Here is a 57,671-nt window from a genome sequence, read left to right on the forward strand (position 1 = left end):
GCCGACCGGTCGTCGCAGATCAGCGCGTAGCCGCCGGTGCGGGGGTCGTAGTCGATGCTGGAGAGCCCACCGACCGTGGTGCCTTGGTAGAGCAGTGCGTTGGGCACGATCTGTTCGCCGAGCAGGCGAACGGAGTGTGCGGATTCGCTCGCCGTAGCGGCCGGTGCGGCCATCAGGGTGAGCGAGAGGGACCCGATCAGGACCGGGATGAGCAGACGTCGTGACATGGCGTGTAGCACAGTCCATCAGGGTATCCAGCAGGTTGCTTTGAGGTCACGCTTATCCTCGTGGAGTGTTCGTACTCGCGCTGGTCCCGATAGTGCTGGGTGTGCTCGTGGGTTGGGGAGGTTTCCTCGGCTGGCGAGAGAAGTTGCCGCGTGACCGCGGTGCGGGTGTCCGCACCGCCGCCACCATGCGCAGCGACGAAGCCTTCCGTGTCGGCAACAAGGTGGCCGGGCTCCCGACGCTGGTCGGCGGGCTCATCGGCGTGGTCGGCGGCGTCGCCGGGCTGCTCATGCCCGACACCGCCGGGCTGGTCGTCGCCACGATCGTCGGCCTGATCGGGCTGTTCGCGTTGCTGGTCGGTGGCGGGGTCCTCGGCGACAAGGCCGCATCGGCCGTGCCCGAGCCGTCCAACATCCCCGCCGGTTGCACGGGCTGTGCCTGTGGTGCCGGTGGTTGTGGCGTGCTGACAAAGGCCACCAACGCCGCTGAGGCTTAGTTCCGCTGCAGGTCGCCGGGGTGGGTGGCCAGCAACGCCGTCGGGATGCCCTGACGGCGTAGCACCTGACCCCACAGATCCTGGTTCGGCGAAGCGAGCACGTCGCTCGGCAGCGCCGGCACGATCAGCCAGTCCTCGCGGTCGATCTCGTTCGCGAGCTGCCCGGCGTCCCAACCGGAGTAACCGGCGAAGACACGCACGCCGCGAACCTTCGGCAGCAGCAGGTCGGGATCGGTGTCGAGGTCGACGAGCGCGACCGGGCCGCGGACGGCGATCACGCCGGGAACCGTCGCGGCTGTCTCGCCGGTGCGCAACGCGGCCAGGCACAACGCCGTCTTCTTCTCGACCGGACCGCCGACGAACACCGACTGCGGCTCGGCGACATGACGGCCCCAAGCAGGCAGAACGTCGTCTACGGGCACATCACTGGGCCGGTTGAGCACGACGCCGAGCGTCCCCTCGTCGCGGTGGTCGATGACGAAGACCACCGTCCGCCGGAAGTTGGCGTCGAACATCGTGGGGGCAGCGACCAGGAGTGTTCCCGGTTCAACCTCGGCGTCCGCAGGCACGCTGTACATGATCCCACTCTGCACGCCCAAGAAGTCCGCTGGCACGGGAACAACAAGCACTCTTGTCCCGTTGGAAACATTGGCTGGCGCACTCCGTGTCCCCCGGGCTCACTGAAGAACCGCCTTTGTGGAATACCAGTTCGGCTGGAGCCACACTGCGCATAGCCGCCGTGAGGCGACCGAGTGCGTCAGCCCTTATATGTGCCTGCCTCTTCCCCACCGCCACCCTCAACGGAAGCGCTGCGCGCCGCATTACTCTTCAAAGCGTGACAACGAGCGCCCACTCCACCACTCCACGAGTCGGTCCTCGCATCCTGATGCGAGATCCGGAGTTCCGGCGTCTCATCTTCACCAGGTTCGCCGCGCAGTGGGGCGACGGCGTGTTCCGCGCCGGGCTCGCGGGCGCGATCCTGTTCAACCCCGAGCGTGAGACCGATCCGCTGGCCATCGCCGCCGGGTTCGCCGCGCTGCTGCTCCCGTACTCGGTCATCGGCCCGTTCGCGGGTGCGCTGCTGGACCGCTGGGATCGCCGCCGGGTGCTGGTGTTCGCGAACCTGTTGCGGGGAGTCGCGGTGCTGGCCGCGGCCGCCGCGGTCGGGCTCGGCGCGTCCGGGCTATCACTGTTCACGCTCGCGCTGTGCGCCGAGGGGATCACCAGGTTCATCGGTTCCGGGCTTTCGGCGTCGCTGCCGCATGTCGTGCCGACTTCTTCGGTGGTCACGGCCAACGCCTTCGCCACCACGGCCGGTTCGCTGGTGGCCCTCGTGGGCGGCGGCTGCGCGATCGGATTGCGCGGGCTTTTCGGTGCCGACAACGTCGGCTCCGCCTACGCGACGGCCTTCGCCGTCTTCGGCACGCTGGCCTCCGCCGCGATCGCGCGGCGGTTCGCCCCCGGCCTGCTCGGACCATCCACTGTGGACGAACCGGCCAGTGTGGCACTGGCCGTTGGCCGGGGCTTTTCCGACGGCGCACGAGCCGCGCTGCACGCGCCGAGTGTCACCGCCGGGTTCGTCGCCCTGTTCGCCCACCGGGCGTCCTACGGTATTTCGCTGCTGGTCACGCTGCTGCTGATGCGGAATTCGTTCACCAGCCACGGCTTCCTGCGAGCGGGCCTGCCCGGTATCGGCCAGGTCGCCGCGCTCGCGGGCGCCGGAATCTTCGTCGGCGGGCTCGTGACCGCGCGCCTGATCGCCACCTTCGGGCGTCTTCGCGTCGTTCTGGGCTCTCTGCTGCTCGCCGCGGCGGCGCAGGCCGGGCTCGGTCTCCCGATGGAAATTTCGACCGTGCTGCTCGCGTCGTTCGTTATCACCTGCGCCGGTCAAGTGCTCAAACTCAGCGTGGACTCGTCGATTCAACTGGACGTCGGTGACGAATCTCGCGGCCGGGTTTTCGCGCTTTACGACACACTTTTCAACATCGTGCAGGTCGCCGCGGTCGCCGTGGCAGCCGCACTCGTTCGCGTTGACGGCCGGTCCACGGGCCTGCTGCTTTCCGCCACCGTGATGTACCTGATCGGGGCACTCGGTTACCTCTTCGCGGTACGCCGGAACAGTATTGGTTGATTAGCGGGCGCAAATTAGGCTGAATCACGAGTGCGGTCTCGATGTTGGCATTAGGGTGACGCCGAGAGAGACGCACCTACCTTCGGGGGTTCAGTGACAGCGCCTGGCGACGACCGTGCCCGGCTGGAAGCACGTAATGCCGCGATGAAGGACCAGGTCGACTCGCTGCTCGAGAAGTTCGAAAAGCAGACGGCCCAGCTTCGTGACGCCCAGGCCGCGGCCGCGCAGGCGTCGGCCACGTTGACGTCGAAGGACGGACTGGTCCGGGCCACGATCGACGCGACGGGTTCGCTCGCCGCGCTGGACTTCGCCCCTGTCGCGTTCGAACGCACCACGCCCGCCGCACTCGCGAACACCGTGCTCGGGCTGGTCCGGCACGGCACGCTGCAGGTCAAACAGCAGGTCGCGGACCTGATGGCGCCGGTCACCGAAGGCCTGCCCGATCTCTCCGACCTCATCGAGGGCGCGCCTTCGCTCCAAAGCCTGATGCCGAAGATCCCGAACTTCCTCGAGGAGGAAGAGGCACCCGCGCCACGCCCCGAGTCGTTCGAAGAACCGATCATGCGCAGCGATCAGCCCCCACCGCCGCCTGTGGCCAGGCGCGCGCGTCCCGAAGCGGCCGAGGACGACGAACCACCGTCAAGCTGGATGACCCGGGGCGGCAACTGATGCCCGACGGTGCCGGTGGTTTCACCGCGGATCCCGACGCGATCCTGTCCGGCGCGAGCGGCCTGAACACCGCCGCCGACCAGCTCGAGGACGCCGGCAACGAACTCAAGAACGCGCTGGCCGCCCAGGGCGCGTGCTGGGGCGAAGACGAGTCCGGCAAGGAGTTCTCCAAGGACTACCTCCCCGGCTCGGAAGGCGCGGCCGAAGCGTTCATCTCGCTGGTCGAAGGCATGCGAGGGATGTACAAAAACGTCGACACGGCGATGAAGACGATCACCGCCGCCGAAGACCAGGCCCAGTCGACCTTCAAAAAGGGGCAGTGACCCTTGGGGATGGAAATGCCGGGCGCGGTCGCCTGGCTGCTGCCGATCGTCGTCGGGGAAAGCTGGCCCGAGGGCGACGAGGACAAGCTCCGCGCGCTGCGTGACGCCTGGCATGTCGCGTCGAAGTCGATCACGCCCGTGTCCGAGATCGGCTCGAAGGCGGCCAGCGAGGTAGTCGCGAACTGGACCGGTGACAGCGCCACGGCCTTCGCCGAGCAGTGGAAGAAGTTCACCGACGGCGACGAGGCCTACTTCAAGTCACTGGCCGACGCCGCGCAGGCGCTCGGCGACTCGTGCGACCAGACCGCGCTCGACATCGAGTACACGAAGTACATGATCATCATCTCGCTGGTGATCCTGGCCGCGCAGATCGCCGCGATGATCGCCGCCGCGGCCCCGTCCTTCGGCGCGTCGACGGCCGGTATCGCGCCGGCGCAGATCGCCACCCGGATGACCGTGCAGATGCTGTTCCGCGAGCTGCTGCAGAAACTCGCTCAGCAGGGGTTCAAGCAGCTCGCGAAGGAACTCCTCGAGCAGTTCCTCAAACAGGGCCTCAAGAAGATCGCCAAAGAGGTCGCGACGAACGTGGCGATGAATGTCGCCATGGACGCCGGGATCCAGGGCCTGCAGATGGCCAAAGGCGACCGCAAGGACTGGGACTGGAGCAAGACCAAGGATGGCGCCATCGGCGGTGCTGTCGACGGGGTGGTCGGGGCCGCCAGTGGCGGGCTCAGCAAAAAGATGGCCGGTGACGAGGGTTTCGGCATCGCGGGCAAAGCGGTGCAGGGCGCGACGGAAGGTGTCGCCAGCACGGTCGGGCAGGCCGCGGTCACCGGAGATCTCGGGAACCTGACGGCGAAGGACATCCTCACGGGTGCGTCGAGTGGCGCGGTCAGCGGCGGAGTCGACGGCGCCAAGGACCACTTCAAGTCGGTCAACAGCCCGGATACGCCGAACACGCCCACTCCCGGCGGCACGAACGATCCCGGTGGCACCAACCAGCCGACGCCGTCGCGGCCGGACAGCCCGCCGACGAACACTCCGGCCAACCAGCCCGACAGCTCACCGGCGCCGAGCAGCTCTCGATCCGATGCGGGATCGAACGGCCCGGACAACTCACCTTCGCCCGCGGCTACCCCGAGTGGGAACGACCGCGTCACGCAGCAGTCCGCACCGACCCCGGAACGCACCGATGGCGTGCCCGACGCGCAGCGTGCCGCCGCTCCGGCGAGTCAGCCGCAGCATGCCGCGGCCTCCGACGGCAACGGTCAGCAGAACTCGCAGCAGCAAGGAAACTCGGCACCCGCGCAGGCGGCTCCCGCGCAGTCCGCGCCTCCCGCCGGTGGATCAGCCCCGGCAGGTTCCTCGCCTGCTGGATCTTCACCTTCGAGTTCCTCCGGCGGGTCTTCGGCGGGATCCTCCGCGACGCACTCTTCGCCTGGTGGCTCGTCTTCAGCAGGAGCGCCGCCATCGCACTCGCCGGGTTCTTCGCCTTCGAGTTCTTCGGCCGGAGGAGCCGTTCCGGCTCACACTTCTGCTGGTGGTTCTTCGCCCGCGCATTCGTCGCCAGGCGGCTCTCCCACGGGATCACCTGCGCCGATGGCTGCACAGTCGTCACCGTCTGGGCCGACGCCCGGCGGATCTTCGCCAGCGCCCGGTGGTTCGGCGCCCACGCACTCGCCCGGCGGTTCGCCGTCTACCGCACCGTTTTCGTCCCACGGGAACCCGGCCGGCGGCTACGGCATGGCCCAGCCACCGCCCGGCAACTACGGCCCTCCTGGCAGCCAGAACCCGGGGCAGCCCGGCGCCCGGCCGCAGGACAGCGTCAACGCCGCCGGTTTCACCCAGAACCCCGGTCCGAATCCCGGACAGCGCCCCGACTTCGGCCAGCAACCGCCTCCGCAGCAGCCGCCGTTCCCCGGACAGCAGCCACCGCCGCCCGGTGGATTCGCGCCGCCACCACCGCCAGGTGGCGGGCATCCCGGTGGCCCGAACCAGCCTCGGCAAGGGCCTCCTCCTGGCCAGCCGCCTCGGCAGGGCCCGCCGCCGAACTGGCAGCCACCGCAGGATCCGCGGCGCGGCAACTACTTCCAGTCCGATCCCCGGGGAGGTCCCGGGCCACAGCATCGTTCCGGGCCGCCGTCCGGGCCGGTCCAGCCACCGCGCCCACCCGGTCCGCCGCCTGGGCCGCCTGGACAACGCGGTCCCGCGGGTTATCCGCAGCAGCCGCCACGGCCGCCGCAGGCCTACGGTCCTGGTCAGCATCCGCAGCAACATCCCCAGCAGCGTCCGCCGATGCCGCCGCCGGGACCTGGTCAGCGACCCATGCCGCCGCCGGGTTTCGACCCGCGTCAGCAGCAACCACCTCGGGTTCCCGGCCCGCGTCAGGAGCCGCCTCCTCGCGCGTTCGAGGGCTACCGCGGTTCGCTCGACGAGCCCGCACAGGTCCAGCAGCCGCGCGAAACGGCGCCGGCCGCACACGAGCCCGAAGTGGCTCGCCAGCCCGAGCCGGAAACCCCGCGCCAAGCCGAACCCGAGCGTCAAGCCGAACCGGCGACGCAGCCTGAGCCCGACCGAACCCCGGTCGCCGAGCAGTCGGTCTCCGATCGGCTCGACGGCAACCGGGACCGTCCGGACCTCAGCGAGGACTACCTCTCCGACCCGGACCATCGCGGTTCCGCCGCCGACCACGACAGCATCCGCCGTGGCATCGGCAACGACGAGAACTTCGGCCGCCTGCGCGAAACAGCGTTGGCACGCCGCGACGCCGACCCGGACCTCGCGCATGTGTCGGACGAAGCCGCCGTCGCGATCCACGCCTATAGCCGCGAGCTGTACGACGTGGTCAACGCGCCGCACCGGCTCGGCGAGGCCGATCCGAACTTCGAGACCGCCCAAGCCCAGAACCGGGCGATCGACGGCGCGCTGAACGAATTGCCACCGCATGTCGGCCCGCTGGTGCGTGGCCTCGACTTCAACGGCGACCCGCGGCTGGCGGAAATGGCCGCGGCGCACTACGTCGAGGGCCAGGTCACCGTCGAGCCGTCGCTGACCAGTGCGTCGATGAAGCTCAGCGACGACCAGAAGTTCAAGTTCGGCGACGACGTCGTGCTGCAGATCGACTCGAAGACCAGCCGGGACATCTCGTCGCTCGCGGAGAACGCGGGTGAGCACGAGGCGCTGTCCAAGGCCGGCACGCAGCTCTACGTCCACGAGAAGACGCTCACGATCACGCCGGACGGCAAGCGGCAGTGGGTCATCCGCGCCGAAGAGGTCACGCCCGGCGACCCGCGCCACCTCGACCCCGACACGGCCAAGCAGAAAACGGCCGAGCGACGCGAGCGCTTCGCGGAGGAAGCCGCCGAGGTCAAGGAACGCAACTCCCGCCGGATCGCCGACATCTTCGGCGGCCCGGCCGAGCCCGTCCCGGAGCACACACCAGACGCTCCGACCACGCACGACTCGTCCGAAATCACTTCCCGGCTCGACGGCGAGCACACGCCCGACGAACCGATGCCGCAGCCGGACCGGACCGGCGAGCCGGACTGGTCGTCGCTGGCACAGGCGACCAACCCGCCGAGCGAGCCCGCCATCCACGCGGGCACGGCGACCCCGGAGCAGCAAGCGGCCTATATCGCGCAGCGGCACCCGGAACTGACCGCGGTGAACCCGAATTTCCACACCCCGGACGCCTTCGCGAACGGCTATGTCACCAACTGCACGCGCGGCGTCGTCGCCTACGCGCAGCGGATGGCTGGGTTCGACGTCCACGCCGTTCCGCTGCTCCCGGCCGATATGGCCAGGTACGGCACACTCGACAGCGTCCAGCAGCACCTCGGCGGCGAATGGCGGTCGCACGGTGACTACGACAGCGTCATCCGGGAGATGAACGACCGGCCCGTCGGCTCGCACGCCGTCGTCGGCGTGCTGTTCCCTGGCCCGGACGGCCAGACCTACGGCCACGTCGCCATGGTGGTGCACACCGGCGAAGGCGTGGCGTTCATCGATCCGCAGTCCGGCTCGCTGATGAACCTGCCGCAGCCGCCGTCGAAGATCGACCTGCTGCCGTTCGAGCCGCTGAAGAACGACGCCGACACCGCGACCCCGGTCGAAAAGGCCGCCGACAAGCCGTCCGAGCAGACCGCCCCGGAGAAGACCGAAACCCCGGTCGACCCCCGGGTCGCGTACAAACTGCCGGACCCGCCCGTCGACCCGAGGATCGCCTTCTCGCGGCCCGACGACGGTCATCACGGCTACGACGTCCAGCCGTCGCGGATCGGTCCCGACGGACGTCCGATCCCGAGTTTCTCGCAGCCGGTGCCCGACCACGCGCCCGAACACAGCGGCTACGGCACGCCTCAGCAGGACGGGCCGTCCCCACTGCCGACGCGTGAGGACGTCGCCCGCTACCTCGCCGACCCCCGCGTCGACGAAGCGCTGAACCGGGCGAACGAGCCCGGCGCGGACGGCAAGGTGCCACAGCACAACGGCATGCCGCTCGGTGACGCCGTGCGCCAGATGCTGCCGGAGCATCCGGAGCTCCTGCGGGCCATGCAGAACGCGGACTACCTCGAGCGTTCCCTGCTCGCGAGGCCGCAGACGATGGCCAGCCTGATGACGCATCCCGAGGCGCTCCCGATCCTGGAAGCGGCAATCCACGACGCGCATCACCCGGCTCCCGACGCGCCTCCGCTGGCTCCACATGCCGAACCGACTCCGCTCACGCCGGAGCAGCAGGACTTGACCCACGCGCTGGAGGAGTCGGCAGGCGACTACCGGGCGGAAGATCGGCTGCAGGCGCCGTTCGACCAAAGCCGCCGCGGGGACGAGGACTACCGCGCGGCCTACCTGGCCGAGCGGTACAAGGAAGCCGTGGTCGCCCAGGCGCAGCTCACCGAGATCGTCAACGAGATCGCGGCGGCGAACGACGGTGATCCGCATTCCCGCACCGAACCGAAGAAGATCGGCCGCGCCAACGACAAGATCGTCGCGAACTACCGCGGTGACGCCTCCCGGCTCATCGACATGGCCGGGTGCTACATCCAGTTCGACCGGGTTCAGGACGCCTATTCGGCACTCGCCGTGTTGTCCTCGGATCCACGTCTCGAGATCGTCAAGTTCGAGGACAGGTTCGCCGTTCCGGAACCGAGTGGGTACCGGGATCTGCAGATGAGCGTCCGCATGCCGAACGGGCATATCGCGGAACTGCGCCTGCACCTCAAGGCGCTCGACGATATCGCCGTCTACGAACACGCCCTCTACGAAGTCCGCCGCGACTTCAAGACGGCGCAGAAAGAAGCCAAACTCCCCGAGATGGGGCCGGAAGAAGCTGCCTTGCGGGACGCGCTTCTCGCCCGCGAGCGCGACTTATTCTGGGACGCGCTGCAGGGAGGCTTGTGATGGCGATCGAAACGCCTTCTTATTTCGTGTACTACAACAGGACCTACCGGATCGACTCGACGCCGGACGGTGGCCTCACCGGCTACCTCCTCGATCTCGAAACCGGTGAATTCGAGCAGACGGCCGAGCCGATCGACGACGTGCTGTTCAACCGGAAGCCCGAGATCCGGAGTGTCGACGAAGCCAGGTTCATCGACGAAACCGAGCAAGCGCGCTCTTACTATCTGCGCGGTGACGGCCCGGTTTTCGCGTTGTACGACACCATCAACGGGCTCTACGACCAGGCGAAAGCCGAAGGACGACGGCCGGGTCCCGAGGAGAAGGCGCTCATCAAGTCCTTGCGCCGCAAGACTTATCAACTCTGGGAAGACGAACTCGCCCGGCGCGCGGCCGGCGAGCCGCCGTCCTTCCCGGTCAAGACGATCCTCGGTTGATGTTTCCCGTGGAACAACGTCTTTCACCCGCTGACCAACGAACGCTCCTGACCAGGATCGGGCGGCTCGTGCGGGATCACGCACCCGAAGGCTGGTCCCGAATCGACGTCTCGTTCCGGCAGATCGGCACGCACGCCGAGCTCGAACCCACCGTCGACGGCGAGGTCATGACACCGCCGCCGGGACTGGGCGACCTGTTCTCGGAACTGCGCGCCGGAATGTACGAACCCGGCCGCGGCGCCTGGCTCGACGCGCATTTCGCGCTGTCCGCGGAAGGCTCCTTCGCCTTCGATTTCACGCTGGACGCCGAACCCGAGTGGCACGCGGTGCTCGACGACACTGTGTTCGATAAAAAAGCCTTGTTCGCCGACGAACTCGCCGCGTTCCCGCGCGATCTGGCGCATATCCCCGAATGGTGGCGGGTCCGGGCGGGCTTGCCGCTGCCGGTGAGCTTCCTGCACGCGCGGGTCGTCGACGCCTACACCGAGGGCGAGCCGCCGGTCGTGGACCGGACTCCGTTGTCCGCCGAGGAGATCCCGCTCGTCCTGCAGTACCTCGAGCGCGAACCCGCGGTGCTCACTGGCAGCGAGCTCGGGCCGGACATCTTCGCGCCCGATGCCGAGCCGAGCGTGCCGGAGAGCTATCACACCGACGGCACCTGGATCTGGCACGCCTCGGTGCCGCATTACCTGCGGAAGTACGGCACCCCACCGGAAACCGAGCTGGTCGAGCACATCCGGGCGCAGAAGTTCCACCCGCCTTACGTCGAGCACCTGATCCGCCGCACAGCCGAAGCCGAGCTGCTGGGCAGGCCGAAACCCGCGCCCGACCCCGCCGACCTCCGCAAGAGCGAAGGCGAGGTCGCGGCCGATCGGGAAACCCAGCTCAATCCCGAACTGCCGGAAGAAGACGTGCTCGTGGTGCTCGTCCGGCGCCTGGGCGAACTCGGTGTCTGGCCGGAGGCCTACCGCCTCGGCGAGCGAGTCGACGGCACCTGGTCGCTGAACTTCACCCAAGAAGGCTGGGAAGTCGCGCGGTACGCCGTGGGCGAGCCGGTCGAGCCGAAGTACTTTCAGAAACGGGAAGACGCCGCTCAGCACCTGCTCGGCGCGTTGCTGCTGCACCCGGCGAGGATGACCGCGGGGCACGAAACCCCGTTGGAGACCGCCAGAGAACTCGGTGACTGGCCCATCCAGGAAGCCGAGGGTGAGCCGCCGCTGACGTTGTTGCGCAACAAGCGGATCGTCCAGCTCGTCGCCGGCACCCCGGTACTGCGCTTCGGCGGCGAAGACGGGAACCTGGTGCATGTGCGCGGGGCGCGGTTCGCGACCACGTCCCTTCCGCTGGAGCGAGAACGCGACGAGCGGAGTTACGTCGTCCGGCGGCCGGTTTACGTGGTCACCGGCATCACCATTCCGTGGGCCAACCTGCCCGGCGGCGCGGTGGCGTATGTACTACCCAAGACGCTGGCCGAGCATCTGGCCGACGGCAGTGTTGAGAGGACTGAGTAGTGGAAGCGGCGGAAGCGGTAGCCAAGGTCGAGCCGTGGCTGCGGGCTCACGGTATGGACGAGGTCCGGGTCGATGCCGGCGGCGTCCGGCGCATCCCCGAGGGCTGGCTGGTTCCGTACAACACGGTCGCGTACCTCGACGAAGGCCTCTCCGACAAGCAGATCTTCCCGCCGCCGTCGCTGATTGTCCGGGTGCCGGAAGGCGATCTGCGCCAGGCACATCCGCATCCCGGCGGCCTGAGCATCCCGGTCACCTATCCCGGCCAGGAGTCGTGGCGCGAGATCGTCGACCCGGATTACGCCGCGGCCGGACTCGGCAGGCTCGGCGTGCCGAGCGCGGCCGTCGCCGGGTGGGCGAAGTACGACGCCGAGGGCACCAAAACCGGTGAAGAGAAGCCGAACCCCGAGTACAAGGTCGGCCCGATCCGACGGGGTTACCCGGCGCCCGAGAACACCGTCGAAACGCTGCTGCTGTTCCATATCGCCGGCTGGCTGAGTCGCGAGCGCTTCCTGATCGGCCTGACCGCGACCGAGGTCTTCGTACCGCGCGACGTCGAAACCGGCAAGACGCATCCGGCTTACTGGAACGCGAAAACCTCCGAGCTGCAGGTGTTCAGCTCACCTAAGCGGCTCCCGCCGAACGAGCACGGCTGGTGGAAGGTCGACTTGGCGACTTTGGCCACCTCGGCCGGGTTCACCCCCGCGCCGAACCTGGTCATCGACGCCGGTCCCGCGCTGTCCGGGCACAAGGTCAGCGGCGCCGAACTGGTGGCGACGCTGGAGCGGTTCCCGCGGTTCGCGCCCAGGGTCGACGTCGACGGCCGGTGCCCGGAGACCGAAGAGGAGCTGGTGACACTCGCCGCGGACACCGCCGAGCGGCTGGGTCTGCCCGAGCCGGTGAAGCCTCCGCTCAGCGCGGCGACCAAGGCCCGCAAGCGCGGCTACGAACTGACACTCGACGAGTGCCGCAAGACCGTGGTCGGCGAATCCTGGCAGGTCAGCGGGTCCGAACCGCCCGCCGACTTCGCCGCGAACGGCCTGGCCCCGGCGTATGACAACGACGGCCAGGTGGTGCCGCGCGTCGACACGTTCGGCAAGTACTTCGCCGAGGACCTCCCCGGCTACCGCTACGGCTGGCAGCGCGTCACCGGCGCTTTTGTCGGTTTCGCGGTCGGCGAGGCGTTCGGCTCGGTGTTCACGCGCCCCGGCCAGATCGGCCCGCTGACCCAGCAGCTGCTGTTCCAGACCGAAGCGGTGATCCGCAGTCCGCATCGCGAGGACCCGAACGCCGAAGACCAATTCGCCGAGGTCGCGCGCAACGGGCTGCTTCGCTGGCTGCACACCCAGGGTGTCCCGTACGACAAGGCCGACGGCTGGCTCGTGAAGGTGCCCGAGCTGCACGCTCAGCGTTATCCCGATCCCGCGCTTTACGCGTCGATTGTCGCCTTGTCGACCGGCGAACCGGTGACGAAGGTGACCGGGCCGACGGCGTTGCTCTCGGCGCTTCCGGCCGCGCTCACCGAAGGCGGCCCCGGCAGCGGTCTGTCCGGCGGTTCGCGTGAGGCCGTCCGCCAGCTGGCCGGGTTGATCCATTCCGGCGAGACCGACCTCGAAGCCGCCACCTATCTCACTTGGCTGCTGCAGAAGGCGCTCACGAAGGACGACTTCTCGTTCCCTGTCTGGAGTCTTGGGCGCGAAGTCTTCAACACCGAAGACCCGCAGCAGCAAGGCCCGGCGTGGCAGCAGCTCAAGGCGATGGCCGAGGAATCACTGCCACTGTTCACCCGGACCGGGCTTCCCGAGCTGAAGAAGGTCGACGACATCGGCGACGGCCAAAGCACGATTTCCGTGCTGGGACGCGCTTTCACGGCCATCTCGGGGTACGAGAACGACCCGGAACGGGCACTGCTGCGCGCGGTCGACCAGTCGGGGAACACCGCGATGACCGGCGCGCTCGTCGGGGCCATGCTCGGGGCGAGGTCAGGGATCCCGGGACTGCCGGAGAAACTGGTCGAACATCTGGAACTGCGCTACGCCATCGAAAACCTCGCGTCCGACGCGTTCTTCCACTTCGACCGGCACTCGGCGCTGTTCCGCTATCCCGACGACTGGAAGCAGCGGTATCCACGGTGGTGACGTTCAAAGACCGGCTGCGCGGAAGTCTGCTCGCCGGGGCGATCGGTGACGCGCTCGGCGCGAAGACGGAATTCGACACGATCGAGCGGATCCGGGAGATCGCCGGCCCGGACGGCATCACCGACTTCATCCCCGCGTACGGCGGCATCGGCCGGATCACCGACGACACCCAGATGACGTTGTTCACCCTCGAAGCGCTGATCAGGGCCCACGCGCAGCAGCGGCGGACGGGCTCGGCCGACGTCGAGCAGTCGCTCCAGATGGCCTACCAGCGATGGCTGCACACCCAGGGAATCCCGTGGGACCGCGCGCGTGGCCCGGAGAACACCCTCCCCGAAGCCGACGGCTGGCTGGTGACCCATCGCGAGCTGTACAGCCGCCGTGCACCGGGTCTGACCTGCTTCAGTGAGCTGGAGATGTACGGCAAGTCCGGCCGCCGGGCGAGTATCGCCAGGCCGGTGAACAACTCGAAGGGCTGCGGCGGAGTCATGCGTGCCGCGCCGATCGCGCTGTGGTCCGACGATCCCTCAGTGGTCTTTGATCTGGGCGCGGAGAGTGCGGCGCTGACGCACGGCCACCCGAGCGGCTACCTGTCGTCGGGCGCGTTCGCCGTCATCGTCCAGCAGCTTCTGCAGGGCAAGCCCTTGCTGGACGCGCTCATGATCGCCACCGCCGAGCTCGTGCGCCGGCCGAACCACGAAGAGCAGTCCGCCGCGCTCGACCAGGCTCTGGCGCTGGCCGAACAGGGAGCGCCGACGCCGGAAAAGCTGGAAACCCTGGGCCAGGGCAACGTCGGCGAGACGGCGTTGTCGATGTCGATCTATGTCGCTTTGACGACCTCGGACCCCGATACGGCGTTGCTCGCTTCGGTGAACCACAGCGGCGACAGCGATTCGACCGGCTCGGTCTGTGGCAATCTGGTGGGCGCGATCTACGGGGAGCAAGCACTGCGCCAGAGCTGGCTCGACCGGCTTGAGCTGCGCGAAGTCATCGAAAACCTCGCTGATGACGCGATCACGGAATTCGACACGGACACGCCAAGTGACGACCGGTGGTTCCTCCGCTATCCGGCCTACTAGATTTACACAGGCTTTATCTGCTGTGCGGGTATGGGGACCTGGGAGGGGACTTTGCGCTATCGAGTCGAGGCCGCGGATCGGCCGGACGCGTTGTACGCGGAATGGGGAGGCGGGGTGTTCCGTGCTCAACGTTCGACCGCGGACGGCACAGTGCTGCTGGTAGCGCTGCCGGGTGAGGAGGCGCCGCCCGGTTTCGACATCGAATGGAACGGCGCGCCGGCCAAGGTGGTCCCGGACGCCGAAGCGAGTTCCACCTTCAGCATCCAGACACATTGCCGCTACGACGACGAGATCTACCAGGTCGCGTCCCAGACCGGCGGCACCGAACTGACCCTGCGCTGGGTCGGCCAGGACGAGGTCCGGGCCCGCGAACTCGGCTTGGTCGACTTCTCGACCAACGCCTCACCGGAGCAGCTCACCGCGATCTGGCAGGCGCGCCACGACTTCGCCGAGACGCCCGTCCGCCCGGAACCTGTCGCCGAGGACCAGTCCGCGCTGCTGCGCGCGATCGGCCGGACGCTGCTGCGGGTCCTGCCCGAAGGCTGGCAGCGTGTCGGCGCCCAGTTCCGCCAAGTCGGGGACTACGCGGAGCTGGAAATCCGCTCGGTCGGCGACGAGATCGGCGGAGATGTGTCTGTATCACTATCAGCGCCGCCGCAGCTCAGCGGCTTGTTCACCCGGCTGCGGTCGGCGATGTACGAGCCCGGCACCGGCACCTGGTTCCAGGGCACGTTCACCCTCGACGCGGCTTCGCAGTTCGATTTCGACTTCGACGCGGACGCCGAGCCGAACTGGCGCCTCGCGCCGAACGAAGGCGGCCGGCCGAGCCCGCGCTCCTACGAGGCCGAGTTGACGCTGTTCCCGCGCGAGGCCAAACACGTTCCGGCATGGCTTTCCGCGAAGGCGGGCCTGCCGCTCGACGTCGTCTTCCGGATGGCGAGGCCGGTCGACTCGCACAATGAGGGCGAACGGCCCGTGGTCAACCGGCCGCCGGTGCCGCCGGACCAGGTCCGCGGCCTGCTCGACTACCTCTTCCGGTCGCCGGTCGCGGTGGCCAAGCCCGGCCCGCCGGGGCCCGACATCTTCACCCCGAACGGCCCGCCTGACGTGCCGAACGCGTTCCACACCGACGGCAGCTGGATCTGGCCCGCCGCGGTGCCGCACTACCTGCGCAAGTACGGCGTCCCGCCCGAGGCCGAACTCGTCGAGCACATCCGGGCGAACGGGTTCCGGCCGCCGTACGTCAGCGAGCTCGTGCGTGCGACAGCCGAGTCCGAGCTGGTCAAGAAGCCGCGCCCGGCCCAGATCGCGGCCGAACTGCCGGACGAATCCGCGCCCGCCAAGATCGACCGCGGCGACGAACCCGCCCAGGATCTGCGCGCGGCGGACGTCCTGACCGTGCTGCACCGGCGGCTCGCCGAACACGGCGTCAACGCGTCGGTGTACCGGATCGGCGGGGAGACGGCGCCCGCTGACGGGATCTGGTGGCTGCGGAAGTCGGAGTCCGGCTGGGAGGTCGCGCGGCCGCCGACGGACGAGCCGATCGGGTTCGCCCATCTCGAGCAGGCGGCCAGGTTCTTCCTCGGCACGCTGCTGCTGTATCCGGGCCGCGCGGGTGAAGAGCCAGAGCTGCGCGAGTCGGCGGCGGACTGGCCGATCGTGCCGCTGCGGGGCGAACCGCCGCTGAGCTTCTACCGCGGCAAGCGGATCATCGTGCTCCCCACCGGGACCACGGTCCAGCGCTTCGGTAACGAAGCCGGGAACCTCGTGCACGCGGAGTCGGCACGGTTCGTCGAGACCTCGCTGGCGTTCGAACGCGAGCGTGAGCGGCGGATGTACCGCGTGCAGCGTCCGCTCCGAGTGCTGACCGGCGTCACCGCGCCATGGAGCGGCATGCCCGGCGGGGCCGTGGCGTACCTGCTGCCGCGGCCGCTCGGCCAGCACCTCGAAACCGGGTCGCTCGGCCGGATTTAGGCGGCGGTGATCAGGACGGCGGGCGCCCACCAGTAGTCGGCGAGCGGCTCGACGTCGATCTCGGTGAAGCCCGCTTCGGTGAGCTGGTCGACCCAGCTCGCCGCGGGCTGCTCCCAGTTCGTGCGCGCGACATTCGGGTCGACCTGGCCGAGCAGGACCGGCAACAGGAAGCCCTGCGCGACGAGCTGGGCATCGTCGCCGTACTCGGCGATGCCGCGTTCGTACCGGCTGACTAGCGACTGCACCTGCTCCGGAGTGCCTTCGACCTGCACCGGGACGTCGAACTCGGCGATCGTCAGCACGTCCGTGTGCTCCCTGAGCGCCTTCAGCACGCTGACGCGGTCGTGGATCGGCACGGATTGGAGGGAGAACGTCGCCTGCGCCCGGTCCCAGTGCCGGTCACCGAGCCGCGCGAAGAACTCCTGCGCGGGCTGCTGCCAGGCGTGTACCTCGGTGTTGACGTCGGCAAGTTGCTTTGTCGCCGCGTCGAGCAGAGCGGCGGACGGCTCAACCAGGTCGATCCTGGACGGCACGTGACCAGCGCTTTCGAGGGCTGGGACCAGCGCGAGCCCGTCACCGCAGCCGATGTCCAGCAGCGATTCGGGCTGCGCCTCGTCGTACCCCGCGGCGAGTTGCTCGCTCAGGCGCTCGTACAGGTTGACGTTGCCGCCGCCGCGCACGAACGCGGTGAACGCCGCAGGCTGGTCGTAGACGGGCCGGTCGGCATCGGCGCCGTACTTGGCCAGCAGCGCGTCGAGAGAGTCGTTCATGCCGGTAGTAACCCCTGCCTACGTCCGCGAGTTCCTAAAACGGGACCCACAACGTCACGCGGGTGCCGCTGCCCGGCGTCGACTCGACCAGCGCGGTGCCGCCGACCTCGGTCAGCCGGGCGTTGATCGACTCGCTGATGCCGAATCCCGGCGGCCGTGAGTCGATGCTGAACCCGGTGCCGTGGTCGCGCGTGATCACCGCGACACCGCCGTCGCGCTCCTCGACCCGGACGACGACCTGATCGGTCCCCGCGTGTTTCAACGTGTTCCGCAACGCCTCACGCACGGCGTCTCGGATGGCGATCTGACGCACCTCGGAGAACGTTTCGTCGTCGAGTTCGGCGATCACCAGCTGCGCCCGCAGCCCGTCGCGCGCCATCTCGGCCGCGAGCGCGGCGAGCTTCTCACCGAGCGGCCGCGTACCGACTTCGGCCGCTTCGGCGGCCGCGCTTTCGATGCTGTGCCGCAGCTCCATGGCCTGGGTCCTGGCGAGTCTGCGGACCTTTACGAGCTGCTGTTCGGCGTCGCCGGAATTGGACAGGGAGATCGCTTCGAGCGTCTGCAACACGGTGTCGTGCAACATCCGGTGCTGCTGCGCACGCTCGGCGAGCCGCCCGTTGCGAATGCCGTACGCGAGCGCCAGCCGCGTGCCGAGCCCGATCAGCACCAACGCCCCGCATGCCGTGAACAGCACCCCGAGCATCGAGCTGTACCCGGCGAGCGCGCCGGAAAGGCTGGGGGTGCCGCCGTTGATCCACGTCCCCACCACCCGCACCGGCAGACTCGCCGCAGCCAGCCCGAGCGCGTAGGGCACTCCGACCGCGAGCGTCAGCAACGCGACCGCACCGAACAGCTGCTTGCCCGGCACCAGCATCGCGTCGGCGAAGACGTCCGACGGCACGAAAGCCGCGACCACCAACCCGGACAGCATGGTGAACACGACGTCGACAATCATCAGCCGCTTGGCCATGTCACTGCGGAACGGCGCCGAGCGCAGCAGCCAGAAGATGCCGTAGACGTTCAGTAACACCGAAAAAACCGTGATGAGTACGACCGGCGCCGCACCCCGGCCACCGTGCGCGGCCATGAACCCCGCCAGCGCGCCCGGCACCGACACCACGCGATAGGCCAGCGGCACCATCGCGACATACCGCGCCGCCCGCAGCAGCAGCCCGTCTCTTGGCACCAGGTCGACCGGCCCCGCCATCTTCGAGATCCGCCGCAACGCCCGCATCGGCGTCGGGTCGGCGATCTCGTCGGACAGCTCGGAAGTGGCCGTGGCCAGCGCCGGCGCACCCCGGCGCAGCAGCGTCAGCAGGAAGCTGGCGGGCCGGGGAGGGTCAGGCGCCTCGGTCAAATCAGATCTCCGTTCACCTGTGTGGGTGATCGAGTATCTGCCGATTGTTGCCGAAATGGCTGAACACGCGGCAAAGATTCCCCAAATGACCTAGCTTCAAGTGAGTAGCTGGTCCACCTGGACCCGCAGATCGAACGGTTCGTCGGCGGTGAACTGCCCGTTACGTCCGGAGCGTTCTGATAGCCGAGTTCACCCGCGAGATGACACGCGACCAGCGACCCCGGCTCGGTGATGTCGACGATCCAGTAGTGCCCGATCCCCGCATCGGCGTACTCACCGTGCTTGAGGATGTAGTCGGTCCGGCGAGAACCCGGCGACACGATCTCGAGGTCCGGTCGGCGGGAGAAGCCAGTCTCCCACGTCTTGAGCGCGGTCCGGTGCCACCGCGCCATGATCACTTCGGTTACTCCGACGTGGTCAGGCCCTGTTCGGCGGCCCATTTGCGCAGTTCCGCCACGGCTTCGTCGTGCTCGAGAGGCCCGCGGTCGAGCCTCAGCTCCTTCAGGAACTTCCACGCCTGGCCGACCATCGGCCCCGGCGGCAGGCCGAGCAGCTTCATGATCTCGTTGCCGTCGAGGTCCGGCCGGATGCGCGCGAGGTTCTCGTCGGCCGCGATCCGGGCGATCCGCTCCTCGAGCTGGTTGTACGTCCCCTGGAGCGCGGCGGCTTTGCGCTTGTTGCGGGTGGTGCAGTCGGCGCGCACGAGCTTGTGGAGCCGGGGGAGCAGGTCACCGGCATCGGTGACGTACCGGCGGACGGCGGAGTCGGTCCACTCGCCCTTCCCGTAACCGTGGAACCGCAGGTGGAGGAAGACGAGCTGCGAGACGTCGTCGATGATTTCCTTCGAGTACTTCAGCGCGCGCAAACGTTTGCGGGCCATCTTCGCGCCGACGACCTCGTGGTGGTGGAAGCTCACGCCGCCACCCTCCTGGAACTCGCGGGTCGCGGGTTTGCCGACGTCGTGGAGCAGCGCGGCGAGCCGCAGGATCAGGTCCGGGTTCGACGTCGGTTCGTGCGTCTTCTCCAGGTCGATCGCCTGCTGGAGCACGGTCAGCGAGTGCTGGTAGACGTCCTTGTGCTGGTGGTGCTCGTCGATCGCGAGCCGCATGCCCGGCACCTCCGGCAGCACGCGGTCCGCGAGCCCGGTGTCGACCATCAGCTCGAGACCCGGCGTCGGGTTGTCCGCGAGGAGGAGCTTCGACAGCTCAGCCTGCACTCGCTCGGCGGTGATGCGATCGATCTCACCCGCCATCGAAGTCATCGCCTCGACCACGCGCGGCGCCGGGGTGAACCCCAGCTGCGCGACGAACCTGGCGGCACGCAGCATGCGCAGCGGGTCGTCGGCGAAGGACTCCTGCGGGGTCGCGGGGGTGTCCATCACCTTGTCGCGCACCGCGGCCAGGCCACCGTGCGGATCGACGAAGGTCTTGGTCGACAAGTCGATCGCCATCGCGTTGACGGTGAAGTCCCGGCGCAGCAGGTCGCCCTCGATCGAGTCGCCGAAGGTGACCTCCGGGTTGCGCCCGACGCGGTCGTAGCTGTCCGCGCGGAAGGTGGTGATCTCCAGTGTGAGGCCCTTTTTGGTGACCCCGACCGTGCCGAAGGCGATCCCGATCTCCCAGACGCCGTCGGCCCACGGGCGGACGATCTCCAGCACCTTGTCCGGCCGTGCGTCGGTGGTGAAGTCGAGGTCGCTCGACAGCCGGCCGAGCAGCGCGTCCCGCACGCTGCCGCCGACGAGGTACAGCCGGTGTCCGGCTTTGGCGAACAACTGGGCCAGCTCGTCCGCGAGAGGGGAGATCCGCATCAATTCGGTCACCGCGTTACGCATGGCGACACGCCCGCCCGTCTCCCGACCACCACCCCCAGCGGAAACGCTGCGCGTTACTGGTTCATTCACCGAGATCCCACCAACAAGAGAGTCCACTTACTACGTAGACCGATCGACACGGACACGGAGAGCCAGCGTACTGGCGTAACCGTTTGCTCTAGCATCGCAGCATGTCAGGATCGGCCGGTCGCTCCGGTGCCGCTAAGCCGGGTCGCCGGCGCAGGCGCCAACGCGGCAGGAGGCTGACCACCGTCGACGAGACCTCCGCCGGCGGGCTGGTCATGGACGACGGCAGGCTGCACGCGGTGCTGATCGGACGGCTCGATCGCCACGGCAGACTGCTCTGGTCCCTGCCGAAGGGTCATATCGAAGACGGCGAGACAGTAGAGCAGACAGCGGTACGGGAAGTAAAGGAAGAAACGGGCATTTCGGCGCGCGTGTTGCGTCCGCTCGGCAGTATCGACTACTGGTTCGTCGCCGAACGCCGACGCGTCCACAAGACCGTGCATCATTTCCTCCTGACAGCCGAGGGCGGCGAGCTCTCGGACGAAGACGTCGAAGTCACCGAGGTCGCGTGGGTCCCGGTGGCCGAGCTCGAAGCCAAACTCGCGTACGCCGACGAGCGGAAGCTGGTGCGCAAGGCACGCGCCCTTTTCGCCGCCGAAGAAGAAGAGCCTGCAGCTGAGGGAGTAACTGAGTGAAGCGGCTTGCCGCCATCGGCCTTGCCGGTCTGTTCCTTGTGGGTCAAGGACTGCTCGGCGCGCCAGCGATGGCGCAGCAGTCCCCGGAACCACCGCGGCTCCGGCTCGAAGTGAGCCAGCTGAACCCGAGGTACGTGACCTCCACCTCCACCACGCTCAACATTCCCGGCAAGATCACCAACATCGGCGACCGCAAGATCACCAACCTTAGGGTCCGGCCCGAACTGGCTGACCGCCTGACGACCGAACGCCAGCTCACGGACACGATCGCGGGCGGGGTGCCGACGACGTCCGACCCGCCGCGGTTCCAGCCCGTCATCGACACGCTCGAGCCCGGCCAGTCGGCGCCGTTCAACATCACCGTGCCGCTGGGCGGCGGGCCGAACGCGCTGCAGATCACCAAGGCGGGCGTGTACCCGCTGCTCGTCAACGTGAACGGGACCCCCGAATTCGGTGGTGCGGCCAGGCTCGCGGCGCTGAGCATGCTGCTGCCGGTCGTCGGCGTGCCGGGCAAGGAAACGCCGCATCCCGCGAAGGCGGCCGGGCTGTCGATCCTGTGGCCGATCGCGAACACCGTGCCGAGGGTCGCGAGCATGCCGTTCCGCGGCCAGCTCCTGCTCACCGACGACGAGCTTGCCACCGAACTCACTCCCGGCGGGCGGCTGCACTCGCTGGTCATGGCCGCGAAACTCCAGCAGGACAACGAAGCGCTCTTCGGCTCGATGTGCTTCGCGCTCGACCCCGATCTGGTCGACACCGCCGAACTGATGACCCACGGCTACCAGTTCCGGACCGGCTCCGGCACCACCGACGGCAAGGGGGTCCAGGCGGCGAAGGACTGGCTGGACCTGCTCAAGCAGGTGACTGCCGGGCATTGCGTGGTCGCGATGCCGTACGCCGACGCCGACCTGACGGTGCTTTCGAAGGTCCACAACGGCGATCAGCCGGATCCCGACCTGGTCACCGCGGCGGTCTCCGGCGCGGCGGTCATCCAGCGGGTTCTCGGCGTCCAGCCCCAGCGTGGCGTGCTCTGGCCCGAAGGTTCGATGGACACCAAAACGCTCGCGATGCTCTCGGCGGCCGGGATCGAAACCGTGCTCTCGGAGTCGAGGAACCTGCAGTCGGACGGGCCGGTCACCAGCGGCGTGTCGCTGAGCGGGACCGAGCTCCGCGCGCAGCCGATCGATTCCCTGCTCGCGTCGGCGCTGGCCGGGAAGACCGACGTCAAGCCGTCGACCAACGGGAACGGGAATCTCACCGTCACCACCGGCGTGAGCACCCAGCCCGCGGTCGCCGCGCAGAACGGGCTCGCCGCGCTAGCCTTCCGCGCCGGGCTGGGCCAGCAGGCGGCGTCGCCGGGGCCGTTGCTGCTCGCGCCCCCGCGTCGCTGGAACGTGCCACTCGCCGAGCTGCAGAACCTCCTGCGGACGGTCGGTGACTACACGACCGCGGGTCTCGTGGCGCCCAAGCCGCTTCAGCAGTTGCTCACGACGTCCGCCGACAAACAGGCGACGATGACTTCGGATGCCAAGGACACCACCGGATCCGACGACCTCAGCGAGTCGATTTCGGCGGTCGACACGAGTACGTCCGGTCTCGCCTCCGCGATGACCGTGGACTCGACATCCCAGGTCAAGCCGGCGGACCTGGTCAGCCCGGTCCGTACCGGTCTGGTGCGGGCCGCCGCGGTGGCGTGGCAGGACAACGCGGGTGGCGCCCCGGCCGCGACGTTCAACGCGCGGGCCGAACTGGCCTCGCTGAGCGACCGGGTAGCCGTGCTGCCCCCACCGCAAACGCTTTCGCTGGCGTCCGGCACCTCACCACTGCCGGTCCTCGTGTCGAACTCGCTGCCCGTGGCGATCACCGTGCGGGTCACGTTGCTGAACAACGCCGCGCTGCGGCCGAGCGAGCAGGATCAGGCGCAGAACAGGCTGATCCCGGCGAACGGCTCGGTGCCCCAGTACATCCCGATCGAGGCACTGCGAGCGGGCCGGTTCAGCGTCGATGTGGCGTTGACCACGCCATCCGGTAACCAACTCGGCGCGCCCGCGCGGTTCGAACTGACCTCGAACGACTTCGGGATCATCACCGTCATCGTCACCGCGAGCGCAGGTGGGGCTCTCCTCCTGCTGTCCTCGCGGCGCATCTATCGTCGGATCAAGGAGAGCAAAGCGCAGCGCGGCGCCTGACGCCGCAAGGTCACCTGGTTGGCTTAATCGGGTTGGGTTCGAGAAGTTTCGGGCCCCGCCGATTACCCTGGGTCGACCGAACGCGCTCACCGAGGGCGCAGACACAGACCGTTGAGGATTGGGCACGCGTTGGACAGAGACCCGGGTTCACCGCCCGAGCGTGCCGGACGCCCCCCTCGTCCCGACGGAGCGCAGCCCCCGCCACCGCCGCCGCGCGTCACCAGGCCACAGCCGCTGCCCCCGCTGCCGCAGCCGTCCCGGCGGCAGCAGCAACCGCCGCCGCCGGACGGCCGTCGTCGCGGCGCGCCTTCGCCGGACGCCGAGAAGACCCGACGGTTCAGGCCGCTGTCCCAGCCGTCGGGCCGGGGGAAACAGCCTCCTCCCGCGCAGCAGCCGCCTACGCGCGGACGTCAGCGTCCGCCGAACGAGCCGCCTCGCAAGCCGCCGCCGCTCCCGCCGCAACCGCCGCGACGTCCACCGCCGCCGGTGCGCCCGTGGGAAGACGGCCCGCAGCCGTCGGTACCGGACGCGACCCAGTTCATCCCGCGTATCCAAGGCGCGCCGGTCGGCACCCGCTGGCCGACCGCCGACCCGGACTTCCTGCGGCCATACGACGCGCTCGCGACCCAGGTCATGCCGCGGGTCGACACCCCGCTGGTCAAGCGGCCGGGACATACCGGCGAACAGCCGGTCACCCCGGCGAAGGCGCCATCGCTGGCGAAGTCGAGCGGCCGGATGGCGATCGCGTCGCTGATCAGCCGGATCACCGGCTTCCTGTGGAAGGTGCTGCTGGTCGCGGCGATCAGTGCCGGCGTGGCCAACGACTCGTTCAACGTCGCCAACACGTTCCCGAACATCATCTTCGAGCTGCTGCTGGGCGGCGTGCTCTCCAGCGTGGTCGTGCCGCTGCTGGTGCGTTCCCAGGACGACAAGGACGGCGGCGAGGCGTACACCCAGCGACTCATGACGGTCGCGCTGACATTGCTGGTCATCGGCACGGTGGTCGCCGTGATCGCCGCGCCGGTCTTCACGTCGCTCTACATCGACAACAAGACCAATGGCGCGAATCCGGCGCTGGCGACGGCGTTCGCGTACCTGTTGCTCCCGCAGATCTTCTTCTACGGCATGTTCGCGCTGATCTCGGCCGTCCTGAACTCGAAGAGCATCTTCGGGCCCACGGCCTGGGCGCCGGTGGTCAACAACCTCGTCGTCATCTTCACGATCGTCGTGCTGATCGTGGTGCCGGGTGACATCTCGCTTGACCCGGTCAGCGTCACCGACCCCAAGGTCCTGATCCTCGGCATCGGCGTCACGGCCGGGATCATCACGCAGGCGGTGCTGCTGGTGCCGCCGCTGCTGCGCTCCGGCTTCCGGTTCAAGTGGCGCTGGGGCATCGACAAGCGGATGAAGGAGTTCGGCGGCCTTGCCGTCTGGATCCTCGGCTACGTCGCGGTGAGCCAGGTCGGTTACGTCATCACGACCCGGGTGCTCACCAGCGGCAGCGCCGGCGGGGTGACGGCGTACGCGAACGCTTGGCTGCTGTTCCAGCTGCCCTACGGCGTCATCGGCGTCTCGCTGCTGACCGCGATCATGCCGCGGATGAGCCGCGCGGCCGCCGACGGCGACAACAAGAAGCTGATCGGCGACCTGTCGTACGCGTCGCGCATCTCGACGGTGATGCTCGTGCCGATCTCCGCGGTGATGACCATCATCGGCTCGTCCATCGGACTGGCGCTGTTCAGTTTGGGCAAGGGCACCGTCGAAGACGCTTCGCGACTCGGTGACGCACTGGCCATCTCGGCGTTCGCACTGCTCCCGTACGCGCTGGTGATGCTCCAGCTGCGGGTGTTCTACGCGATGAAGGACGCCCGCACCCCGACGCTGATCATGCTCGTGATGACCATCGTCAAGATCCCGATGCTCTATCTGTGCCAGGCACTGCTCGACCCGGGCCAGATCGTGCTCGGCGTGATGATGGTCAACGGGCTGACCTACGTCGTAGGCGCCATGCTCGGCCAGGTTTGGCTGTGGGTCACGCTGGGTAATCTCCGGAGCAAGCGGGTCCTCGGGGTGATCCTCTTCACGGTCGTCGCCAGCGCGCTCGGCGTCGGCGCGGCGGTGCTCGTCGGCTTCCTCGTGCCGGCCTCGCTGGGCGTGGTCTTGCAGGCCTGGATCAAGTTGATCTTGCAGGGTGTGGTCGGCATCGCCGTGTCGTTCGGCGTGCTCATGGCACTGAAGGTGGAGGAAGTGGCCCCGGCCACGGCGAGAATCACCCGGTTGATCAAGCGGGGATAACGATTGACGCACAGATGGACGCGCGTTCACCGGTCGTGTTCCCGTACCCTCAGTCAGGGAGATAACCGGGAGAGTGCGTGGATACGAGACGGAGCGAACAAGCCGGGAGCGCCGACCAGGCGGGCAACCGTGCCCGTGGGGGTTCGTTGGCACCCGGCCGTGTGGTGGGCGATGGCCGTTATCGCCTGCTCGCGCAGTTCGGCATTGACGAGCGCGCAGGGGCGCATTTCTGGCGCGCCCGTGATGGGCAGCTCCGCCGCGACGTAGCGCTGACGCTGCTGGCCGGAGACCCGGCCGACGCCGAATCCGCCCGGCTCGCACGCCGCACTCTCGAACGCGCCACGCACGCGTCGAAGTTCGGTCACAGCGGTGTCGCCAGGGTGCTCGACGTACTCAGTCTCGGCAGCGGGGTGACGTCCAGCGAGGGTCTGCTGGGGGTCGTCGTCGCCGAATGGACCAAGGGCAGCGACCTCGTCGACCTCATCGCCGAGCGCCCGGTGGCACCCGCCGCCGCGGCCAGGATGGTGCAGGCGCTCGCGGAGGCCGTCGAGCAGGCCCACCAGTCCGGTCTCGTGCTCGGGCTCGACCACCCGCAACGGCTGCGCCTCACTCCCGACGGCGCGCTGAAACTCGCTTTTCCCGGCCCGCTGCCCGACGCGACGCTGCGCGACGACGTCAAGGCACTCGGCGCCGTCCTCTACCTCCTGCTGACCGGGCGCTGGGCACTGCCCGGCGGCCCGCCCGCGATCCCGGCGGCGCCGCTTTCCCCGGCCGGTCGCCTGATTCCGCCGCGCACCCTGGTGCCCTCGGTTCCGCCCGAGCTTTCGTCGCTGGCCGTCCGCACGGTCGAGGACGGCGGGCACGGTGGCATCCGCACCAGCTCCGCGATCCTTCGCGTGCTCGGCCAGGTCGCCGAGGCCGAAGAACGCACCCAGCTGATCAAGGCCGTCGGCGGTGAGCCGGTCAAGGAAGACGGCACCGTCTGGACCACGAAGAAGCCGGTCAAGGACGCCTCGCGCCGGCGCAAGCTCGCGCTCGGTGTGACCGTGCTCGTGGTCGCCGTGGTCTGCATCCTGGCTTGGATCGGCCTGATGCTGATCAGCTTCTTCCAGAACGACCCGGCGTCCACCGGTCCGAAGGTCAACGTCGCCGCCCCGCCCGCCGCGACGGCGCCGGCAGGCGCGCCCACCGGGGAAGCGTCCCCGGCGGCACCGCCTGCCGCCCCTCCCGCCGCGACCGGCCAGCCGGTGACCCCCTCGGCCGTCGGCGTCTACAACCCGGACGGCAACGGCGACAGCCCGGCACGCGCGAAGTTCGCCACCGACGCCAAACCCGAAACGTTCTGGCGCACCGACGAGTACAGGCAGCAGTTCCCCGGGCTCAAGGAGGGTGTCGGCCTGGTCGTCACCTTCAAGGACGCGGTGAACCTCTCGTCGGTCAAGATCGACGGCGCCACCGCGGGCACCAAGGTCGAGATCAGGACCGCGGACAGCAACAAGCCCAACCTGGGAGACACCAAGGTCGTCGGCGCGGGCGACCTGAACGGCCCCGAAACGACCATCAACTTGCAGCAGCCGCAGCAGACGAAGTACGTCATCGTCTGGATCACCCAGTTGGGCAACGGCAACGGTGGCAAATTCATCACCCAGATCAACGACATGAGCTTCACAGCTGCCGGGTGAGCTGCACCACGGGGTCAGTAAGCTCTGGCGGGTGACCGCAGCCGCACCCACGGACGCGGATCTCATAGCGGCGCACGCCGCTGGGGACCCGCACGCCTTCAGTGAACTGGTCCGTCGACATCGCGATCGAATGTGGGCGGTCGCGCTCCGGACGGTCAGAGACCCCGAAGAAGCCGCAGACGCTCTCCAGGACGCGTTCATCTCGGCGTTCAGAGCGGCCGGCAACTTCCGCGCCGAATCCCAGGTGACCACCTGGCTGCACCGGATCGTGGTGAACGCCTGCCTCGACCGGATCCGCCGCCGTCAGGCGCGGCCGACGGTCCCGTTGCCGGAAACCGGGTTCAACGAACCCGCGTCGCCGCGCGACTCGATGTCGGACCGCGAGACCAAGCTGGTCATCACCGCGGCGCTCGAGCAACTCCCCGAAGATCAACGCGCCCCGATCGTGCTTGTCGACGTCGAGGGCTATTCGGTGGCTGAGACGGCGAAAATGCTGGGCATCGCCGAAGGAACGGTCAAAAGCCGGTGTGCCCGAGGTCGCGCGAAGCTGGCCAAGGTTCTCGGTCATCTGCGGAACCCCGATGCGATTGCGAACGTCCCAACTTCCGAAAGCAAACGAGTCGGGGAGGGACGATGACGGACGAAAGTCGGGGGATTGGCGGGACCGTGGGTCCGCCGTGGTCTGTCGATGTGCTCGCCGACCTCCACGCGGGTGTGCTGGAGGACCACGAGGCAGCCGAGTTGTGGCCGCGCGTCAACGCCGATCCGCAAGCGCTGGCGATCATCGAAGCGCTGGAATCGACCACCGCAGATCTGGCCCTGCTGACAGCGGGGCCCGTCGAGCCGATGCCGGCGCATTTCGCGGCCAGGCTGGACGCGGCACTCGCCAACGAAGCCGGGCTACAGCGGGGAGAGCCCGCCGTCGCCCCGGTCGTCAGCCTCGACGCGGCTCGCAAGCGCCGGAACAAGCGCCTCGGCTGGGGCACGGGTGTCCTGGCCGTGGCCGCGGCGGCCGTCGCGGCCGTCGCGATCGCGTTGCCGGCCAGTCAGCAGGGTGGCGAGAGCTCGGTGGCCGCGCCACCCGCACCGTCGGCGTCGTCCGGCCAGGCCGGTTTGGGTGATCCGGTCGGCAGTGACGGCAGCGGAGCGGAAGCACTCATCGGCAAGTCGATGGGCGTGCGCGATTTCGGCCCGCTCGGCACCGAAGCCCGGCTCGACGCCTGTCTGAGCGCCGCCGGGCTGGATCCGCAGATCCGTCCGGCCGGCGTCCGGCCGGTCGCGGTCGACGGGAAGACCGACGTGCTGGTCATCCTCACCACCGGGAAGCTCGCCCAGTACCGCATCGTCGCCTTCGGACCGGACTGTGGCCCCGGCAATCCGTCCGTCCTCTTCGACAAGGTGATCGGCCAGAAGTAGCCCCAGCACCCCGAACGGACTTTTCCGGCGCTTTTCGCGGCCGGAAAGGTCCGTTCTGTGCATCCGGGTGGCCTAGGTGCGGCGCCAGTCACGCCCGGGAACACCGGCACCTACGATCGTGTTAGGCCTGATACAGGGTCACTACGAGCGGAGGTCACGGGTGACTGCCGAGAACATCAGGAACCTGATCATTGTCGGATCAGGACCTGCCGGATACACAGCTGCCGTTTACGCGGCACGGGCACAGCTCGAACCGCTGGTATTCGAGGGCACCCAGTTCGGTGGCGCGTTGATGACGACCACGGAGGTCGAGAACTTCCCCGGCTTCCGCGACGGCATCCAGGGTCCCGATCTGATGGAAGAGATGCGCAAGCAGGCCGAACGTTTCGGAGCCGAACTGCGCTCCGAGGACGTCGAGCAGCTGGACCTGACCGGCGACGTCAAGTACGTCACCGCGAACGGAACGCGCTACGCGGCCCGCGCGGTCATTCTCTCCATGGGTGCGGCGGCCAGGTACCTCAACGTGCCCGGCGAGCAGGAACTGCTCGGCCGCGGTGTGTCGTCCTGTGCCACCTGTGACGGGTTCTTCTTCCGCGACCACGACATCGTGGTCGCCGGTGGTGGCGACTCCGCGATGGAGGAGGCGACCTTCCTGACGAAGTTCGCCAAGTCCGTCACCGTGGTGCACCGCCGCGAGGAGTTCCGCGCCTCCAAGATCATGCTCGAGCGCGCCAAGGCGAACGAGAAGATCAAGTGGCAGCTGAACTCGGAGATCACCGAGGTCACCGGCGACGGCAAGGTCGACGGTTTGAAGCTGAAGGACACGATCACCGGCGAGGAGAAGACCCTCGACGTCACCGGGTTCTTCGTGGCGATCGGGCACGACCCCCGCAGCCAGCTCGTGCGTGGCCAGGTCGACGTCGACGACGCGGGCTACGTGGTCACCAAGGGCCGGAGCTCGTACACGAACCTGCCCGGTGTGTTCGCGGCAGGCGACCTGGTGGACCACACATACCGCCAGGCGATCACCGCGGCCGGCTCCGGCTGCACGGCGGCGATCGACGCGGAACGCTGGCTGGCGGAGAACGCGGGCGTCGAGTCCGCCCACGAGGCATCCGAGCTGGTCGGCGGCGGTTACGCCACTGCGATCTCGGGAAACTGATCTTCAACTTCGAGCAATCGGCGAACTGAGCTTTAACCACTGAAGGAGACAAGATGACCAACACCGTCAAGGTGACCGATTCGAGCTTCGTCGACGACGTACTGACCAGCGAAAAGCCGGTCCTCGTCGACTTCTGGGCGACCTGGTGCGGCCCGTGCAAGATGGTCGCGCCGGTGCTCGAAGAGATCGCGGGGGAAAACGGTGAGAAGCTGACCGTCGCGAAGCTCGACATCGACGAGAACCCGAACACTGCGCGTGACTACCAGGTGATGTCGATTCCGACACTGATCCTGTTCCAGGGCGGCAAGCCGATCAAGACGATCGTCGGCGCCAAGCCGAAGGCCGCACTGCTGTCCGACCTCTCAGACGTTCTCTGAAGCTGATCTCCACCGCTTAACCAGCCGAAACCCGGGTGTTACGTGTTCGAAGACACGGGCCACCCGGGTTTTGCTCGTTCGGAGGATTATTCTCAGCTCCGGACGGCCCGGCCGTTACTTCGAGTGTCGGAAATTCACCACGTTCGACGTGTTGACTCACCGACCGGGCCTGCGCGCTCACCCTGAGTTCGCAAGGCACAATAGAGAGCCTGGGTAGGCCCAGCCATGATTTTTTGTACCGCACCGGGAACGTCTCCGGTGCCCAAGGAAAGAGCGAGGAGTGCATGCGGGTACTCCGCCGCGGTGACGCCGGACCGGACGTCGCCGAGATCAGGTCCGTGCTGGCGGCATTGGACTTGCTTCCCCCGGTGACCGGAGCCGATGGCTTCGGAACCTTCGATGTCGCTGTGGAGCAGGCCGTTCGTGCCTTCCAGCAACGCCGTGGGCTGATCACCGACGGCATGGTGGGGGCGGTGACCTACCGGGCACTGCGTGGCGCGAGCTTCCACCTGGGAAGCCGCCCGCTCGCCCACCTGATGTCTTCGCCGTTGCACGGTGATGACGTCCTAACGTTGCAGGAGCGGCTCACCGAGCTCGGGTACAACGCCGGACGGCCGGACGGCATGTTCGGCCAGCAGACCGAGCTCGGCCTGCGCAACTTCCAGCGCGACATGGGTCTCGTCGTCGACGGCATCTGTGGCGCCGAGACGATCCGTGAGCTGCACCGGCTTTCCTCGCCGCGGGCCCGTGGCGGCAGCCCCGTGTTCCTGCGCGAGCAGGAGCAGGTCCGCAAGGCCGGCCCGAGGCTCCGTGGCAAGCGCATCGTGATCGACCCCGGCCACGGTGGCGCCGACCTCGGTGTCGTCGCCGGTGGCCTGCGTGAGGCGGATATCGCCTGGGACCTGGCCCGGCGGCTCGAAGGCCGGATGAAGGCCACCGGCATGGAGGCATTGATCTCCCGCGGGCCAAACCAGAGCCCCAGCGAGGTCGAGCGGGCGAAGTTCGCCAACGATGCCGGCGCCGACCTCTTCCTGTCGCTGCACAGCGACCAGAACTCGTCACCGGACGCGCAGGGTGTCGCCAGCTTCCACTTCGGCACCGGCACGGGCACGACGTCGACCATCGGTGAGCTGCTCGCGGGCTTCATCCAGCGTGAGGTCGCCGCGCGCACCGGCTTGCTCGACTGCCGCACCCACCCCAAGACGTGGGACATCTTCACCCGGACCCGCTGCCCGGCGGTACGGGTGGAGGTCGGCTACCTGACCAACCCCGGCGACCAGCGCCGGCTTTCCGATCCGGCCTTCCGCGATCTCGTCGCCGAAGGAATCCTGATCGCCGTCAAGCGCCTGTACCTGCTCGGCGAAGGTGACCAGCCCACCGGCACCTTCACTTTCGCCGACGTCCTGGCCTACGAACTGGCCAAAGCGGAGTAACTGAACCCCGCTAATCCGCTTCACTCCACTCCGGACAGCCCCCCGCCCTCCCAAGGGGGGCGGCCCCGGATCCAGTCTATCCATCCACAGGCTTCGTGACGCCCTCATCAGCAATCTGTGGATAACTCGCCCTTTCGTCCACAGCCATACACAACCTGGGGATGAGATCGGCACGGGGGTACTAGATGTGGTAGAGCCCACTCTGGTAGCCACTGTGGACAGCTGACCGGCACGCAAGCCGGGAAGGCCCCTTTCGTCCGTTTTCAAGCGCGATTCAAGCGCGGTTCAGACTCGGCTCGGCCGTGGTGATGGAAACCTGCCCGAGGAGGCGCTCCAACGCGGCCTCGACGTCTTCCTTCCACGAAATCCCGGATCGCAGCTCCAATCGGAGCCTCGGCCACTTCGGATGCGGGCTGACCGTCTTGAAGCCGACGGACTGCAGGAACTCCGCCGGGAGGACACAGCTGTGCTCCTCGAGTGAATCCTCGTCCGGCTTCGCGTCGCCGAAGGCCTCGATCGCCTTCACCCCGCGTCGCGTCAGGTCCTTGGCCACGGCCTGGACCAGCATCCGGCCCAGCCCACCACCGCGGAACTCCGGCAGGACCTGGAACGCGGTTAGCAGGACGGCGTCCGTGCCCGGCGGGGACGTCGGGAAAGCCTGGCCCCTCGGCACGGCGTTCGGCGGAGCGTAGAAGACGAATCCGACGGGCAGGGTGTCGCTGTAGACGATGCGACCACAGGAGCCCCATTCGAGCAGCACGCTCGAAACCCAGGCTTCCTTCTCGACCTCGGTGGCGCCGTACTCCTCGGCCTGCGCCCTCAGATGGGGCGCCACCTCCCAGTAGACGCACCGGCGGCAGCGCTTGGGCAACTGCTCCAGATTGTCCAGCGTGACGCCCACAACGCGTCGCGACACGCGACCTCCCCGCACACAGCTGACCGGCAAACCCTTGCTACGGCGCGTCGACGCGCACCTCGAAGACTCGTCCGAGGATAGGCCGATGTGATGAGCACCGAAAGGTCGGGAACCCCACAGGGTGGGGTGGTTACACTCGGGTGGGTCTACCCACAGGTAGCAGCTGAGCCGAAACAGTACCGAGTGAACCAGGGATGCCCTCTCATCCTGGTGGAGTGTCCGATGACCGAGAACCACCCCGCCAAGCCGCAAGCCGGCCACCACAACCTCGACCCCCACCTCGACAGGTACGCCGCGCGCACCGCCGGGATGACGGCGTCGGAGATCCGGGCCTTGTTCGCCGTGGCGAGCCGGCCCGAGGTCGTATCGCTCGCCGGGGGGATGCCGAACCTGGCCGCGCTGCCGCTGGCGACGCTGTCGACCCATGTCGCGGAGATCATCGCCGAGGACGGGCTGGTCGCGCTGCAGTACGGCTCCGCGCACGGGATTCCGGTGCTGCGGGAGCAGATCTGCGAGATCATGGCGCTGGAGGGCATCTCGGCCCACCCGGACGACATCGTGGTGACGGTCGGCTCGCAGATGGGCCTCGACATGGTCACCCGGCTGTTCTGCGACCCGGGCGACGTCGTCATCGCCGAGGGCCCTTCGTACGTCGGCGCGCTCGGCTCGTTCACCGCGTACCAGGCCAACGTGATCCACGTGACGATGGACAACGACGGCCTGGTGCCCGAGGCGCTGCGTGAGGCGCTCGCGCAGGCCAAGAAGCACGGGCAGCGCGTCAAGTTCCTCTACACGATCCCGAACTTCCACAATCCCGCCGGCGTGACGATGGCCGTCGAGCGGCGCGCGGAGATCCTCGAGATCTGCCGCCAGTACAACGTGCTCGTCGTCGAAGACAACCCATACGGGTTACTCGGCTTCGACGGCCAGACGTACCCGGCGCTGCGGTCGATGGACCCGGACAACGTCGTGTACCTCGGCTCGTTCTCGAAGACGTTCGCCTCCGGCCTGCGGGTCGGCTGGGTGCTCGCGCCGCACGCGGTCCGCGAGAAGCTCGTCCTGGCGGCCGAGTCGGCGACGCTGTGCCCGCCGACGCTCAACCAGATGATCGTCTCCCGCTACCTTTCCACGCACGACTGGCAGGGCCAGATCAAGACGTTCCAGGAGAACTACCGCGAGCGGCGTGACGCCATCCTGTCGGCGCTCGTCCAGCACATGCCCGCGGGCTGCACCTGGACGCACCCGGACGGCGGCTTCTACGTCTGGCTGACCGTGCCGGAAGGTGTTGACACCAAAGCGATGTTGCCGCGCGCGGTGACCGCACGGGTGGCGTACGCGTCCGGAACCGGTTTCTATGCCGACGGATTCGGCAGCCGCCAGCTGCGGCTGTCCTACTGCTACCCGACGCCGGAGCGGATCCGCGAGGGTGTCCGGCGGCTCGCCGCGGTGCTCGAGTCCGAAATGGACCTGGTGCGTACCTTCGGTAACGTGAAGTCGCGCGCGATCTCCGGGCCGGAGTCGCCTTCCCCGGACACGGCGTGAGCGCGTTGACATACGACAGCGCTCGTCCGTCCACAATAGACATTTGACGAAGGAGCCCTCAGTGGCTGAACGCACCGTTGCCGTGCTTGCCGGCGGACTTTCCCACGAGCGCGACGTTTCCCTGCGTTCCGGCCGGCGGCTTTCGGTCGCCCTGCGCGGCCAGGGGCTGACCGTCGAAGAGTGGGACACCGACGCCGGGCTGATCGAGCGGCTGCGCAAGCATCGCCCGGACGCGGTCATCGTCGCGCTGCACGGCGGCGAGGGCGAGAACGGGTCTGTGCAGACGGTCCTGGAGATGCTCGAAGTCCCGTATGTCGGCACGAGCTCGCAGGGCTGCCGCCGCGCGTGGGACAAGCCGACAGCCAAGGCATTGCTGGAGAAGTCCGGCTATGCCACGCCCGCGTGGGTCGTGTTGCCGCACAGCACATTCCGGGAACTGGGGGCGCAGGACGTGCTGGACGCCATCGTCGAGCGCCTGGGCCTGCCGCTGATCCTCAAGCCCGACCAGGGTGGCTCCGCGCTCGGCACGCAGGTCGTCCGTGAGGCGTCGGAACTGCCGGCCGCGATGGTCGGCTGCTTCGCCTACGGGGACACCGTGCTCGCCGAGCGTCTCGTCGAAGGCGTCGAGGTGGCCGTGACGGTTATCGAAACCGACGCCGGTCCCGTCGCCCTGCCTGCCGTCGAGATCGTGCCGGAGAACGGGGTCTACGACTACACCGCTCGCTATACCGCCGGGCTGACGGACTTCTTCGCGCCCGCCCGTCTTTCGGATGAATCCGCGAAGGCAGTCGGCGAACTGGCCGTCGCGGCGCACCGCTTGCTCGGACTGCGCGACATCTCCCGGACCGACGCCATCGTGTGTGAAGACGGGACGGTCCAGTTCCTCGAAGTCAACCTCTCGCCGGGGCTGACCGAAACCTCGACGGTGCCGATGGCCGTCGAAGCGTCCGGTTCTTCCCTCGGCTCGGTTTTCGGCGAGCTCGTGTCGCGCGCGGTCGAGCGTCGTAGCTGATTTTCGCGACCGGTTTTCCACTACTCCCCGTAGTGGAAATCAGTGCTCTGAGCAATCATCACCGTGACGAAACACCCCGGTGTAATCCCTAGTCGGTTTCAGATGTCTCTTTTGTCTTATTTCCGTCGATGATTTGAACGATGCGTTCAAGATCGTCAACGGAGCCGAATTCGAGGACGATCCGGCCTTTGCGACGTCCCAAGTCCACTTTGACGCGAGTGTCGAAGCGATCCGAGAGCCGATCCGCGAGGTCCTGCAACCCCGGCGCCTGGATCGGCTTGCGCGGTGCGGGCTTCGCCTTGGCCGGCTTCTCGTTCTTGTTCAACATCACGGCTTCTTCGGTGGCGCGGACGGACATGCCCTCCGCGACGATCCGCGCCGCCAGCTCTTCCTGGCTTCCCGCGTCCTCCAAAGACAGCAACGCCCGCGCGTGCCCGGCCGAAAGCACCCCGGCCGCGACCCTTCGCTGCACCGCGAGGGGGAGCTTCAGCAAGCGGATCGTGTTGGTGATCGCCGGCCGGCTGCGGCCGATACGGCTCGCGAGCTCCTCGTGCGTGACCGCGAATTCGTCCAGCAGTTGCTGATAAGCCGCGGCCTCTTCGAGCGGGTTGAGCTGAACTCGGTGGATGTTTTCGAGCAACGCGTCGCGCAGCATCGCCTCGTCGGCGGTCTGCCGGACGATCGCCGGAATGACTTCCAGCTCGGCCTGCTGTGACGCGCGGAGCCGCCGTTCACCCATGACGAGCTCGTACTCACCGCCCGGCAACTCACGGACGACGATCGGCTGCATGAGCCCGAACTCGCGGATCGAGTGCTCGAGTTCGGCGAGTGCCTCCTCGTCGAACACCTGCCGCGGCTGCTTCGGGTTCGGCTTGATCGAGGTGACCGGCACCTCGCGATAGACGGCGCCCGCCACCTCGCCACTGCTCGAAGCGGCCGATCCGTTGACCCCGGCCGTCATCCGATCGCCGTCACGGGGAGCCGAATCGGCTCGCCCGTCCGCGTTGTTCGAGCGGTCATGAGGAGCAGGAGACGGACTGGAACCCGGTGGGGGGCCGGTCGGAATCAATGCCGCCAAACCCCGGCCGAGGCCGCCCCTGCGTTCCGTCATAATTTTCCGCCCTTCGATCCGTTTGTTGTGCCGCGCTCGGCTACCTCGCGAGCGGCGTCCATATAGCTCATGGCGCCCCGAGATCCAGGGTCGTACGCGAGGACCGTCTGGCCGTATCCGGGGGCCTCAGAGACCTTCACGCTCCGCGGAATGACCGTGTTGAGGACGGTGTCGCCGAAGTGGTTTCGCACCTCCTGTGTCACCTGGTCCGCCAGCTTCGTGCGGCCGTCGTACATGGTGAGCAGGATCGTGGAGACCACGAGTTCACGGTTCAGGTGCGCCTGGACGAGCTCGATGTTGCTGAGCAGTTGGCCGAGCCCCTCAAGGGCGTAGTACTCGCACTGGATCGGGATCAGCACTTCCTGCGCGGCGACCATCGCGTTGACCGTCAAGAGGCCGAGCGAAGGCGGGCAGTCGATGAAGACGTAGTCGACGCCGATCTCGTCGAGGACCTCCTTGGAGAGCGCCTCCTTGAGGCGGTGCTCCCGGGCGGCCATCGAGACGAGCTCGATCTCGGCACCGGCGAGGTCGATCGTCGCCGGCACGCAGAAGAGGTTGGGGGACTGCTCGCTGATCGCGGACGCCTCGGCCAGAGACACCTCACCGATCAGCACTTCGTAGATGGACGGGGTGCCGGATCGGTGCTCGATGTTCAGCGCGGTACTCGCGTTGCCCTGAGGGTCGAGGTCGATCACGAGCGTCTTCAGTCCGTGGACGGCGAGCGCGGCAGCCAGGTTGACGGTGCTCGTGGTCTTACCCACGCCGCCCTTCTGGTTCGCGACGGTCAGCACGCGGCGGTGATCTGGGCGGGGGAGTGTGTTCGCCTTCGGGTGCAGGATGCGAGCGGCTCGCATCGCTTCTTCGCCGATCGGCGTCCAGCCCAACTCGTGGCCGGTGCTCGCGGAGTCTTGTGACGGCAGATTCACCGGTCGAGACACCTCCTCTATATAGACGGCTCATTGGCGTTCGGGACCGCGCCGTTTCACGTGGAACATCGCGGCTTCGTGCTCTGGTGCGTTAGCTCTGCTTGCCTCGTTGCCGAGCAGACTTGGGGGGTAGACGTTTGATCAGGACGACGGTGCTGGGTACTTCGAGAACCCCGGCACCGCACTCGGCGATCTCCGGCTGAGCGCCACCGGCCCTGCGGACGGCGTCACGGTCACGTTCGATCTCCTCGGCCGCACTCGCTCCCTTGAGAGCGAGCAGCAACCCTTCCGGGCGAACCAGCGGCAGGCACCAGCCCGCCAAGCGAGCGAGCGGAGCGACCGCCCGGGCTGTGACGACATCCGCGCCGCCGACCTGCTTACGCACTTCTCGCTCCTCGGCGCGCCCGCGCACGATGGTAATGGGAAGCTCTAACGTCTCGACAACTTCGGCGAGCCAGTCCACCCGGCGGGCCATCGGTTCGAGAAGAACGATATCCAGGTCCGGTCGACTGATCGCGAGCGGTATCCCCGGGAGCCCCGCACCGGAGCCGACGTCGACCACACGGACACCGTTCGGGATGTGCTCACCGATCACCGCGGAGTTGAGCACGTGCCGCTCCCAGAGCCGCTCCACCTCACGCGGCCCGATGAGCCCCCGCTCGACTCCGTGCTTCTCCAACATCTCGACGTACCGCGCGGCCAGCTCCACGTGCTCACCGAACACCTGCGCCGCTGCCGACCGGACCGAGATTGCGACGCCGTCCAAACTCACTGACCACTCCTCAACAGTCCCTGTTTCACGTGAAACGGGGTTCGCTTGATTGTCCCCGAAGCCGACGACAAAGCGGAGCGACAGACCGCAAGTGTGGACAACTCCACTGCATGGTTGGGCCGTTCGCGTCATTTGTGGATGGACGGAGCGCCCAGAGAAGTCGCACCTCGCGATGACCGGCCCGTTCACCCGACGACATCACCGAGCGAAGGCGCGTGCCGGCGAGCTGCCCAGTCGACTCGAAGCACGGCAGGCGCCTGCGCTCAGCGACGCGTTAAGGACGTCACCGCTTGGCGACGGCAAGCGGCAACCGAGGCTGGCCCGCCAGGCGGGACGGTAGGCATCCACGAAGGGACACTCGCGGGCAGCCCCTGATGCCGGGGCAGAGCGGACGTGGCGAGCAGGCCGGGCTTCGGAGGACTCAGCACCGCCGGAGCAGGCGCGGCAATCGACTCCACTCCTGTGGCAACGCTCCACAGCGAACAGGCCCTCTGCCGCACACGCCTGATCCCCGATCTCAGTCGCCGACCGGTCGCGGACGAACCGCCACCCAAGCAAGCAGCCGAGCGCGGCCCGCTTCGACCGGTGGGGCGGTGGGCATTCACGAAACGATGCTCGTCAGCAGAACTTGGCGCCTGGGTCAGAGCGGACGTGGCGAGCAGGCCGGGTCTCAGAGGACTCGGCGCCGCCAGGAGACAGGCGTGAGCTTGACCGCCGTCTCCACTCCAGCAGCAACCCTCCGTAGGGAACGGGACATCTGCCGGACGTGTCGAATCCCCGATCGCGATCGCCGACCGGTCGTCACGGCGAGCGGCGTCGGCCGCAGCCGACTCGACCTCGCCACCGGACCTCCGCCCAGCCTCAGCCGAGATCGTTCGCGAGCACGAGCACCAACGGACTGACCATCCTCCGCGCCATCCCACAGATGGTTCGCTCTACGGAGCGGAGTGAGGCGCGCCCAGCCGGATCCGGATCGAAGCGGCTCGTCTCTGTCGGGCCTCCGACCGAACCGGCTGGAGGCGGAGCTCACCGAAGCGCCGCCCATCCGTCATCGCCGTTTCACGTGAAACGCGCCGCCTCACTCACCGAACCCGGCCCACCCGGTTTCACGTGAAACCGCGTCCGACCCACCGCACAAAAAAGCGGCCCACCGAAAATCCGGTGAGCCGCTTCTCGCTGAAACCAAACCGCGCTACGCGTCGGGGAAGACCACCACGCGCCGCTTCGGGTCTTCGCCTTCGCTCTCGCTGCGAACGCCGTCGACAGCGGCGACCGCGTCGTGCACGACCTTCCGCTCGAACGGGCTCATCGGCTGAAGGCGAACCTTCTCGCCCGAAGACACCACGGTCTCCGCCGTCGTCTTACCCAACTCGCGGAGCTCCTCACGACGGTCCGCGCGCCAGCCCGCGATGTCCAGCATCAGCCGGCTGCGCGAGCCGGTCTCTTGCTGGACCGCCAGGCGGGTCAACTCCTGCAGCGCTTCGAGCACGTTGCCGCGGGCGCCGACGAGCTTCTCCAGATCCTCGCCGCCGTCGATGCTGACGATCGCGCGTCCGGCTTCGACGTCCAGATCGATGTCACCGTCGTAGTCGAGCAGGTCGAGCAACCGCTCGAGGTAGTCACCGGCGACGTCGCCTTCGTGCACGAGTACGTCGTCATCGACACCGCTGTGGCGGCTCGGCTTTCCTTCGCTAGAAGCCTCGGCCGATTCGTCAGCTACCTCCGCAGCCGCGACGTCGTCCTGCTCGGCGTCGATCGTTTCGATCGTCTCCGACATCATTCGTCTCCTCTCCAGACCCGGCAGCGTCAGCGACGCTTGCGGCCCGACTTCTTAGTTGAGTCGTGGATCAGGCCCGGGACACCGGTGCCGTTTTCTTGAGCGCCGTCGGTCGCCTTGGGAGCGTCCGTGGTCGGCTGCTTCGGTGTGGGTCCGTTCTTGGGCGCGGTGTTGGGCTGAGCGAAACCGTGGGGCGAGCCGGGCTTGACGACCTTCTTGCCTTGCTGGTTCTTCCGCTGGACCGGCTTCTGCCCGACAGCGGGCTTCTGCCCGACGGCCGGCTTCTGTCCGGGCTTCGGGCCGAGCGCGGTGCGCTTCTCGATGGCCTCGGCCTTCTTGATCTCTTCTTCCTTGTCGATCTTGGTGTAGACCAGGCGCTGCTGCATCAGGGTCCAGCCGTTGTTGGCCAACCAGTAGAAGAGCAGTCCGAGCGGGAAGAGCGCACCGAACACGAGGACACCGAGCGGGAAGATGTACATCGTGAGCTTGTTCATCATCGCGGTCTGGCCGGTGGCCGACTCGGGGTTCTGACGGCTCACCGAGTGACGCGCGGTCAAGTGGGTCGCGGCGGCCGCGACGATCATCAGCGGGATCGCGACGGGGGCGACGTTCCAATGGAAGCCACCGCCGCCGGTGCCGCCGACCATGCTGACGCCGTTGTGGATGGCGGCGCCGAGGTCGACGCCGAAGAGCTTCGCATTGACGTACGACTCGACGTCGGCCTTGCCGAAGAAGTAGTTCTCGGTCTTCTGGTCGAGCGGGAGGTTCGTGAACGTCCGGAGCACGTGGTTAAGACCGATGAAGACCGGGATCTGCAGCAGCATCGGCAGGCAGCTGCCAAGCGGGTTGACGCCGTGCTCCTTCTGGAGCTTCTGCATCTCCGCCGCTTGCCGCTGCCGATCGTTCTTGTACTTCGCCTGGACCTTCTTCATCTCCGGCGCGAAGTCCTGCATCTTCTTCATCGACCGGACCTGGTTGACGAACGGCTTGAACATGATGCCGCGGACGGTGAACGTCAAGAAGATGATGCCGAGGATCCACGAGATCGCGGTGGCTTCCCCGAATACCGCCCCGAAGACCTTGTGCCAACACCACAATATGAAGGACACGGGGTAGTAGATGAATTCGAGCGACACGGAACTACTCCTCGGTTGATGTAGCAGGTCTCTGGGCGCGCCACGAGAACTTCTCGGGCACCGGGTCGCGGCCAGGCATGGTCCAGGGACCACAGCGCAAGAGCCGGCGCGCCGCGAGATAGGAACCGCGAGCGGCACCGTGCCGCGTCAACGCCTCCACCGCGTATGCGCTACAGCTGGGATAGAACCGGCAAGCCGGTGGCAAGAAAGGCGAAATCGCCTTGCGATAGAACTTGATCGGCAGCAGCAGGACCCATGCGACCGGGCCCGGCCGGGGTTCGCCCGCGGGCTCTTCAGTGGGGATCGTCTGCTCTGTACTCACACCGTCGTTCACACCGCTGGTCCGTTGTCGTGGTTCGCGTCGCGCGAGCGCGTCTGCTTGACGGGCGCGCCACCTTCCGGCGAACGCCCCGGCAACAGACCGAGCCGTCGCAGGGAGGCGTCGAGATCCGAGCCGAGTTCTCTGCTGGTCGCGTTCGCGGCCGGAGGCAAGGCCCGTACCACCAACGAACTACCCGGCGGCAATGTTCCTAACCGCGCCATCACAAGATGACGAAGTCGTCTCGTCACCCGGTGGCGTACCACCGAGTTTCCCACGGCCTTGCTCACCACAAAACCCGCCCGGGCTGCCTCGGCAGGCCCTGGCGGGTCCGTGGTCAGTGCGTGTACGACGAGACGACGCTTACCGGCCCGCGCGCCGCGACGCATGACGACACGAAAGTCCTCACTGCGCCGCACACGCGCGGCAGCCGGCAACACGGCGCGCCTCGAAGACGGCCGAATCAGGCGGACAGCGTCTCGCGGCCCTTACGACGGCGGGCACCCAAGATGGCCCGGCCGGCGCGAGTCCGCATGCGCAGACGGAACCCGTGGGTCCGAGCCCGGCGACGGTTGTTCGGCTGGAAGGTGCGCTTACCCTTGCTCACGGCTCAAAATCTCCTGGTCTCGACTTCTTCTCGCCTCGTCGTCAGGCGTGTCGTGCTGACGCACGGCAGTCTGTGGCGTCTCCTACCAACGTGTGGTCTCGTCACTTCCAGCGACGACAAACAAGGGCACACAAAACTCACCCATTGCAGGCGGGAGACCTTACGAGGGTACGCACCCGCTTCGGGGTCTGCGAAACCGGCCCCTCGACCACAGACCGCGACGGGCTCGCCACGACCGGGTCCGGCCACGCTCCAGCATCAACTGGCAACACGCCGTGGCCCGTGAAATGCTTTACGACCAGGACGTCTTGTGGCAGAGCGCGGGTCTTGTTAACGTGCCTGTCTCGAACTTGCCGGTCCACGTGCACTGAGCAGCCCGTGCCGGTCTTGCGGTACGGAAGACGCTGCCGGGGAAGTGGAGGCTCCGGTGGCGTTCGTTGAGCCCGCGGAGGGAGTCCGCGCGGGTCGCCGTACATTAGTGCACAGCTGTGGACAACTATGTGGATACCTGCTGCTTCGGTGAACGTTTGGGGTCCCAAAAGACGGCCTGCAGCACTCCGTGGGGTGGTTTCGCACCGACGGAGTGATGTTCGACGTGCACAGCGAGTTCTGACGGGTCAGCTTCAACGTCATCTACAGGGCATCAAACAGCAGGGTCGACTAGATGAATGGCCGGCGAGGGGAGGGGAGCCAGCAGGTGTCCGAACACCAGGTAAATCTGGGTGTCATCTGGGAGCAGGTGGTCCGGGAGCTGTCCGACGGCACCCTGTCCCCCCAGCAACGGGCGTGGATGCGGGTGACCAGGCCGATCGGACTCCTCGACGGCACGGCCCTGCTCGCCGCTCCCAGCGACTTCGCGAAAGAAGCCATCGAGCGCGCGCTGCGTGGCGCGATCACCGAGGCACTTTCACGGCGCCTCGGCCGTGACGTCTCGCTCGCGGTGAAGGTCGACAGCACCGAATCCGTCGTGAGTTCGCCGCCGCCGGTACCCCGCTATACGACGTCACCCGGTAGGGGGGATTTACCCGATCCCCGTGAGAACGGCTCCGGCTCCGCGATAGAACAGCCTCCGCTCGCTCAGCCCGAGAAGATCCTGCACCAGTCCGCCCGGCGCACGCCGGCGGAACTGGCGGAGCTCGCCAAGGTCGAAGACGGTGATGAAGAAGTGGACGAAGAAGGCGACGCGCTGGCCGCGGTGCACGACATCTGGCCTTCGTTCTCGGGGCGACCCGTCGCGGGTCAGCCCTATACCGCTCCCGCCCAGCCGCAGACTTCCAAGACGCGCCTGAACGAGAAGTACACGTTCGACACCTTCGTCATCGGTGCGTCCAACCGGTTCGCGCACGCGGCCTCGGTCGCCGTCGCCGAAGCGCCTTCGCGGGCATACAACCCGTTGTTCATCTGGGGCGAGTCCGGTCTCGGCAAGACGCACCTGCTGCACGCTGTCGGGCACTACGCCCAGCGGCTGTTCCCCGGCATGCGCGTGCGGTACGTGTCGACCGAGGAGTTCACGAACGACTTCATCAACTCCCTGCGAGACGACCGCAAGGTCGCCTTCCAGCGCCGGTATCGGGATATCGACATCCTCCTCGTCGACGACATCCAGTTCCTGGAGGGCAAGGAAGGTACTCAGGAGGAGTTCTTCCATACCTTCAACACCTTGCACAACCAGAACAAGCAGATCGTCGTCTCCTCGGACCGTCCGCCGAAACGACTCGAAACCCTCGAGGACAGGCTGCGTACCCGGTTCGAGTGGGGTCTGATCACCGACATCCAGCCCCCGGAGCTCGAAACCCGGATCGCGATCCTTCGCAAGAAGGCCGCGCAGGACCGGCTCGACGCCCCCGGCGACGTCCTGGAGTTCATCGCGACCCGCGTCGAGGCGAACATCCGGGAGCTCGAAGGCGCGCTGATCCGGGTGACGGCGTTCGCGTCGCTGAACCAGCAGCCCGTCGACATCAGCCTCGCCGAAATCGTGCTGCGCGATCTGATCCCGGATTCGCACGCCCCGGAAATCACCGCGCCGACCATCATGAGCGTCACCTCCGAATTCTTCGACGTCTCGCTCGAAGACCTGTGCGGTCCGGGTAAAACGAAAGCGCTCGCGACGGCCCGCCAGATCTCGATGTACCTCTGCCGGGAACTGACGGACATGTCGCTGCCGAAAATCGGCCAGACCTTCGGCGGCCGCGACCACACCACGGTCATGCACGCGGACAAGAAGATCCGCAAGGAAATGGCCGAGCGCCGTCGGATCTACGACCAGGTGCAGGAACTGACCTCCCGCATCAAGCAGCGCGCGCGCCAGTAGCGGCAGCGGACAGGACTCCCGAGGGGGTCTCCGGCACGGAACACGTGCCGGAGACCCCCTTTCTTGTGTGTCCATACGTGCCCAGAAGGGCACAGTCGCGGCTTCGGTCACGCCCGAAGCGCCGCTGAAGCCCTCAGAAACGGCCCAGAAGCGCCTCAACAGCGTCCACAGTGCCTCTCCTTATATATGTACGAATCCGTGACCTAACGGAGGCCGACACCTTCGTGGCGCCCGCTGATGGCTCGAAACCTGTTGTGCCGCAACGATTTCTCCCCACCATGTGCACAGTTGCCCCACAGGCGCGGTGGATCTCCCAACAGCGCCAACGGGTTTTGCTCCACAATCCGTCCCCAGGCAATCCACAGGGTGTGCACAGGTCTGTCCCCACGAAGTCCACAGTGATTCCACACGCCATACACATCCTGTGCACATCACTCGTCAGAGCGATTCAGGTCACGGAGTTCATGCACAGGAGGGGCTCGAAACCATCCCCAAACCTGGGGACAACCATGGGGACAACCGGCGAAATCTGGGGACAGGCCGAACGCGGGAAAAATTCATCCACCGGCCGCCCGAAACCATCCACGGGGTGAGGACCCGGATGTCCACACGGCTACACGGCCCCGGACCTGCGAATACGGCACCTGTCCACACAATCCACAGCACTTACTATTACTGCTGTTAAGAAAATCTCTTGAAGAAAAGAAAAAGATAAAAACAACGCAGGGGCCGAACTGGGGACAGCTTGCTCAAAGCGTGTCTTTTGTCGACATGTCGATGGTGAGGCCGAAGTGACGCCGCCCCCGGTGACGGCCTAACGTGGGACCCCACACCAGGTCCACCGCGCCGCTCCTTGACGCCGGGCCACCACACGGCGAGGTCTCAGGCCGCTCGGATCTCCGGGCGCCGTCCCCAGACCCGTTTGATCTTCTCGAGCTGTAGAGCTCGGCTGTCGAAAGGATGCGAGGATGAAGATCCGCGTCGAGCGTGACGGGCTCGCCGACGCCGTGGCTTGGGTGGCACGAAGCTTGCCGTCCAGACCTCCGGTGCCGGTACTCGGTGGAGTTCTGCTCGATGCCGGTTCGGACGGTTCCAGTGATTCGCTGACCGTCTCCGGCTTCGACTACGAGGTTTCCGCGACGGTCGGTGTCGCCGCGACGATCGCCGACGGCGGCCGTCTGCTGGTTTCCGGCAGGCTTCTCGCCGACATCACCAAGTCCCTCCCGAACCAGCCGGTCGAAATCGCCGTCGACGGCGCGCGTGCGTCGATCACCTGTGGCAGCGCCCGGTTCAGCCTGCCGACCATGCCGGTCGAGGACTACCCGCAGCTGCCAGCCCAGCCCGCTTTCGCCGGGGAACTGGCGGGCGACGCGTTCGGCCAGGCGGTCACGCAGGTCGCGATCGCTTCCGGCAAGGACGACACGCTCCCGATGCTCACCGGCATGCGGCTCGAGATCTCGGGCCGCACGCTGACGCTGGTCGCCACCGACCGGTTCCGGCTCGCCATGCGCGAGTTCACCTGGGAGCCGGCCGACGGTCTCGCCGACGCCGCGGTGCTCGTCCCGGCGAGGACCCTTGCCGAAGCCGCGAAGTCGCTCGGTTCGAGCGGCGCCACGGTCCAGCTCGCGCTGGCCAGCGGCGAAGGCCTGCTCGGCCTGACCGGTTCCGGCCGTTCGACGACGACCCGGCTGCTCGACGCCGAGTTCCCGCCGTACCGCCAGCTACTCCCGGCCCAGCACACCTCCCGAGCGGTCATCGAAGTTTCCGCGCTCACCGAGTCGATCAAGCGTGTTTCGCTGGTCGCCGAGCGTGGCACCCAGGTCCGGCTCGAATTCGCCGACAACTCGCTGCGGCTCTCCGCCGGTGGCGACGACGAAGGCAGCGCCGAAGAAGAGTTGCCGGTCGAGTACGAAGGCGACCCGGTCACCATCGCGTTCAACCCGGGCTACCTCGTCGATGGTCTCGGCGCGCTCCACGTCGACCGCGCTGAGCTGACCTTCACCACGCCGAACCGCCCGGCCCTGATCAAGCCCGCCGACGAGCAGGGCAACGTCGTTCCGGGTTACCTGTACCTGTTGATGCCGGTCCGCCTGCCGGGCTGAGCTCGCTTCGACAAACCTTTTTCTTATCTTGCGGACAGCCTTTGTGGAGGGGATCTCATGGTGCAGCTGGGTTTGATCGGCCTTGGCAAGATGGGCTTCAACATGCGCGAGCGGATTCGCGCGGCCGGGCACGAGGTAATCGGTTACGACCGGAACCCGGACGTCACGGATTCGTCGTCGCTCGAGGACATGGTGTCCAAACTGGCCGGTCCGCGGATCGTCTGGATCATGGTCCCGTCCGGTGACCCGACGCGGCAGACCATCGTCGAGCTGAGCAACCTCCTGGCCGAAGGTGACATGGTCATCGACGGCGGGAACTCGAAGTTCACCGACGACAAGCTGAACGCGGACCTGTTGGCGGCCAAGGGAATCGGCTATGCCGACGTCGGGGTCTCCGGTGGTGTGTGGGGCAAGGACAACGGTTACGGCCTGATGGTCGGCGGGGCCGCTTCGGATGTCGAGCGGGCGATGCCGATCTTCGACGCGCTGCGTCCGGAGGGTCCGCGCGAGGAAGGCTTCTCGCACGCTGGGCCGGTCGGCGCCGGGCACTACGCGAAGATGATTCACAACGGCATCGAATACGGGATGATGCAGGCCTTCGCCGAGGGCTTCGAACTCCTCGAAGCTTCGAAGGTCGTCGAGAACGTGCCGGCCGTGATCAAGGGCTGGCAGCGCGGGACCGTCGTCCGGTCGTGGCTGCTCGACCTCCTGGTGCGCGCGCTGGAGGAGGACCCGGAGCTCGACGACCTCGAAGGCTTCGTCGAGGATTCGGGTGAAGGCCGCTGGACCTTGGAAGAGGCGATCAACAACGCGGTGCCGGCGCCGGTCATCTCGGCCGCGCTGTTCGCGCGGTTCGCCTCGCGGCAGGAGCACTCGTCCGCGATGCGCGCCGTCGCCGCGCTGCGCAACCAGTTCGGCGGGCACGCCGTTAAAAAGGTCGGCGACTAGCCCGCCCGTCGCCCGACCACCACCCCTCATCGAGCTGCGCGCTAGGTAACAACCGCCTTGTACTTAAGACATCTCCAAGTCACCGACTTCCGCTCGTGGGAGCTCGCTGATCTTGCGTTGACGCCGGGCGCGACAGTGCTGGTCGGCCAGAACGGCCGTGGCAAGACCAACCTGCTCGAAGCGATCGGTTATGTCGCGACACTCAGTTCGCACCGTGTCTCCTCGGATTTACCACTGGTGAGACACGGTGCCGAGCGGGCGCTGGTGCGGGTCGCGGTGGTCAACGACGACCGCGAACTGACCGTCGAGCTGGAGATCACCCCGGGCAAGGCGAACCGCGCGCGGATCAACCGTGGCTCGGTCGGCAAGCCACGCGACATCCTCGGCATCCTGCGCACGGTGCTGTTCTCCCCGGAGGACCTGGCGCTCGTGCGGGGCGATCCCGGTGAACGTCGTCGCTTCCTCGACGAGCTGCTCGTGCTGCGCGCCCCTCGATACGCCGGCGTCCGCGCCGACTACGAGAAGGTGCTCAAACAGCGGAACGCCCTGCTCAAGACGGCGGGCAAACGCAAGGGCACCGGTCGCGAAGACCCGTACGCGTTGTCGACGCTCGAAGTCTGGGACGGTCACCTCGCGGCGTCCGGCGCGCAGTTGCTCGCGGCCCGGCTGAACCTCGTCGCCGACTTGGCTCCTTATACGGCCGCGGCCTACGCGGGCGTGGCGCCGGACTCGCGACCGACGAAGATCAGCTATCGGTCGAGTCTCGGCGAAGCCTTGCCCAAGGACTACGGCGTCCCCAACGGGGAACGCGCCGACATCCAGAAACTGACGGATCTGCTGATCCAGGCCATGGCCGACTCGCGGAAGGTCGAACTGGAGCGCGGCGTCAGCATGGTCGGCCCGCATCGCGACGAGCTCGAGCTGGTGCTGGGTGAGGCACCGGCGAAGGGCTACGCGAGCCACGGTGAGTCCTGGTCGTTCGCGCTCGCGCTGCGACTCGGATCCTACGAACTCCTGCGTGGCGAAGCCGGGGAACCGGTCTTGCTGTTGGACGATGTGTTCGCCGAGCTCGACCGCCGACGGCGGTCGCGGCTCGCGGAGGTGGCTGCGAGTGCCGAACAGGTGCTCGTGACCGCCGCGGTAGAGGAAGACGTACCAGCTGAGCTGGCCGGATCTCGTTTTTCGGTCGCGGATGGTGAGGTCAACCGTGTCTGAGCCTGAACCCACAAGATCAAATCGACCACGCGCGGTGACCGGCAAGTCCCCAGACTCCCCCCGAACTGGGGACAAACCTGTGGATAGTGTGGATAACACTGTGCACGGGTTATCGCCGCGCGTGACGAAGAGGCCAAATGGGGGTCTTGACACCCCTCAAGGGCGGGCTAACCCGTCTGGGGGGCCTCGTTCGAGTACCCAGCGTGACGACGCCGTTGGGCCAAACGTGAACGACAATCCACAATCGCCGGGGCGGGATCTTGTCAAAGCCGCACTGGAAGGCGCGCGCGAGAAAGCGAAGGCCCGCGGCGTCGAACCGGGCCGACGGCCGCGTGTCGTTGGTGGCAAAGGCGGCGTCGGCGGCCAGAGTCCTCGACGTCGTCGCTGGTCAGGGCCCGGCGCGGATCAGCGCGACCCGCAGCCGTTCGGCCGGATCGCCTCCAGGATCGCCGTCGAACGCGGCTGGAACGCCAGTCTCGCGAACGGCCAGGTTTTCGGGCAGTGGGCGCGGCTCGTCGGGGAAGACGTCGCCGAGCACGCCCAGCCGGTGGCGCTCAAAGACGGCGAACTGACCGTTCGTGCCAGCTCAACGGCCTGGGCGATGCAGCTCCGCACCCTTCAGGGCCAGCTGCTGGCCAAGATCGCGGCCGTCGTCGGCCACGGCGTGGTGAAGAAGATGCGCATCCACGGCCCGACAGCGCCGAGCTGGCGAAAAGGCTACCGGCACGTGTCCGGCCGCGGTCCCCGTGACACGTACGGCTGACACGGCGAGAGTGCTCCGAGAAGCGATTTACTGACGCTCGGCTACGGATTTTCCCATCCCAAGGCGCGTTCGTGGCTCTGTGAGGAAACTAGCGGTGTCCTTGCCGCATGTGAGCGGACACGGCCAAGTAGGATGTACGGAGTAACCGTCCTGTGGGGCGAGACGAGGAGAAAACAAGCCGGTGGCACCGAACGAGAACGAGTACAACGCGCAGTCAATCACCGTGCTCGAGGGCCTCGACGCAGTTCGCAAGCGCCCCGGCATGTACATCGGTTCCACCGGTGAACGCGGCCTCCACCATCTTATCTGGGAGGTCGTGGACAACTCCGTCGACGAGGCGATGGCAGGTCACGCGACGAAGGTCGACGTCACCCTGCTCGCCGACGGCGGGGTCCGGGTCATCGATGACGGCCGTGGCATCCCGACCGAGATGCACCCGACGGAGCACAAGCCGACCGTCGAGGTCGTGCTGACCGTCCTGCACGCCGGTGGAAAGTTCGACAGCGACTCCTACGCGGTGTCCGGTGGCCTCCACGGTGTCGGCGTGTCCGTGGTGAACGCGCTGTCGTCGGCCTTCGACATCGACATCCACCGCAACGGCAAGCACTGGCGCCAGCACTACAACCACTCGGTTCCCGAGGAACTGATCGAGGTCGGCCCCAGCGACAAGCGCGGCACCGAGATCACCTACTGGGCCGATCCCAACATCTTCGAGACCACGACGTACAACATGGAGACGATCTCCCGTCGCCTCCAGGAGATGGCGTTCCTCAACAAGGGACTCACCATCGTCCTGCGCGACGAGCGCATCGCCGACGAAGAGACCCCCGAGGACGCCGCCGGCCGTCCGGCGCGGGTCAAAGAGCGCACCTTCTGCTACCCGGGCGGGCTCGAAGACTTCGTCAAGCACATCAACGGCAGCAAGGACCCGATCCACAAGAACGTCATCTCGTTCGACGCCAAGGCGACAGGCATCGAGCTCGAGGTCGCGATGCAGTGGAACAACGGCTTCACGCCGTCGGTGTACACCTTCGCCAACACGATCAACACGCAAGAGGGCGGCACGCACGAGGAAGGTTTCCGCGCGGCGCTCACCCGCGTGGTCAACGCCTACGCGCGCGACAAGAAGCTGCTCAAGGAGAAGGACACCAACCTGACCGGTGACGACGTGCGCGAGGGTCTCGCCGCGATCGTGTCGATCAAGCTGGCCGAGCCGCAGTTCGAGGGCCAGACGAAGACCAAGCTGGGCAACAGCGAGGCGAAGTCCTTCGTCCAGACCACGGCGAACGAATGGCTCGGGCACTGGTTCGAGGCCAACCCGGCCGAGGCCAAGATCATCATCAACAAGTCGGTGTCCAGCGCGCAGGCGCGGATGGCCGCGCGCAAGGCCCGGGACCTGGTCCGCCGCAAGGGCGCACTCGACATCGGCGGCCTGCCCGGCAAGCTGAAGGACTGCCGCTCGACCAAGCCCGAAGAGTGCGAGCTCTACATCGTCGAGGGTGACTCGGCCGGTGGTTCGGCCAAGGAAGGCCGCGACTCGATGTACCAGGCGATCCTGCCGATCCGCGGCAAGATCATCAACGTCGAGAAGGCCCGTATCGACAAGGTCCTCAAGAACACCGAGGTCCAGTCGCTGATCACCGCGCTCGGCACCGGTATCCACGACGAGTTCGACCTGTCGAAGCTGCGCTACCACAAGATCGTGCTGATGGCCGACGCCGACGTCGACGGCCAGCACATCACCACGCTGCTGCTCACCCTGCTGTTCCGGTTCATGACGCCGCTGGTCGAGCACGGCCACGTCTTCCTGTCCCGGCCGCCGCTGTACAAGATCAAGTGGCCGCGGGCCGAGCCGGAATACGTCTACTCCGACCGCGAGCGCGACGCCGTCATCAAGGCCGGCGTCGAGTCCGGCAAGCGGCTCCCGAAGGACGACGCGATCCAGCGCTACAAGGGTCTCGGCGAGATGAACGCCGAAGAGCTGTGGGACACCACGATGGACCCGGCGCACCGCCTGCTCGGCCAGGTCACCCTGGACGACGCGGCACAGGCCGACGAACTGTTCTCCGTGCTGATGGGTGAGGACGTCGAAGCCCGGCGTTCCTTCATCACCCGCAACGCCAAGGATGTTCGCTTCCTGGACGTGTAAGTCCGCCCCTGTTGCCTTTTGTCCATATAGGACTGTGCCCCCGAGAAGGACGATATGACGGAAACCTTGCCGCCGGAACACGACCGTATCGAGCCGGTCGACATCCAGCACGAGATGCAGCGTTCCTACATCGACTACGCGATGAGCGTGATCGTGTCGCGCGCGCTGCCCGACGTGCGTGACGGGCTCAAGCCGGTGCACCGCCGCGTGCTCTACGCGATGTACGACTCCGGTTTCCGGCCGGACCGCGGGTACAACAAGTGCTCGCGGGTCGTCGGCGAGGTGATGGGTAACTACCACCCACACGGTGACTCCTCGATCTACGACGCGCTGGTCCGTCTCGCGCAGCCGTGGTCGATGCGGTACCCGCTGATCGACGGCCAGGGCAACTACGGTTCTTCCGGTAACGACCCCGCCGCCGCCATGCGGTACACCGAAGCGCGCCTCGGGCAGTTGGCCATGCACATGCTGGCCGACATCGAAGAGGAGACCGTCGACTTCTCGGACAACTACGACGGCCGGACGCAGGAGCCGGACGTCCTGCCGAGCCGCTTCCCGAACCTCCTGGTCAACGGTGGTTCCGGGATCGCGGTCGGGATGGCGACCAACATCCCGCCGCACAACCTGCGCGAGGTCGCGTCGGGTGTCGTCTGGGCGCTGGAAAACCCCGAGGCCAACGACGACGAGCTGCTCGCCGCGTTGCTGACGCGCATCAAGGGCCCGGACTTCCCGACGCGCGGCCTGATCCTGGGCACCCAGGGCATCGAGGACGCGTACCGCACGGGCCGCGGCTCGGTCCGGATGCGCTCGGTGGTCGAGGTCGAAGAGGACGCGAAGGGTCGCACGATCCTGGTCGTCACCGAGCTCCCGTACCAGGTCAACCCGGACAACCTGGTCGAGAACATCGCGAACCTGGTCCGCGACGGCAAGCTCACCGGCATCTCGGACATCGCCGACGAGTCGAACAGCCGCAGCGGCCAGCGGATCGTCATCACGGTCAAGCGTGACGCCGTGGCGAAGGTGGTGCTGAACAACCTCTACAAGCACACCCAGCTGCAGCAGAACTTCGGCGTCAACATGCTGGCACTGGTCGACGGCGTGCCGCGCACGCTGCGGATCGACCAGATCATCCGGCATTACGTGAAGCACCAGATGGACGTCATCGTCCGCCGGACCCGCTTCCGGTTGCGCAAGGCCGAGGAACGCGCCCACATCCTGCGTGGTCTGGTCAAGGCACTGGACATGCTGGACGAGGTCATCGCCCTCATCCGGCGGTCGCCGTCGGCCGAGGACGCCCGTCCCGCCCTGATGGAACTGCTGGAAGTCGACGAGATCCAGGCCGTGGCGATCCTCGACATGCAGCTCCGCCGCCTGGCGGCCTTGGAGCGGCAGCGGATCATCGACACGTTGGCCGAGATCGAGCTCGAGATCGCCGACTTGAAGGACATCCTCGAGAAGCCGGAACGTCAGCGGCAGATCATCCGCGACGAGCTCATGGCGATCGTCGACAAGTACGGTGACGACCGGCGCACCCGGATCATCCCGTTCGACGGCGAGGTGTCGGTCGAAGACCTCATCGCGGTCGAGGACGTCGTCGTCACGATCACCCGCACGGGTTACGCGAAGCGCACGAAGACCGATCTTTACCGCTCGCAGAAGCGTGGCGGCAAGGGCGTGCAGGGCGCGACGCTGAAGCAGGACGACATCGTCCAGCACTTCTTCGTCTGCTCCACGCACGACTGGATCCTGTTCTTCACGAACAAGGGCCGCGTCTACCGCGCGAAGGCGTACGAGCTTCCCGAGGCGAACCGCAACGCCCGCGGCCAGCACGTCGCCAACCTGCTCGCGTTCCAGCCGGACGAGAAGATCGCCCAGGTCATCGAGATCCCGAACTACGAGATCTCGCCGTACCTGGTCCTCGCGACCAAGAAGGGCCTGGTCAAGAAGACCAAGCTCACCGACTTCGACTCCAACCGCTCCGGCGGCCTGATCGGCGTCAACCTCCGCGAGGGCGACGAGCTCGTCGGCGCGGTCCTGGTTTCGGCCGAAGACGACCTGCTGCTCGTGTCGTCCGAAGGCCAGTCGATCCGCTTCCACGCCTCCGACGAAGCACTGCGCCCGATGGGCCGTGCCACCTCGGGTGTGCTCGGCATGCGGTTCAACGACGGTGACGAGCTGCTCGGCATCAACGTCGTCGCCGAGGACAAGTTCCTGCTGGTCGCGACCGATGGCGGCTACTCCAAGCGCACCCCGATCGATGACTACCCGGTGCAAGGTCGCGGTGGCAAGGGCGTGCTCACCATTCAGTACGACCGAAAGCGTGGCAGGCTGGTGGGGGCACTCATCGTCGATGTCGACGACGAGCTCTACGCCATCACCTCGAGCGGTGGTGTGATCCGCACGATGGCCGAGCAGGTACGCAAGGCCGGACGGCAGACGAAGGGGGTGCGGCTGATGAATCTTGGCGAAGGAACAACTCTTCTCGCCATCGCACGCAACGCGGACGAGCCCTCAGACGTCGCCAGTGCAGGCACCGAAGAAAACGGTGCCGAACCAGATGACACAGCACTGGACAACACGGTTGTGGATGAGACGGTTCTGGACAACACAGCGGAGCCGGAGAACTAGCGGCTCCACGCAGGGTAAGGATTGACACTTCGTGACACCACCCGACAAGTCCGACGCGTCCGGTTCGAACGGCACAGCAGCCGGTTCGTCGGCACCGCCATGGCAACGTGTGGGCAAGGACGGCGACACCACGTCCGGCTCGGCCGCAGGAGCCGAGTCGGAAACCGTCCGGGTCTCGACAGCGGGCCTGACCGGTGACGACGCGCTGTATTCGAGGCCTCAGCAGGACGGACAGCCAGTGAGCGAGCAGGACTATCCCGTCGTGAGCGGCACGGCCGCGCGCAGGCTGTTCGGTGACAGCGGCGAGGACAGCGAAGCGAAGACGCGGGAAGTGCCGATGCCGGCGGCCGCCGGTCGGGCCCGGCCCACGCCCACCGCGCTGCGCCGTCCCGGCCGCGGCCCGAGGCGGGCGAGCCTGCAGATCAAGCGCTTCGACCCATGGTCTGTGCTCAAGCTCTCACTCGTGCTCGGTGTCGCGATGTTCTTCGTCTGGCTCGTCGCGGTCGGCGTGCTCTACACGGTCCTCGACGGGATGGGCGTGTGGGGCAAGCTGAACGGCACGTACGACTCACTCGTCGGTGGCGAAGGTGCCGCGCAGTCAACAGGTCCGCTGATCAGCGCGGGCCGCGTGTTCGGTATCGCGGCGATTCTCGGGGCGATCAACATCGTCCTGGTGTCGGCTCTCGCGACGGTCAGTGCCTTCATCTACAACGTCTCGGCGGACCTCGCCGGCGGCCTTGAGGTGACTCTGTCCGAGCGTGAGTAACCCGGTTGCGAGTGCCCCTGGGGCGTTGGGTATTCTTCTCTTCGTTCCACGGGCCCATAGCTCAGGTGGTTAGAGCGCTTCGCTGATAACGAAGAGGTCCCAGGTTCAAGTCCTGGTGGGCCCACCCAAACCTCAGCCCCGTGACCCAAAAGGTCACGGGGCTGAGGTGTTTTTATGCGGTCTTTTCTCGGCAAGGAGCATGTCTCGATGCCCAACATCGCCATCGTCGGCGCAGGTCCCCAACTCGGAATGGCGATCGCCCGGGCGTTCGGACGACGGCAGTTCCGCGTCGCGATGGTCTCCCGGGACCTGGACCAGGTTTACGGGCTGGCGGCCCAACTCCGCGACGAAGGCATCGACGCCGAAGGTTTCACCGCGGACGTCCGCGACACCGACATGGTTGCCGAGGCGCTGGCCGACGCGGACCAGTGGCTCGGCAGTATCGACGTCCTGGAATTCAGTCCGCTGCCCGCCGAGGACTTCCTGCAGCCGGTCCTGGAAACAACTCGGGAACACGTCCAAGCCGCTTTCGAATTCAGCGTGCTCGGCCCGATGGCCGCCGTCGCCGCGGTACTGCCGGGAATGCGCGCCGCCGGCGAAGGCTCTCTCCTTTTCACGACCGGCGGCTCGGCGTTGGTCCCGAACCCACGCGTCGCGGGCACCAGCATGGCGATGGCAGCCGAAGCCGCGTACCTGACGATGTTGCACGAATCCCTTGCGGGCGAAGGCGTCTACGTCGGGCACTTGGTGGTCCCGGTGCGAATCGCGCCCGGTGAACCGCTGGGCGACCCCGACGCTCTCGCGGAGCGCTTGTGGGACCTGCACGAGAAGCAGCAGACATTCCGGGTCGTCGTCTGATCAAGGTTCCACGTGGAACCTTGATCGGCGAACCGTGCACACCGCCCCGGACCGGGCGGACAGCCGGTGGCGGCGGTGAAGTAGCATTGGTATGCAAGTCGGGTACGCGTTAGTAAAGAGATGGGGCCTTCACGTGAAGAAGCTGCTGGCACTCGCCGCGATCGCGGGTGGCGTGCTTTTCGTGGTCAAGCGCAACAAGGCCGCGAAGGTAGAAGCCGACCTGTGGCGTGAGGCCACCGCGCCCACCGGTCCGCTCGGCGCCGTCTCCACCAACGGCAGCGCGCCGGCCAAGGCCAGCTCCTCGGACGCGGCCAACAACTGATCTTTTCCCGCGCGAACGGCCACTGACGCCGTTCGCGCGCGGGGCTGTAGCTCAATTGGTAGAGCACCGCCTTTGCAAGGCGGGGGTCAGGGGTTCGATTCCCCTCAGCTCCACAACCCACAAAACGCACTGAGGGCCAGGTCAGAGAGTATTTTCTCTGTCTGGCCCTCACTGCATTTAGATGCCCAAGTCGGTCTTCGTGCCCCCAGCGTGCCCCTTGTTATCGAGCTTGGCGGAGTTCAGCGCCGTGCGACCAGTTATTAGCAACACTCGCGGATTAGCTGAAGATCGCTGGCTGGCGGCGGGAGGATCACGTTTCAGGCGGTGTACACAAGTGTCGACGGCAACTAGCCTGACACGCAGAAGCCCCGGCGTTCCGAAGTGGTTGAGACACTTCGGAACGCCGGGGCTTCCTTGTTCCGCTAGCCGACGATGGAGGCTCCTCCAGCCTGGTTGATGATCAACTGTGCAGCCGAGACGGCGTCAGCGTGGTTGTGGTAGTTCTCGCTGTGAGCGAGAGTGTTCCCGTTGCTGGACGTGATCTTGAAGAACCACTGGATGCCGCTGCGCTCTACGTAAAAAACCATTGATTTCTCCTGCAACTGATTGTCTGGCGATTGTCCACCGCGTCGAGGTTCGGCGCAGTGGCATTAGTTTGGCTGGGTTGTCAGCAAAACGCAACTTCCCTGGCATCCAACATCTTGTAGTCAATCTAAACCTGAGGCACTACATGTGGATATTTCACCTAGTTGTACACAGGTTATCCACAGGCCGAAGTAGTGTCTTGGTGCCGGTTTTGGAAACTCAGGACAACTGACGGCAACTCATGGCAACTCATGGCAACTCGGGCCGATCGAAAATGCTGCGAAATGATTAGTTAGCGGTTCGAACCTTTGTTTGATTAGTGAAACAGTTGTCCACAGGATGATGATCATCGGATATCACCCGTGCGGGGGATGCCCCAGGGGAGCTGCGTGCGCGAAGGCTAGAAAGATCGGGCCAGGTAGAGGAATCCTCTACCTGGCCCGGCCGTCTTAAGCGGCCGTATCGTCGTTCGATTCTCGCTCTGTCTCGACGTTGCGGCTGATGGCGTCAGCAATAGCGTGATCGCGCTCTCTTGTGGCGTGCTGGTAGATCAGGGCCGCACGCATCGTGGAGTGGCCCATGCGAGCCATCAACTCTTTAGTGCTTGCCCCGTTCGTCGCTGCTAGATGGTTACCTGTGTGCCGAAGGTCGTGAAAGTGCACGTCGCTTGGGAGCTTCGCGTCCTTGATTGCGCTTGCGGCGATTCTCACGCAGCTGCGGCAGTGGCCGGCACTGGTCCGATACCAGGACGCCAGCACATGGGCACACCGCAAGGTCGACGCCGACACCCTCGCAGGTAAACGAGTTCTCATCGTCGGCGCAGGCAGCACCGGCACTGCTACTGCTCGACTGCTCGCCGCGTTCGGTGCCACGTCGACACTCGTAGCCAGCACAGCCCGCGACGACGTCCACGCGGCCAGCGAACTTCCAGGGCTGATCGGGGGACACGACATCGTGGTGATCACCGCACCGCTGAACGAGACCACCCGAGGACTGGTGAACAAGGACTTCTTAGCTGCCATGGACGACGGGGCAATGCTAGTTAACGCTGGACGTGGCACTAGTAGGGGAGTTGCGGGTCGGTCGGTTACGTGCAGCACTCGACGTAACGGATCCCGAGCCACTCCCGGCGGATCATTCGCTCTGGACTAGCCCGGGCGTGATCATCAGCCCGCACTCAGCTCGGACCGTGCCCGGTACGAATGCCCTGTGCTATACCGTCGCGGCGCAGCAGATTGCGGCACTCATCGAGGGCGGCGTTCCGTCGAACGTCGCGAAATCCAGAACCCCAAAGCACGGACCTCCTGGGCAGTAGG

The 57,671-nt window shown here is 67.0% G+C and carries 46 protein-coding genes, 2 tRNA genes and 2 pseudogenes (1 of these 50 only partly in view); 34 read left to right on the forward strand and 16 right to left on the reverse strand.

The window, feature by feature from the left end; all coding sequences use genetic code 11:
• Nucleotides 1–227, reverse strand: the 5' portion of a protein-coding gene (locus tag VGP60_RS40845; protein WP_327553602.1) for an esterase-like activity of phytase family protein. 916 nt of this gene lie to the left of the window's left edge; only the first 227 of its 1,143 coding nucleotides appear in the window; its start codon is at nucleotides 225–227; its stop codon lies off the left edge, out of view.
• 65 nt (nucleotides 228–292) lie between these two features.
• Between VGP60_RS40845 and VGP60_RS40850 the strand changes: the two genes are divergently transcribed.
• The gene (locus tag VGP60_RS40850) at nucleotides 293–721 is read left to right on the forward strand and encodes an SdpI family protein (protein WP_327553603.1); all 429 of its coding nucleotides are present in this window, start codon (nucleotides 293–295) and stop codon (nucleotides 719–721) included.
• Here the strand turns inward: VGP60_RS40850 and VGP60_RS40855 are convergent.
• Complete coding sequence (locus VGP60_RS40855) at nucleotides 718–1,299, reverse strand: YqgE/AlgH family protein (protein ID WP_327553604.1); 582 nt, start codon at nucleotides 1,297–1,299, stop codon at nucleotides 718–720. The two genes, VGP60_RS40850 and VGP60_RS40855, sit on opposite strands and share 4 nt — an antisense overlap.
• Before the next feature lie 308 nt (nucleotides 1,300–1,607).
• Here VGP60_RS40855 and VGP60_RS40860 point away from each other — a divergent pair, with 308 nt between their 5' ends.
• The 9 genes from VGP60_RS40860 (at nucleotide 1,608) to VGP60_RS40900 (ending at nucleotide 16,377) form a co-directional block, all read left to right on the forward strand.
• Entirely contained in the window at nucleotides 1,608–2,852 is a 1,245-nt protein-coding gene (locus VGP60_RS40860) for an MFS transporter (RefSeq protein WP_327553650.1), read from the forward strand.
• Between the two features lie 93 nt (nucleotides 2,853–2,945).
• Nucleotides 2,946–3,521: a YbaB/EbfC family nucleoid-associated protein gene (locus VGP60_RS40865; protein ID WP_327553605.1), complete on the forward strand. Its 576-nt coding sequence runs from the start codon at nucleotides 2,946–2,948 to the stop codon at nucleotides 3,519–3,521.
• On the forward strand, nucleotides 3,521–3,844 hold the full coding sequence (locus tag VGP60_RS40870; protein ID WP_327553606.1) for a WXG100 family type VII secretion target: 324 nt from the start codon (nucleotides 3,521–3,523) through the stop codon (nucleotides 3,842–3,844). The genes VGP60_RS40865 and VGP60_RS40870 overlap by 1 nt, the downstream gene beginning before the upstream one ends.
• Before the next feature lie 15 nt (nucleotides 3,845–3,859).
• Nucleotides 3,860–9,244 (forward strand): toxin glutamine deamidase domain-containing protein, encoded by a 5,385-nt coding sequence (locus VGP60_RS40875; RefSeq protein ID WP_327553607.1) that lies wholly within the window; start codon nucleotides 3,860–3,862, stop codon nucleotides 9,242–9,244.
• Nucleotides 9,244–9,678: a hypothetical protein gene (locus VGP60_RS40880; RefSeq protein WP_327553608.1), complete on the forward strand. Its 435-nt coding sequence runs from the start codon at nucleotides 9,244–9,246 to the stop codon at nucleotides 9,676–9,678. Before VGP60_RS40875 ends, VGP60_RS40880 begins: the two co-directional genes overlap by 1 nt.
• Nucleotides 9,678–11,189 carry a TNT domain-containing protein gene (locus VGP60_RS40885; RefSeq protein WP_327553609.1) on the forward strand — a complete coding sequence of 504 codons (1,512 nt, stop codon included), beginning with the start codon at nucleotides 9,678–9,680 and terminating at the stop codon, nucleotides 11,187–11,189. The genes VGP60_RS40880 and VGP60_RS40885 overlap by 1 nt, the downstream gene beginning before the upstream one ends.
• A complete protein-coding gene (locus VGP60_RS40890) occupies nucleotides 11,189–13,324 on the forward strand; it encodes an ADP-ribosylglycohydrolase family protein (RefSeq protein ID WP_327553610.1) in 2,136 nt (711 codons plus the stop codon). Before VGP60_RS40885 ends, VGP60_RS40890 begins: the two co-directional genes overlap by 1 nt.
• Nucleotides 13,318–14,403 carry an ADP-ribosylglycohydrolase family protein gene (locus VGP60_RS40895; protein WP_327553611.1) on the forward strand — a complete coding sequence of 362 codons (1,086 nt, stop codon included), beginning with the start codon at nucleotides 13,318–13,320 and terminating at the stop codon, nucleotides 14,401–14,403. The genes VGP60_RS40890 and VGP60_RS40895 overlap by 7 nt, the downstream gene beginning before the upstream one ends.
• 51 nt (nucleotides 14,404–14,454) lie before the next feature.
• Nucleotides 14,455–16,377, forward strand: coding sequence for a TNT domain-containing protein (locus VGP60_RS40900; protein ID WP_327553612.1), 1,923 nt, complete (start codon nucleotides 14,455–14,457; stop codon nucleotides 16,375–16,377).
• Here the strand turns inward: VGP60_RS40900 and VGP60_RS40905 are convergent.
• The 4 genes and pseudogenes from VGP60_RS40905 to VGP60_RS40920 all read right to left on the reverse strand — a co-directional run bounded on the left by VGP60_RS40905 (nucleotide 16,374) and on the right by VGP60_RS40920 (nucleotide 20,335).
• Entirely contained in the window at nucleotides 16,374–17,147 is a 774-nt protein-coding gene (locus VGP60_RS40905) for a class I SAM-dependent methyltransferase (RefSeq protein ID WP_327553613.1), read from the reverse strand. The two genes, VGP60_RS40900 and VGP60_RS40905, sit on opposite strands and share 4 nt — an antisense overlap.
• 34 nt (nucleotides 17,148–17,181) lie before the next feature.
• The gene (locus tag VGP60_RS40910; RefSeq protein ID WP_327553614.1) at nucleotides 17,182–18,504 is read right to left on the reverse strand and encodes a sensor histidine kinase; all 1,323 of its coding nucleotides are present in this window, start codon (nucleotides 18,502–18,504) and stop codon (nucleotides 17,182–17,184) included.
• 96 nt (nucleotides 18,505–18,600) lie between these two features.
• A pseudogene (locus VGP60_RS40915) lies at nucleotides 18,601–18,896 on the reverse strand (Uma2 family endonuclease).
• Between the two features lie 11 nt (nucleotides 18,897–18,907).
• Nucleotides 18,908–20,335, reverse strand: coding sequence for a CCA tRNA nucleotidyltransferase (locus VGP60_RS40920; protein ID WP_327553615.1), 1,428 nt, complete (start codon nucleotides 20,333–20,335; stop codon nucleotides 18,908–18,910).
• 170 nt (nucleotides 20,336–20,505) lie between these two features.
• On the opposite strand from VGP60_RS40920, the gene VGP60_RS40925 reads away from it, so the two are divergent.
• The 9 genes from VGP60_RS40925 to VGP60_RS40965 all read left to right on the forward strand — a co-directional run bounded on the left by VGP60_RS40925 (nucleotide 20,506) and on the right by VGP60_RS40965 (nucleotide 31,590).
• A complete protein-coding gene (locus VGP60_RS40925; protein ID WP_327553616.1) occupies nucleotides 20,506–21,036 on the forward strand; it encodes an NUDIX hydrolase in 531 nt (176 codons plus the stop codon).
• Nucleotides 21,033–23,225 carry a DUF6049 family protein gene (locus tag VGP60_RS40930; protein ID WP_327553617.1) on the forward strand — a complete coding sequence of 731 codons (2,193 nt, stop codon included), beginning with the start codon at nucleotides 21,033–21,035 and terminating at the stop codon, nucleotides 23,223–23,225. The genes VGP60_RS40925 and VGP60_RS40930 overlap by 4 nt, the downstream gene beginning before the upstream one ends.
• A 486-nt stretch (nucleotides 23,226–23,711) precedes the next feature.
• The gene (murJ, locus tag VGP60_RS40935; RefSeq protein WP_327553651.1) at nucleotides 23,712–25,520 is read left to right on the forward strand and encodes a murein biosynthesis integral membrane protein MurJ; all 1,809 of its coding nucleotides are present in this window, start codon (nucleotides 23,712–23,714) and stop codon (nucleotides 25,518–25,520) included.
• 77 nt (nucleotides 25,521–25,597) lie between these two features.
• On the forward strand, nucleotides 25,598–27,202 hold the full coding sequence (locus VGP60_RS40940) for a protein kinase family protein (RefSeq protein ID WP_327553618.1): 1,605 nt from the start codon (nucleotides 25,598–25,600) through the stop codon (nucleotides 27,200–27,202).
• A 31-nt stretch (nucleotides 27,203–27,233) separates the two neighbouring features.
• A complete protein-coding gene (gene sigM / locus VGP60_RS40945) occupies nucleotides 27,234–27,839 on the forward strand; it encodes an RNA polymerase sigma factor SigM (protein ID WP_327553619.1) in 606 nt (201 codons plus the stop codon).
• Complete coding sequence (locus VGP60_RS40950) at nucleotides 27,836–28,618, forward strand: hypothetical protein (RefSeq protein ID WP_327553620.1); 783 nt, start codon at nucleotides 27,836–27,838, stop codon at nucleotides 28,616–28,618. Before sigM ends, VGP60_RS40950 begins: the two co-directional genes overlap by 4 nt.
• 160 nt (nucleotides 28,619–28,778) lie before the next feature.
• Nucleotides 28,779–29,780: a thioredoxin-disulfide reductase gene (trxB, locus tag VGP60_RS40955; RefSeq protein ID WP_327553621.1), complete on the forward strand. Its 1,002-nt coding sequence runs from the start codon at nucleotides 28,779–28,781 to the stop codon at nucleotides 29,778–29,780.
• Nucleotides 29,781–29,833: 53 nt separating this feature from the next.
• Nucleotides 29,834–30,157, forward strand: coding sequence for a thioredoxin (trxA, locus tag VGP60_RS40960; protein ID WP_327553622.1), 324 nt, complete (start codon nucleotides 29,834–29,836; stop codon nucleotides 30,155–30,157).
• A 284-nt stretch (nucleotides 30,158–30,441) separates the two neighbouring features.
• Entirely contained in the window at nucleotides 30,442–31,590 is a 1,149-nt protein-coding gene (locus VGP60_RS40965; RefSeq protein ID WP_327553623.1) for an N-acetylmuramoyl-L-alanine amidase, read from the forward strand.
• Between the two features lie 274 nt (nucleotides 31,591–31,864).
• Here the strand turns inward: VGP60_RS40965 and VGP60_RS40970 are convergent, their stop codons facing one another.
• On the reverse strand, nucleotides 31,865–32,506 hold the full coding sequence (locus VGP60_RS40970) for a GNAT family N-acetyltransferase (RefSeq protein WP_327553624.1): 642 nt from the start codon (nucleotides 32,504–32,506) through the stop codon (nucleotides 31,865–31,867).
• 222 nt (nucleotides 32,507–32,728) lie between these two features.
• On the opposite strand from VGP60_RS40970, the gene VGP60_RS40975 reads away from it, so the two are divergent.
• Nucleotides 32,729–34,048, forward strand: a complete 1,320-nt coding sequence (locus VGP60_RS40975) for a PLP-dependent aminotransferase family protein (protein WP_327553625.1) — start codon at nucleotides 32,729–32,731, stop codon at nucleotides 34,046–34,048.
• A 61-nt stretch (nucleotides 34,049–34,109) separates the two neighbouring features.
• Nucleotides 34,110–35,060, forward strand: coding sequence for a D-alanine--D-alanine ligase (locus VGP60_RS40980; RefSeq protein ID WP_327553626.1), 951 nt, complete (start codon nucleotides 34,110–34,112; stop codon nucleotides 35,058–35,060).
• Between the two features lie 88 nt (nucleotides 35,061–35,148).
• Here the strand turns inward: VGP60_RS40980 and VGP60_RS40985 are convergent, their stop codons facing one another.
• The 8 genes from VGP60_RS40985 to rpmH all read right to left on the reverse strand — a co-directional run bounded on the left by VGP60_RS40985 (nucleotide 35,149) and on the right by rpmH (nucleotide 41,708).
• Nucleotides 35,149–36,171: a ParB/RepB/Spo0J family partition protein gene (locus VGP60_RS40985; protein WP_327553627.1), complete on the reverse strand. Its 1,023-nt coding sequence runs from the start codon at nucleotides 36,169–36,171 to the stop codon at nucleotides 35,149–35,151.
• Nucleotides 36,168–37,097, reverse strand: a complete 930-nt coding sequence (locus VGP60_RS40990; RefSeq protein ID WP_414640481.1) for a ParA family protein — start codon at nucleotides 37,095–37,097, stop codon at nucleotides 36,168–36,170. The genes VGP60_RS40985 and VGP60_RS40990 overlap by 4 nt, the downstream gene beginning before the upstream one ends.
• Before the next feature lie 91 nt (nucleotides 37,098–37,188).
• Entirely contained in the window at nucleotides 37,189–37,869 is a 681-nt protein-coding gene (gene rsmG, locus VGP60_RS40995) for a 16S rRNA (guanine(527)-N(7))-methyltransferase RsmG (RefSeq protein WP_327553628.1), read from the reverse strand.
• 1,192 nt (nucleotides 37,870–39,061) lie between these two features.
• Nucleotides 39,062–39,646 (reverse strand): protein jag, encoded by a 585-nt coding sequence (locus VGP60_RS41000; RefSeq protein WP_327553629.1) that lies wholly within the window; start codon nucleotides 39,644–39,646, stop codon nucleotides 39,062–39,064.
• A 29-nt stretch (nucleotides 39,647–39,675) separates the two neighbouring features.
• On the reverse strand, nucleotides 39,676–40,782 hold the full coding sequence (gene yidC / locus VGP60_RS41005; protein ID WP_327553630.1) for a membrane protein insertase YidC: 1,107 nt from the start codon (nucleotides 40,780–40,782) through the stop codon (nucleotides 39,676–39,678).
• Between the two features lie 4 nt (nucleotides 40,783–40,786).
• Entirely contained in the window at nucleotides 40,787–41,086 is a 300-nt protein-coding gene (yidD, locus tag VGP60_RS41010) for a membrane protein insertion efficiency factor YidD (protein ID WP_327553653.1), read from the reverse strand.
• Nucleotides 41,087–41,112: 26 nt separating this feature from the next.
• Nucleotides 41,113–41,541 (reverse strand): ribonuclease P protein component, encoded by a 429-nt coding sequence (gene rnpA, locus VGP60_RS41015; RefSeq protein ID WP_327553631.1) that lies wholly within the window; start codon nucleotides 41,539–41,541, stop codon nucleotides 41,113–41,115.
• 23 nt (nucleotides 41,542–41,564) lie between these two features.
• A complete protein-coding gene (gene rpmH / locus VGP60_RS41020) occupies nucleotides 41,565–41,708 on the reverse strand; it encodes a 50S ribosomal protein L34 (RefSeq protein ID WP_297547590.1) in 144 nt (47 codons plus the stop codon).
• Nucleotides 41,709–42,405: 697 nt separating this feature from the next.
• Here rpmH and dnaA point away from each other — a divergent pair.
• The 12 genes from dnaA (at nucleotide 42,406) to VGP60_RS41080 (ending at nucleotide 55,883) form a co-directional block, all read left to right on the forward strand.
• Nucleotides 42,406–44,019, forward strand: a complete 1,614-nt coding sequence (gene dnaA / locus VGP60_RS41025) for a chromosomal replication initiator protein DnaA (protein WP_327553632.1) — start codon at nucleotides 42,406–42,408, stop codon at nucleotides 44,017–44,019.
• A gap of 968 nt (nucleotides 44,020–44,987) precedes the next feature.
• Complete coding sequence (gene dnaN / locus VGP60_RS41030) at nucleotides 44,988–46,121, forward strand: DNA polymerase III subunit beta (protein WP_327553633.1); 1,134 nt, start codon at nucleotides 44,988–44,990, stop codon at nucleotides 46,119–46,121.
• Between the two features lie 57 nt (nucleotides 46,122–46,178).
• Nucleotides 46,179–47,069, forward strand: coding sequence for a phosphogluconate dehydrogenase (NAD(+)-dependent, decarboxylating) (gene gnd, locus VGP60_RS41035; RefSeq protein ID WP_327553634.1), 891 nt, complete (start codon nucleotides 46,179–46,181; stop codon nucleotides 47,067–47,069).
• 57 nt (nucleotides 47,070–47,126) lie between these two features.
• Nucleotides 47,127–48,284, forward strand: a complete 1,158-nt coding sequence (gene recF, locus VGP60_RS41040) for a DNA replication/repair protein RecF (protein WP_327553635.1) — start codon at nucleotides 47,127–47,129, stop codon at nucleotides 48,282–48,284.
• Nucleotides 48,285–48,510: 226 nt separating this feature from the next.
• The gene (locus VGP60_RS41045) at nucleotides 48,511–49,047 is read left to right on the forward strand and encodes a DciA family protein (RefSeq protein WP_327553636.1); all 537 of its coding nucleotides are present in this window, start codon (nucleotides 48,511–48,513) and stop codon (nucleotides 49,045–49,047) included.
• A gap of 181 nt (nucleotides 49,048–49,228) precedes the next feature.
• Nucleotides 49,229–51,196, forward strand: coding sequence for a DNA topoisomerase (ATP-hydrolyzing) subunit B (gene gyrB / locus VGP60_RS41050; protein ID WP_327553637.1), 1,968 nt, complete (start codon nucleotides 49,229–49,231; stop codon nucleotides 51,194–51,196).
• A gap of 54 nt (nucleotides 51,197–51,250) precedes the next feature.
• The gene (gene gyrA / locus VGP60_RS41055) at nucleotides 51,251–53,824 is read left to right on the forward strand and encodes a DNA gyrase subunit A (RefSeq protein ID WP_327553638.1); all 2,574 of its coding nucleotides are present in this window, start codon (nucleotides 51,251–51,253) and stop codon (nucleotides 53,822–53,824) included.
• Nucleotides 53,825–53,855: 31 nt separating this feature from the next.
• Nucleotides 53,856–54,590, forward strand: a complete 735-nt coding sequence (locus VGP60_RS41060; RefSeq protein ID WP_327553639.1) for a DUF3566 domain-containing protein — start codon at nucleotides 53,856–53,858, stop codon at nucleotides 54,588–54,590.
• Nucleotides 54,591–54,640: 50 nt separating this feature from the next.
• A tRNA-Ile gene (locus tag VGP60_RS41065) sits at nucleotides 54,641–54,714 on the forward strand.
• A gap of 50 nt (nucleotides 54,715–54,764) precedes the next feature.
• Complete coding sequence (locus tag VGP60_RS41070; protein ID WP_327553640.1) at nucleotides 54,765–55,448, forward strand: SDR family NAD(P)-dependent oxidoreductase; 684 nt, start codon at nucleotides 54,765–54,767, stop codon at nucleotides 55,446–55,448.
• Nucleotides 55,449–55,581: 133 nt separating this feature from the next.
• The gene (locus VGP60_RS41075; protein ID WP_327553641.1) at nucleotides 55,582–55,770 is read left to right on the forward strand and encodes a DLW-39 family protein; all 189 of its coding nucleotides are present in this window, start codon (nucleotides 55,582–55,584) and stop codon (nucleotides 55,768–55,770) included.
• A 40-nt stretch (nucleotides 55,771–55,810) separates the two neighbouring features.
• Nucleotides 55,811–55,883, forward strand: a tRNA-Ala gene (locus VGP60_RS41080).
• A 309-nt stretch (nucleotides 55,884–56,192) separates the two neighbouring features.
• Here the strand turns inward: VGP60_RS41080 and VGP60_RS41085 are convergent.
• Entirely contained in the window at nucleotides 56,193–56,357 is a 165-nt protein-coding gene (locus tag VGP60_RS41085) for a DUF1508 domain-containing protein (RefSeq protein WP_327553642.1), read from the reverse strand.
• 682 nt (nucleotides 56,358–57,039) lie between these two features.
• Between VGP60_RS41085 and VGP60_RS41090 the strand changes: the two are divergent.
• A pseudogene (locus tag VGP60_RS41090) lies at nucleotides 57,040–57,670 on the forward strand (NAD(P)-dependent oxidoreductase).
• The last annotated feature ends 1 nt before the right edge of the window (nucleotide 57,671 follow it).

Source organism: Amycolatopsis sp. (assembly GCF_036008905.1).
Classification (GTDB): domain Bacteria; phylum Actinomycetota; class Actinomycetes; order Mycobacteriales; family Pseudonocardiaceae; genus Amycolatopsis.

What these genes read in the sequence shown, in the direction of transcription:
- VGP60_RS40855 (WP_327553604.1), bottom strand. Translation starts at nt 1,299, where the DNA reads ATGTACAGCGTGCCTGCGGACGCCGAGGTTGAACCGGGAACACTCCTG.
- VGP60_RS40860 (WP_327553650.1), top strand. Translation starts at nt 1,608, where the DNA reads ATGCGAGATCCGGAGTTCCGGCGTCTCATCTTCACCAGGTTCGCCGCG.
- VGP60_RS40870 (WP_327553606.1), top strand. Translation starts at nt 3,521, where the DNA reads ATGCCCGACGGTGCCGGTGGTTTCACCGCGGATCCCGACGCGATCCTG.
- VGP60_RS40875 (WP_327553607.1), top strand. Translation starts at nt 3,860, where the DNA reads ATGCCGGGCGCGGTCGCCTGGCTGCTGCCGATCGTCGTCGGGGAAAGC.
- VGP60_RS40880 (WP_327553608.1), top strand. Translation starts at nt 9,244, where the DNA reads ATGGCGATCGAAACGCCTTCTTATTTCGTGTACTACAACAGGACCTAC.
- VGP60_RS40885 (WP_327553609.1), top strand. Translation starts at nt 9,678, where the DNA reads ATGTTTCCCGTGGAACAACGTCTTTCACCCGCTGACCAACGAACGCTC.
- VGP60_RS40905 (WP_327553613.1), bottom strand. Translation starts at nt 17,147, where the DNA reads ATGAACGACTCTCTCGACGCGCTGCTGGCCAAGTACGGCGCCGATGCC.
- VGP60_RS40920 (WP_327553615.1), bottom strand. Translation starts at nt 20,335, where the DNA reads ATGCGTAACGCGGTGACCGAATTGATGCGGATCTCCCCTCTCGCGGAC.
- VGP60_RS40925 (WP_327553616.1), top strand. Translation starts at nt 20,506, where the DNA reads ATGTCAGGATCGGCCGGTCGCTCCGGTGCCGCTAAGCCGGGTCGCCGG.
- VGP60_RS40950 (WP_327553620.1), top strand. Translation starts at nt 27,836, where the DNA reads ATGACGGACGAAAGTCGGGGGATTGGCGGGACCGTGGGTCCGCCGTGG.
- trxA (WP_327553622.1), top strand. Translation starts at nt 29,834, where the DNA reads ATGACCAACACCGTCAAGGTGACCGATTCGAGCTTCGTCGACGACGTA.
- VGP60_RS40965 (WP_327553623.1), top strand. Translation starts at nt 30,442, where the DNA reads ATGCGGGTACTCCGCCGCGGTGACGCCGGACCGGACGTCGCCGAGATC.
- VGP60_RS40975 (WP_327553625.1), top strand. Translation starts at nt 32,729, where the DNA reads ATGACCGAGAACCACCCCGCCAAGCCGCAAGCCGGCCACCACAACCTC.
- VGP60_RS40985 (WP_327553627.1), bottom strand. Translation starts at nt 36,171, where the DNA reads ATGACGGAACGCAGGGGCGGCCTCGGCCGGGGTTTGGCGGCATTGATT.
- VGP60_RS41000 (WP_327553629.1), bottom strand. Translation starts at nt 39,646, where the DNA reads ATGTCGGAGACGATCGAAACGATCGACGCCGAGCAGGACGACGTCGCG.
- dnaN (WP_327553633.1), top strand. Translation starts at nt 44,988, where the DNA reads ATGAAGATCCGCGTCGAGCGTGACGGGCTCGCCGACGCCGTGGCTTGG.
- gnd (WP_327553634.1), top strand. Translation starts at nt 46,179, where the DNA reads ATGGTGCAGCTGGGTTTGATCGGCCTTGGCAAGATGGGCTTCAACATG.
- gyrA (WP_327553638.1), top strand. Translation starts at nt 51,251, where the DNA reads ATGACGGAAACCTTGCCGCCGGAACACGACCGTATCGAGCCGGTCGAC.
- VGP60_RS41070 (WP_327553640.1), top strand. Translation starts at nt 54,765, where the DNA reads ATGCGGTCTTTTCTCGGCAAGGAGCATGTCTCGATGCCCAACATCGCC.
- VGP60_RS41085 (WP_327553642.1), bottom strand. Translation starts at nt 56,357, where the DNA reads ATGGTTTTTTACGTAGAGCGCAGCGGCATCCAGTGGTTCTTCAAGATC.